At 38.3% G+C, this 57,671-nt stretch carries 59 protein-coding genes (2 of these 59 cut by a window edge); 49 read left to right on the top strand and 10 right to left on the bottom strand.

The genetic code is table 11. From position 1 onward, the window contains the following. Positions 1–583, top strand: partial view of an ABC transporter permease gene (locus IGL36_RS07290; RefSeq protein ID WP_002394504.1) — the 3' portion only. The gene continues 518 nt to the left of window position 1, outside the view; only the last 583 of its 1,101 coding nucleotides appear in the window; its start codon lies beyond the left edge, outside the window; the stop codon is at positions 581–583. Between the two features lie 185 nt (positions 584–768). Here IGL36_RS07290 and IGL36_RS07285 read toward each other — a convergent pair whose 3' ends face one another. After that, the gene (locus IGL36_RS07285; RefSeq protein WP_002398342.1) at positions 769–3,165 is read right to left on the bottom strand and encodes a transglycosylase domain-containing protein; all 2,397 of its coding nucleotides are present in this window, start codon (positions 3,163–3,165) and stop codon (positions 769–771) included. 184 nt (positions 3,166–3,349) lie between these two features. On the opposite strand from IGL36_RS07285, the gene tyrS reads away from it, so the two are divergent. From tyrS to ybaK, 10 genes are all read left to right on the top strand, one after another. Next, positions 3,350–4,612, top strand: coding sequence for a tyrosine--tRNA ligase (gene tyrS, locus IGL36_RS07280; protein WP_002357324.1), 1,263 nt, complete (start codon positions 3,350–3,352; stop codon positions 4,610–4,612). Between the two features lie 4 nt (positions 4,613–4,616). Continuing rightward, a complete protein-coding gene (locus IGL36_RS07275) occupies positions 4,617–4,796 on the top strand; it encodes a hypothetical protein (RefSeq protein WP_002365741.1) in 180 nt (59 codons plus the stop codon). Beyond that, positions 4,793–5,455, top strand: a complete 663-nt coding sequence (locus IGL36_RS07270; protein WP_002371904.1) for a YdeI/OmpD-associated family protein — start codon at positions 4,793–4,795, stop codon at positions 5,453–5,455. The genes IGL36_RS07275 and IGL36_RS07270 overlap by 4 nt, the downstream gene beginning before the upstream one ends. Further along, complete coding sequence (locus IGL36_RS07265; RefSeq protein WP_002369299.1) at positions 5,455–5,922, top strand: DUF1801 domain-containing protein; 468 nt, start codon at positions 5,455–5,457, stop codon at positions 5,920–5,922. The genes IGL36_RS07270 and IGL36_RS07265 overlap by 1 nt, the downstream gene beginning before the upstream one ends. Positions 5,923–5,932: 10 nt before the next feature. Then, positions 5,933–6,826: a deoxyribonuclease IV gene (locus tag IGL36_RS07260; protein WP_002357396.1), complete on the top strand. Its 894-nt coding sequence runs from the start codon at positions 5,933–5,935 to the stop codon at positions 6,824–6,826. Between the two features lie 193 nt (positions 6,827–7,019). Then, positions 7,020–7,238: a YneF family protein gene (locus IGL36_RS07255; protein ID WP_002357397.1), complete on the top strand. Its 219-nt coding sequence runs from the start codon at positions 7,020–7,022 to the stop codon at positions 7,236–7,238. Positions 7,239–7,435: 197 nt separating this feature from the next. After that, positions 7,436–9,187: an ABC transporter ATP-binding protein gene (locus IGL36_RS07250; protein ID WP_002391275.1), complete on the top strand. Its 1,752-nt coding sequence runs from the start codon at positions 7,436–7,438 to the stop codon at positions 9,185–9,187. Further along, the gene (locus IGL36_RS07245) at positions 9,187–10,971 is read left to right on the top strand and encodes an ABC transporter ATP-binding protein (protein WP_002371901.1); all 1,785 of its coding nucleotides are present in this window, start codon (positions 9,187–9,189) and stop codon (positions 10,969–10,971) included. The genes IGL36_RS07250 and IGL36_RS07245 overlap by 1 nt, the downstream gene beginning before the upstream one ends. A gap of 155 nt (positions 10,972–11,126) precedes the next feature. Beyond that, positions 11,127–11,888 carry a type I 3-dehydroquinate dehydratase gene (gene aroD / locus IGL36_RS07240; RefSeq protein ID WP_002357400.1) on the top strand — a complete coding sequence of 254 codons (762 nt, stop codon included), beginning with the start codon at positions 11,127–11,129 and terminating at the stop codon, positions 11,886–11,888. Beyond that, positions 11,885–12,400: a Cys-tRNA(Pro) deacylase gene (ybaK, locus tag IGL36_RS07235; protein WP_002398340.1), complete on the top strand. Its 516-nt coding sequence runs from the start codon at positions 11,885–11,887 to the stop codon at positions 12,398–12,400. The genes aroD and ybaK overlap by 4 nt, the downstream gene beginning before the upstream one ends. Before the next feature lie 127 nt (positions 12,401–12,527). Here the strand turns inward: ybaK and IGL36_RS07230 are convergent, their stop codons facing one another. After that, entirely contained in the window at positions 12,528–12,935 is a 408-nt protein-coding gene (locus IGL36_RS07230) for a ribonuclease HI family protein (RefSeq protein WP_002357402.1), read from the bottom strand. 100 nt (positions 12,936–13,035) lie between these two features. Between IGL36_RS07230 and IGL36_RS07225 the strand changes: the two genes are divergently transcribed. Beyond that, on the top strand, positions 13,036–13,497 hold the full coding sequence (locus tag IGL36_RS07225; protein WP_002398339.1) for an EbsA family protein: 462 nt from the start codon (positions 13,036–13,038) through the stop codon (positions 13,495–13,497). A gap of 104 nt (positions 13,498–13,601) precedes the next feature. Here IGL36_RS07225 and IGL36_RS07220 read toward each other — a convergent pair whose 3' ends face one another. Beyond that, positions 13,602–13,808, bottom strand: a complete 207-nt coding sequence (locus tag IGL36_RS07220) for a cold-shock protein (protein WP_002357404.1) — start codon at positions 13,806–13,808, stop codon at positions 13,602–13,604. A 178-nt stretch (positions 13,809–13,986) separates the two neighbouring features. Here IGL36_RS07220 and IGL36_RS07215 point away from each other — a divergent pair, with 178 nt between their 5' ends. The 16 genes from IGL36_RS07215 to IGL36_RS07140 all read left to right on the top strand — a co-directional run bounded on the left by IGL36_RS07215 (position 13,987) and on the right by IGL36_RS07140 (position 31,526). After that, a complete protein-coding gene (locus tag IGL36_RS07215) occupies positions 13,987–15,657 on the top strand; it encodes a formate--tetrahydrofolate ligase (RefSeq protein ID WP_002398337.1) in 1,671 nt (556 codons plus the stop codon). 104 nt (positions 15,658–15,761) lie between these two features. Continuing rightward, positions 15,762–16,466 (top strand): CBS domain-containing protein, encoded by a 705-nt coding sequence (locus IGL36_RS07210; RefSeq protein ID WP_002357406.1) that lies wholly within the window; start codon positions 15,762–15,764, stop codon positions 16,464–16,466. 5 nt (positions 16,467–16,471) lie between these two features. After that, positions 16,472–16,948, top strand: a complete 477-nt coding sequence (lspA, locus tag IGL36_RS07205; RefSeq protein WP_002360174.1) for a signal peptidase II — start codon at positions 16,472–16,474, stop codon at positions 16,946–16,948. Further along, positions 16,935–17,840, top strand: a complete 906-nt coding sequence (locus IGL36_RS07200) for an RluA family pseudouridine synthase (protein WP_002357408.1) — start codon at positions 16,935–16,937, stop codon at positions 17,838–17,840. The genes lspA and IGL36_RS07200 overlap by 14 nt, the downstream gene beginning before the upstream one ends. Before the next feature lie 338 nt (positions 17,841–18,178). Then, positions 18,179–18,718, top strand: coding sequence for a bifunctional pyr operon transcriptional regulator/uracil phosphoribosyltransferase PyrR (gene pyrR, locus IGL36_RS07195; RefSeq protein WP_370684323.1), 540 nt, complete (start codon positions 18,179–18,181; stop codon positions 18,716–18,718). A gap of 16 nt (positions 18,719–18,734) precedes the next feature. Next, entirely contained in the window at positions 18,735–20,015 is a 1,281-nt protein-coding gene (locus IGL36_RS07190; protein ID WP_002364045.1) for a solute carrier family 23 protein, read from the top strand. A gap of 13 nt (positions 20,016–20,028) precedes the next feature. Continuing rightward, on the top strand, positions 20,029–20,955 hold the full coding sequence (locus IGL36_RS07185) for an aspartate carbamoyltransferase catalytic subunit (protein ID WP_002357411.1): 927 nt from the start codon (positions 20,029–20,031) through the stop codon (positions 20,953–20,955). Between the two features lie 8 nt (positions 20,956–20,963). After that, entirely contained in the window at positions 20,964–22,247 is a 1,284-nt protein-coding gene (locus tag IGL36_RS07180; RefSeq protein ID WP_002364044.1) for a dihydroorotase, read from the top strand. Between the two features lie 2 nt (positions 22,248–22,249). After that, positions 22,250–23,329 (top strand): carbamoyl phosphate synthase small subunit, encoded by a 1,080-nt coding sequence (locus tag IGL36_RS07175; protein WP_002360175.1) that lies wholly within the window; start codon positions 22,250–22,252, stop codon positions 23,327–23,329. Next, on the top strand, positions 23,329–26,511 hold the full coding sequence (carB, locus tag IGL36_RS07170) for a carbamoyl-phosphate synthase large subunit (RefSeq protein ID WP_010717001.1): 3,183 nt from the start codon (positions 23,329–23,331) through the stop codon (positions 26,509–26,511). Before IGL36_RS07175 ends, carB begins: the two co-directional genes overlap by 1 nt. 107 nt (positions 26,512–26,618) lie before the next feature. After that, a complete protein-coding gene (locus IGL36_RS07165) occupies positions 26,619–27,410 on the top strand; it encodes a dihydroorotate dehydrogenase electron transfer subunit (protein WP_002365731.1) in 792 nt (263 codons plus the stop codon). Further along, the gene (locus IGL36_RS07160) at positions 27,407–28,345 is read left to right on the top strand and encodes a dihydroorotate dehydrogenase (RefSeq protein ID WP_002369312.1); all 939 of its coding nucleotides are present in this window, start codon (positions 27,407–27,409) and stop codon (positions 28,343–28,345) included. Before IGL36_RS07165 ends, IGL36_RS07160 begins: the two co-directional genes overlap by 4 nt. Further along, positions 28,335–29,048, top strand: coding sequence for an orotidine-5'-phosphate decarboxylase (gene pyrF, locus IGL36_RS07155; protein ID WP_002357417.1), 714 nt, complete (start codon positions 28,335–28,337; stop codon positions 29,046–29,048). The genes IGL36_RS07160 and pyrF overlap by 11 nt, the downstream gene beginning before the upstream one ends. A 1-nt stretch (position 29,049) precedes the next feature. Further along, on the top strand, positions 29,050–29,682 hold the full coding sequence (gene pyrE / locus IGL36_RS07150) for an orotate phosphoribosyltransferase (RefSeq protein WP_002357418.1): 633 nt from the start codon (positions 29,050–29,052) through the stop codon (positions 29,680–29,682). A gap of 182 nt (positions 29,683–29,864) precedes the next feature. Beyond that, a complete protein-coding gene (locus tag IGL36_RS07145; RefSeq protein WP_002394492.1) occupies positions 29,865–30,578 on the top strand; it encodes a carbonic anhydrase in 714 nt (237 codons plus the stop codon). An 18-nt stretch (positions 30,579–30,596) separates the two neighbouring features. Continuing rightward, positions 30,597–31,526: a LysR family transcriptional regulator gene (locus tag IGL36_RS07140; protein ID WP_002361904.1), complete on the top strand. Its 930-nt coding sequence runs from the start codon at positions 30,597–30,599 to the stop codon at positions 31,524–31,526. Positions 31,527–31,575: 49 nt separating this feature from the next. Here the strand turns inward: IGL36_RS07140 and IGL36_RS07135 are convergent, their stop codons facing one another. After that, positions 31,576–32,622, bottom strand: a complete 1,047-nt coding sequence (locus tag IGL36_RS07135) for a GntR family transcriptional regulator (RefSeq protein ID WP_002398334.1) — start codon at positions 32,620–32,622, stop codon at positions 31,576–31,578. Between the two features lie 156 nt (positions 32,623–32,778). Here IGL36_RS07135 and IGL36_RS07130 point away from each other — a divergent pair, with 156 nt between their 5' ends. From IGL36_RS07130 to IGL36_RS07115, 4 genes are all read left to right on the top strand, one after another. After that, a complete protein-coding gene (locus tag IGL36_RS07130; RefSeq protein ID WP_002398333.1) occupies positions 32,779–34,068 on the top strand; it encodes a glycoside hydrolase family 125 protein in 1,290 nt (429 codons plus the stop codon). An 11-nt stretch (positions 34,069–34,079) separates the two neighbouring features. Further along, positions 34,080–36,770 (top strand): alpha-mannosidase, encoded by a 2,691-nt coding sequence (locus IGL36_RS07125; protein ID WP_002398332.1) that lies wholly within the window; start codon positions 34,080–34,082, stop codon positions 36,768–36,770. A 161-nt stretch (positions 36,771–36,931) separates the two neighbouring features. Continuing rightward, on the top strand, positions 36,932–38,110 hold the full coding sequence (locus IGL36_RS07120) for a pyridoxal phosphate-dependent aminotransferase (protein ID WP_002398331.1): 1,179 nt from the start codon (positions 36,932–36,934) through the stop codon (positions 38,108–38,110). Positions 38,111–38,220: 110 nt separating this feature from the next. Further along, a complete protein-coding gene (locus IGL36_RS07115; protein ID WP_002398330.1) occupies positions 38,221–39,111 on the top strand; it encodes a phosphate ABC transporter substrate-binding protein PstS family protein in 891 nt (296 codons plus the stop codon). 41 nt (positions 39,112–39,152) lie between these two features. Here the strand turns inward: IGL36_RS07115 and pnpS are convergent, their stop codons facing one another. Both pnpS and IGL36_RS07105 read right to left on the bottom strand, forming a co-directional pair. Beyond that, positions 39,153–40,928 carry a two-component system histidine kinase PnpS gene (gene pnpS / locus IGL36_RS07110; RefSeq protein ID WP_430609049.1) on the bottom strand — a complete coding sequence of 592 codons (1,776 nt, stop codon included), beginning with the start codon at positions 40,926–40,928 and terminating at the stop codon, positions 39,153–39,155. Beyond that, entirely contained in the window at positions 40,925–41,635 is a 711-nt protein-coding gene (locus tag IGL36_RS07105; RefSeq protein ID WP_002360193.1) for a response regulator transcription factor, read from the bottom strand. The genes pnpS and IGL36_RS07105 overlap by 4 nt, the downstream gene beginning before the upstream one ends. A 162-nt stretch (positions 41,636–41,797) precedes the next feature. Here IGL36_RS07105 and IGL36_RS07100 point away from each other — a divergent pair, with 162 nt between their 5' ends. The 3 genes from IGL36_RS07100 to ffh all read left to right on the top strand — a co-directional run bounded on the left by IGL36_RS07100 (position 41,798) and on the right by ffh (position 44,107). After that, complete coding sequence (locus tag IGL36_RS07100; protein ID WP_002364031.1) at positions 41,798–42,262, top strand: DUF523 domain-containing protein; 465 nt, start codon at positions 41,798–41,800, stop codon at positions 42,260–42,262. A gap of 83 nt (positions 42,263–42,345) precedes the next feature. After that, entirely contained in the window at positions 42,346–42,684 is a 339-nt protein-coding gene (locus tag IGL36_RS07095) for a putative DNA-binding protein (RefSeq protein ID WP_002357429.1), read from the top strand. A 4-nt stretch (positions 42,685–42,688) separates the two neighbouring features. After that, positions 42,689–44,107 (top strand): signal recognition particle protein, encoded by a 1,419-nt coding sequence (ffh, locus tag IGL36_RS07090; RefSeq protein ID WP_002360194.1) that lies wholly within the window; start codon positions 42,689–42,691, stop codon positions 44,105–44,107. A gap of 74 nt (positions 44,108–44,181) precedes the next feature. On the opposite strand, the gene IGL36_RS07085 is transcribed toward ffh, so the two are convergent. Together IGL36_RS07085 and IGL36_RS07080 are read right to left on the bottom strand one after the other, a co-directional pair. Beyond that, positions 44,182–44,937, bottom strand: coding sequence for a MerR family transcriptional regulator (locus IGL36_RS07085; protein ID WP_002357431.1), 756 nt, complete (start codon positions 44,935–44,937; stop codon positions 44,182–44,184). Positions 44,938–45,054: 117 nt separating this feature from the next. Further along, positions 45,055–45,609, bottom strand: a complete 555-nt coding sequence (locus IGL36_RS07080; RefSeq protein ID WP_002357432.1) for an NADPH-dependent FMN reductase — start codon at positions 45,607–45,609, stop codon at positions 45,055–45,057. 141 nt (positions 45,610–45,750) lie between these two features. Between IGL36_RS07080 and IGL36_RS07075 the strand changes: the two genes are divergently transcribed. The 9 genes from IGL36_RS07075 (at position 45,751) to IGL36_RS07035 (ending at position 53,331) form a co-directional block, all read left to right on the top strand. Next, positions 45,751–46,554, top strand: a complete 804-nt coding sequence (locus tag IGL36_RS07075; protein WP_289861551.1) for a GNAT family N-acetyltransferase — start codon at positions 45,751–45,753, stop codon at positions 46,552–46,554. A 146-nt stretch (positions 46,555–46,700) separates the two neighbouring features. Beyond that, positions 46,701–46,976, top strand: a complete 276-nt coding sequence (gene rpsP, locus IGL36_RS07070; RefSeq protein ID WP_002357434.1) for a 30S ribosomal protein S16 — start codon at positions 46,701–46,703, stop codon at positions 46,974–46,976. An 11-nt stretch (positions 46,977–46,987) separates the two neighbouring features. Next, positions 46,988–47,233 (top strand): KH domain-containing protein, encoded by a 246-nt coding sequence (locus IGL36_RS07065; RefSeq protein WP_002357435.1) that lies wholly within the window; start codon positions 46,988–46,990, stop codon positions 47,231–47,233. 120 nt (positions 47,234–47,353) lie between these two features. Further along, positions 47,354–47,920 carry a hypothetical protein gene (locus IGL36_RS07060; RefSeq protein WP_002357436.1) on the top strand — a complete coding sequence of 189 codons (567 nt, stop codon included), beginning with the start codon at positions 47,354–47,356 and terminating at the stop codon, positions 47,918–47,920. A 214-nt stretch (positions 47,921–48,134) separates the two neighbouring features. After that, positions 48,135–49,076, top strand: a complete 942-nt coding sequence (gene rnz / locus IGL36_RS07055) for a ribonuclease Z (protein ID WP_002361891.1) — start codon at positions 48,135–48,137, stop codon at positions 49,074–49,076. After that, positions 49,077–49,865, top strand: coding sequence for an SDR family NAD(P)-dependent oxidoreductase (locus IGL36_RS07050; protein WP_002365721.1), 789 nt, complete (start codon positions 49,077–49,079; stop codon positions 49,863–49,865). Between the two features lie 16 nt (positions 49,866–49,881). Beyond that, on the top strand, positions 49,882–50,349 hold the full coding sequence (locus tag IGL36_RS07045) for a LapA family protein (RefSeq protein ID WP_002357439.1): 468 nt from the start codon (positions 49,882–49,884) through the stop codon (positions 50,347–50,349). Positions 50,350–50,503: 154 nt separating this feature from the next. After that, positions 50,504–52,816, top strand: a complete 2,313-nt coding sequence (gene recJ, locus IGL36_RS07040; RefSeq protein WP_002391781.1) for a single-stranded-DNA-specific exonuclease RecJ — start codon at positions 50,504–50,506, stop codon at positions 52,814–52,816. Positions 52,817–52,818: 2 nt separating this feature from the next. Continuing rightward, a complete protein-coding gene (locus tag IGL36_RS07035) occupies positions 52,819–53,331 on the top strand; it encodes an adenine phosphoribosyltransferase (RefSeq protein ID WP_002357441.1) in 513 nt (170 codons plus the stop codon). Between the two features lie 105 nt (positions 53,332–53,436). Here the strand turns inward: IGL36_RS07035 and IGL36_RS07030 are convergent, their stop codons facing one another. Both IGL36_RS07030 and trhA read right to left on the bottom strand, forming a co-directional pair. Beyond that, a complete protein-coding gene (locus IGL36_RS07030) occupies positions 53,437–53,628 on the bottom strand; it encodes a hypothetical protein (protein WP_002391783.1) in 192 nt (63 codons plus the stop codon). Between the two features lie 193 nt (positions 53,629–53,821). After that, entirely contained in the window at positions 53,822–54,475 is a 654-nt protein-coding gene (gene trhA, locus IGL36_RS07025) for a PAQR family membrane homeostasis protein TrhA (RefSeq protein ID WP_002357443.1), read from the bottom strand. Between the two features lie 131 nt (positions 54,476–54,606). Between trhA and IGL36_RS07020 the strand changes: the two genes are divergently transcribed. The 5 genes from IGL36_RS07020 to IGL36_RS07000 form a co-directional block, all read left to right on the top strand. Continuing rightward, positions 54,607–55,449 carry a DegV family protein gene (locus tag IGL36_RS07020; RefSeq protein ID WP_002357444.1) on the top strand — a complete coding sequence of 281 codons (843 nt, stop codon included), beginning with the start codon at positions 54,607–54,609 and terminating at the stop codon, positions 55,447–55,449. A 103-nt stretch (positions 55,450–55,552) separates the two neighbouring features. Continuing rightward, entirely contained in the window at positions 55,553–56,452 is a 900-nt protein-coding gene (locus tag IGL36_RS07015) for an SGNH/GDSL hydrolase family protein (RefSeq protein WP_002398325.1), read from the top strand. Next, entirely contained in the window at positions 56,445–57,098 is a 654-nt protein-coding gene (locus IGL36_RS07010) for a YpmS family protein (protein ID WP_002357446.1), read from the top strand. The genes IGL36_RS07015 and IGL36_RS07010 overlap by 8 nt, the downstream gene beginning before the upstream one ends. Before the next feature lie 16 nt (positions 57,099–57,114). Further along, positions 57,115–57,630: a peptide-methionine (S)-S-oxide reductase MsrA gene (gene msrA / locus IGL36_RS07005; RefSeq protein ID WP_002398324.1), complete on the top strand. Its 516-nt coding sequence runs from the start codon at positions 57,115–57,117 to the stop codon at positions 57,628–57,630. A 5-nt stretch (positions 57,631–57,635) separates the two neighbouring features. After that, positions 57,636–57,671, top strand: the 5' portion of a protein-coding gene (locus IGL36_RS07000) for a YozE family protein (protein WP_002357449.1). It continues 183 nt past the right edge of the window; 36 of the gene's 219 nt are visible here — the first part of the coding sequence; the start codon lies at positions 57,636–57,638; its stop codon lies off the right edge, out of view.

Below are 57,671 nucleotides of genomic sequence, written 5' to 3'. Positions count from 1 at the left end.
GATTATAGCGCTCGCAACTTTAGAAAAAAGAAAAAATACTGTTTCTTTATGGAATGGCCTTCCCTTAAAACTATGGAAAAAATATTCTATTAAAATAAGTAGTATTTTGTTTACAGTCGGATTGGTTTCTTATCTGTCAATCTTTCTTTCTGTAATCAGTGCATTTTTCAAAAATGGTCTGGGAAACCCTGATTATCCAGTCGCGATTATTGAAAAGGGACAAAGTGTTACAATCATTTCTCTTTCTAACTATTTGTCGAGAAGCCTAATTATGTTTGGTATGCTGTTATTAGCATTGACAGTATTCAGTTTCTTGCTTTCACTATTTACTGGAAATTTGATTGTTCATAGCTTGCTAATTGTTGGTGTGGTATTATCTTCAGGAGTTAGCCTGATTTCCAATAAATTTTTCTTTACATCTTATATGAATTTTCCCAAAATTATTAATGGAGGAAATGGGTATGAGCCGATGGATGAGATAGGTCTCACATTTGATTTTTCTTTAAAGATGATAGTTGTCTATGTATTAATAAGTTTAATAGTATCTGCTATTGTTTTGAGAAACAGAAAGGGATTATTTTAGTTAAAATAGGTTGATTGCTGCATATTATTTCATTAAATGTAGGAGCTATTTTTGAATAGCTCGAGCTAGTATCGATGGTAAAGAATAAGAGAAACAATAAAAGTAGAGACGTAATCCATCAATTGATGAATTACGTCTCTACTTTTTTACATAATTTTGGTTGCAAGCTTAACTTACCAAATTCTTTAGTTGTTCTTTTTATTGTTATTGTTGTTGTTATTATTTGTAGTGGCACGTGGAGCAAGATTTCCCCAGTAAGAAGCGTAATTGCTGTCTGTTCCACCGATCCCAAATTTATAGGTACTTTGTGGTGCACCATCTTTGGCATAGTATGAAGTCGTTGTTTTGCCAGGTGTGTTGAACTTGGCACCATTATAGGTAATTGAGCCAGGCTTTTCACCAGTAAATTCAGAAACTTTTGATTTAATAACGCTTGGATCTAATTCAAATTTTTGACCAATGCCAAACAATTCTGGATTCGCATAGTACAGCGCATTAGCTAAGTTCGCCATATAATTCCCGTTATTGTCGCCGCTGGTCGTCGTCATTGGCGCTGGTAGATCATGTCCCGTCCAAGAACTTAGTGTCACAGTTGGAGTAGAGACAATCAGCCATGAATCTTTAAACTCATCAGTTGTCCCAGTTTTTCCGACCCAATCAGCACTGGCTAAATGAGGATTCAAGCCAGCTAACGTTGGTTTGAATTTTGTCGTATTCGCAGAATCCACCACTGAACGCAACAAGTCATTCATAATAGAAGCGGTCGCCGGTGAATAAACTTGCGTTCCTTCATCTTTGTGTTCGTAGACCACATGTCCGCTATTGTCTGTAATTTTTTCAATCATGTAGGCTTTTTGATATTTGCCTTTGTTAGCAAGTGCTTGGAAACCGTTTGTTTGAGTTACAACATTTGTTTCTACTGGACCCAAAGGTGCAGATTCGTAAGCCCAAGCATCTGAAGCTGGATAGTTCATTTTGCTTAAGTAGTGATTATAAGAAAAATTATCATCACCCATTTTTTTCCTTAGCTCATTATTAACATGAACGACAGGTATATTGAAAGACCAATTCAAGGCATTCCGAACAGTCACGAATTGATTTAAATCCACAGTTGTTGAGTTCACAAATTCACGACCATCAGCATAAGTCGTTGGGTAGTTGGCCAGACGACTTTCAGAACCAATGAGTCCTTGATCAATCGCAGGACCATAGACAGAAATTGGTTTAATCGTAGAACCAACTTGACGATCGGCATTAAAGGCATGGTTGTTTTGATTAATATCGAAGTTTCTGCCGCCGATAAAACCAAGGATACGACCAGTAGCGTTATCCATTAAAATATTGCCAGTTTCAATCATTGTATTCCCATTGACATCTGCAGTTCCATCATCAAGCAAATAACCATAATTTGCGACAGCGGTTTGCATCGTGTTATAAATGTTCTGATCAATGGTCGATTGGATTGTATAGCCTTGCGACTGGATTTCGCGACGTGCTTGTTCTTCATATTGATCTAAACCAACTTGATCTAAATCATCACGATTAACTTTAGCTTTTTTCATATCTAAATCCATGACAATCTCAACTGCTTTATCTAACACCGTGTAGTATAGATAGCCTTCTGTATTGACATTGGCCTGCTCTGTTGGTAAAAAGTCTTTTTTCAAGTCGTAAGCTTTGGCTTCTTTATATTCCTTTTGTGAAATAGCTTTTTCTCGGTACATACTGAAAAGAACAAAATCTTTTCTCTTCATTCCTAAAGACAAATCGTCTTTCAAGGCACCAGTGTTAGTATAGGGCGTGTAAACAATGGGACTTTGGGGAAGTCCTGCGATAAAGGCCGCTTGAGGAAGATTCAAGTCCTTGGCACTTTTACCAAAGAGTCCTTTGGCTGCTTCTTCCACGCCTGCAATATTTTCACCTTTGTTATTACGACCAAAAGGGGAGACATTTAGATAAGTTGTCACGATTTCGTCCTTAGAAAAGTATTTTTCAATACGTAAAGCTAATAAAATTTCGTTGGCTTTCCGTTTAAAAGTCGTTTCGTCAGTTAAAATCTGTTGCTTGACCAATTGCTGAGTCAATGTTGAACCACCAGAAGAACCGCCGATACCTGTCGCATCAGAAATCAACGCTCGAACTAGCGCTTTTGGTACCACCCCATGATGTTCTTCAAAATATTCATCTTCTGTTGAAATAATGGCTTTTTTTAGCAATGGAGACATTTGATCGCCATTAATTCGTGTCCGAATTAAATCTGATTTGATGTTAGCAATCGGAGTACCATCTGCGTAAGTCATTTTTGACACTTCGGTAATATCACTGATTTCTTTTTGCAATTCTTCCTTCGTTGGGGGCTGTGTATCTTCAACTAGAAAAGCAAAATAGCCCATTCCAATACCTAAGCCAAGAGAGCCACCTAAGACAATCAGAATAACCCCAAAAACCACTAATGACTGAAAAACGCGAATAATGACATTTAAAATAAGTAAAAAGACATTGCCGCCAGCAGAGGTCGTTGGTTTTTGCTTATTGTTACTTGAATTATTTTTCAAAAGTTTCACCTCAATAAAATGATACATTCTGTGTTATTATAGCAAAAAAAAGCTTCTATGAATAGTTTCTACACCAATTGCCATTTTTTGTTGAAAAAACTTAAGAGAAAATAGGGAAATCTCATTTTTTGACTTTTCAAGTGTGACAGAATCGGTTACTATGAATAGGGGAATTTGATCTATTATTATGTTTTACTATAGGAGGAAAATCATGAATTCAGCTTTTTTTGAAGAATTAAAAGCCCGTGGGTTGGTCTACCAAGTCACAGATGAAGAAGCCTTACAAAAACAATTAAATGAAGAATCTGTTAAATTATATATCGGCTTTGATCCAACGGCAGACAGTTTACACATCGGGCATCTACTGCCAATTCTTATGTTACGTCGTTTCCAACAAAATGGTCATGTGCCCATTGCTTTAGTTGGTGGCGGAACAGGCATGATTGGTGATCCATCATTCAAAGATGCAGAGCGTAGTTTAAACACACTTGATACAGTGAAAGCTTGGTCTGAAAGTATTAAGGGCCAGTTGTCACGTTTTATCGATTTTGAAGATGAAAAAAATCCAGCGATTCTAGCAAATAACTATGATTGGCTTGGAGAGCTTTCGTTAATTGATTTCTTACGTGATGTTGGAAAAAACTTTACAATTAACTATATGATGAGTAAAGAAAGCGTGAAACGCCGAATCGAAACAGGAATTTCTTATACTGAATTTGCGTATCAATTATTACAAGCGTATGATTTCTTGAAATTGTACGAAACAGAAGGTTGTTTATTGCAATTAGGCGGCAGTGATCAATGGGGGAACATTACTTCAGGGATTGAATTATTACGCCGAGAACAAGAAGTTCAAGGATTCGGCTTAACCATGCCTTTAATTACAAAAGCAGATGGTACCAAATTTGGTAAAACAGAAGGAAACGCAGTTTGGCTAGATGCGGAAAAAACTTCGCCATATGAATTTTATCAATTCTGGATTAACACAGATGATCGTGATGTCGTGAAATTCTTGAAATACTTTACTTTCTTAACATTGGATGAAATTGCAACAATTGAAGAAGAATTTACAGCGAACCCAGGTCAACGTGCTGCGCAAAAAGCGTTAGCCAAAGAAGTGACTACTTTAGTCCACGGTGAAGCAGCCTATCATCAAGCGGTTAAAATTTCAGAAGCATTGTTCAGCGGAGATATCCAAAGCTTAACAGCAGAAGAAATTAAACAAGGATTTAAAGATGTACCAACGTACGAGGTGCAACCAGAGGATCAATTAAGTTTAGTTGACTTATTAGTTACCTCAAAAATAGAACCATCCAAACGTCAAGCCCGTGAAGATGTTCAAAATGGAGCGATTTACGTCAATGGAGAACGTAGACAAGATTTAGCAGCTGAATTGACAGAAACTGATAAAATCGAAGGACAATTTACTGTGATTCGTCGCGGTAAGAAAAAATATTTCTTGTTAAAATACTAAAAAAATGAAAGCTTGGGACGAAGGTCGTTTAGACAACAGGTTCCAAGCTTTCGCTTTTAAAAAAGATAAATTGGGATTAATTCTGTTACAAAAAACTCTTTTTTACTATTGGGCATATTCAATTACAGATAACTTGTGCTATGCTAGAATAAAAAGTGCAGTCGCTATAAGGAGTAGGTTATGAAATCAATTGTCGAAAAGTTAAACTTAACGAAGTATCAGCAACTAGTTATTTTAAATAGACCACAGGGAGAGTATCTATCTGAATTTGCTTCAGCCGCGCAGCAATTACCCTCAGAACCAGTTGAGCTGATTTTTGCATTTGTGAAAACAATGGCGGAATTTCAAGAGATTGTTTCAATGGTGATTGAAGGTCAACATTTAGTAGAAAATGGGTTGTTATATGTGGCTTATCCGAAAAAAGGCAATAAAATGTATCCAACCTTTGTCCACCGAGATGAAATTTTTCCAACATTACAAGTAAACGAGGCAGATGGGTATATTAAAGGCTCAACCTTAAAATTTAATCGCATGGTTAGTTTAGATGAGACTTTTACGGTTGTCGGCATGAAGAATGTTCTTAAAAAGCCAGCGAAGAATCAGACCAGTTCTGCTGTTGGGGATTATGTTCAATATTTACCAGAAATTGAAGCGTTGGTACAAACAGAACCAGCTGCTGCAGCGACATTCGCTGCATTAACGCCTGGTTATCAAAAAGAGTGGGCGCGGTATGTATTTAGTGCAAAGCGAGCGGAGACACGGAAAAAGCGGCAAACTGAAATGTTAGTTATTTTAAAAGAAGGCTATAAAACCAAAGCGCTTTATCAGCAAAGGAAGAAATAATGGCGCAGTCAATTGAAACAGTTACAGCATACATCGAAACAGTTGAACCAAACTGGCGAATTGCTTATCAGCAAGTATTAGATGTCGTTTCGCAAAATTTGCCAGCAGGATTTGAATTAACAATGCAATATGGCATGCCAACCTTTGTTGTGCCGCTTTCAGTATTTCCAGAAGGCTATCTTAACCGTGGTGATGAACCGTTACCATTCATCAGCTTAGGCGCTACTAAAAGGCAAGTAGCTTTATATCACATGGGATTAATGGGAAATGAAGCCGTCCGAAGTTGGTTTCAAGAAGCCTATCAGGAACAAGTGTCAACAAAGCTAAACATGGGGAAAAGTTGTCTTCGCTTCACTAATCCTAAGCGAATACCCTATGAACTAATTGGCGAATTAGTAACAAAAATCACGCTTGAAGAATGGCTGCAACAGTATCAACACTACCAAAAGAAAAAGAAGAATTATTAGGAGGAACCACATGTTATTAGGATCACACGTTAGTATGAGTGGCAAGAAAATGCTATTAGGCTCTGCCGAGGAAGCGGCTAGTTATGGCTCAACAACCTTTATGATTTATACAGGCGCGCCACAAAACACGCGCCGAAAACCGATTGAAGAAATGAATATTGAAGCTGGGCAAGCGTTTATGAAGGAACACAATTTAAGTAATATCGTCGTTCATGCCCCGTATATTATTAATTTAGGTAATACAATTAAAACGGAAAATTTCGGTTTTGCCGTAGACTTTTTGCGTCAAGAAATTGAGCGAGCACAAGCGTTGGGAGCAACGCAAATCACGTTACACCCAGGTGCGCATGTTGGCGCAGGTCCAGAAGCCGGCATCAAACAAATTGTTAAAGGTCTAAACGAAGTCTTGTGGAAAGAGCAAATCCCTCAAATCGCTTTAGAAACAATGGCTGGTAAAGGAACCGAAATCGGCCGTACGTTTGATGAACTAGCTGCGATTATTGACGGAGTTACGCTAAATGATAAACTTTCTGTCACTCTGGATACTTGCCACATTAATGATGCAGGTTATAATGTAAAAGATGATTTTGATGGCGTATTAGTTGAATTTGATAAAATTATCGGATTGGATCGTTTAAAAGTTATTCATGTGAATGATTCTAAAAATCCTATGGGCTCACATAAAGATCGTCATGCCAATATTGGCTTTGGCACTATTGGTTTTGAAGCTTTAAACGGTGTGGTTCACCATGAAAAATTAACTGCTTTACCAAAAATTTTAGAAACACCTTATGTCGGAGAAGACAAAAAAAATAAAAAGGCCCCTTACGGCTTTGAAATTGCGATGTTAAAAAATCAAACATTTGATCCAGAATTATTAGAAAAAATTCAAGGACAAAACTAAAGCAACAATCGCTCTTAAAGGTCCTATTGACATTTAAGAGCGTATATTTTTGACTTTTAATCACTATTTTGCAAAAAAATCAGACTTTTTTCATTATTTAAGAGAAATCCCGCAAAAAGAACTTTTCTTTTTTTGCTATTTCTAGTAAAATAATTCATTGAGAGCAAAACTATACGGAGAGGAGAGAGTTTCAATGGCAACAGGTTGGGTAGTATTAATCGCAGTAATCGCTTTATTAGTAGGCGCTGCAGGGGGCTTTTTCCTTGCACGCAAATATATGCAAGATTATTTCAAAAAAAATCCTCCCGTTAATGAGGATATGTTACGCATGATGATGGCATCAATGGGTCAAAAACCGTCAGAGAAAAAGGTTAGACAAATGATGCAACAAATGAAAAACCAAGGAAAATAGTAAAGGTTATTCAGGTAATCATGAATAAGTGTAAAAACGGGCTGATTTTCAGTCCGTTTTTTTGTTGTTTTGCGGGAGAATAGGATAATCTAGGAGGAAAAGAGCGAAACGTTTAATCAAAAACAACAATAACGAAGAAACCTTCTAGCTCGAAAGTAGTCTTCGTAGAACAACAAAGTAAAAGGAGGGACAACTAAATGTCCATATTCAAAAAATTAGGCTGGTTTTTTAAGCAAGAGAAAAAAAGTTATATTATTGGGGTTTTCTCATTAATGATGGTCGCTCTTGTTCAATTAGTCCCGCCCAAAGTTATTGGCGTCGTTGTAGATGAAATCGTTAACAAAGAAATTCGCTTAACGAAAATTATCGTGTGGGTTGCACTCTTGATTGGTGCTGGGCTTGCCCAATATCTTTTTCGCTATATTTGGCGGATGCATATTTGGGGGAGTGCGGCTCGTTTGGAAAAAGAGCTACGGACTCAATTATTTCATCATTTCACAAAAATGGATAGCATCTTTTATCAGAAATATCGGACAGGTGACTTGATGGCGCATGCAACCAATGATTTAAATGCCATCCAAAATGTTGCTGGAGCTGGGATTTTAACGTTTGCCGACTCTGTGATTACGGGAGGAACAACGATTATCGCAATGGTTCTATTTGTCGATTGGCGCTTAACATTAATTGCTTTATTACCGCTGCCTTTATTAGCCGTCACTTCACGAGTTCTAGGTTCTAAGTTGCATGATGCCTTTCGAGATTCACAAGCTGCTTTTTCAGCGATTAATGATAAAACACAAGAAAGTATTACTGGAATTAAAGTCATTAAAACATTTGGGCAAGAAAAAGAAGATCTTGCTGATTTTACAGAGAAAATTGATGATGCTATCGTCAAAAATAAACGAACGAACTTTTTAGATGCACTATTTGATCCGTTTATTACGCTGATTATTGGTGTTTCTTATGTTTTGACAATTATTATTGGTGGTCGTTTCATCATGGAAGGAACGATTAGTTTAGGTCAGTTGGTCTCTTTCATTGCCTATATTGGGATGCTAGTTTGGCCAATGTTTGCGATTGGGCGCTTATTTAATGTGTTAGAACGTGGGAATGCTAGTTACGATCGTGTGAACGAATTATTACATGAAAAAACGCATATTATCGAACGAAAAGATGCCATCAAAACAATGGCGCAAGGGACAATTTCAATGAAGATTGATTCTTTTTCTTATCCAAAAGAAGAGGCAGTGGCATTGGAAAATATCCAATTTTCGTTGCAAGAAGGAGAAACCTTGGGGATTGTTGGTAAAACAGGCGCTGGTAAAACCACTATTTTGAAGTTGTTGATGCGTGAATATGATCAATACCAAGGAACGATTTCCTTTGGAAAACATAACATTAAAAATTACACATTAGATGCATTGATGGGTGCAATGGGGTACGTGCCACAGGACCATTTTCTCTTTTCCATGACGGTACGAGATAACATTCGTTTTGCTAAACCACACTTGGAACAAGCAGCAGTTGAACAAGCGGCAGCATTAGCATTTATTAACCAAGAAATTAAAGCATTCCCTGAAGGCTATGACACAATGGTTGGGGAACGTGGCGTTTCGCTTTCTGGAGGACAAAAACAACGGATTTCTATTGCACGGGCCTTGATTGTTGAACCAGAATTGTTAATTTTAGACGATGCCTTATCTGCAGTCGATGCGAAGACTGAAGAGGCGATTTTATCAAATCTAAAAGAAACGCGCCAAGAAAAAACCACTATCATTACAGCGCATCGTTTAAGTAGTGTCATGCATGCAAAAGAAATCTTAGTGTTGGATGAAGGGAAAATTATTGAACGGGGGACGCATCAAGAGTTACTGGCTCAGAAGGGTTGGTATCAGCGGATGTGGGAAAAACAGCAATTAGAAGCGAAAATTGAAGGAAGTGAGAGTTAATGGAAGAAAAGTATCAATCCGAATGGTCCAGAGAGTTACCGATGAAAGAACAATTAACGATTGTTCAGCGTTTGTTTCGTTTTGCCAAACCGTTTCGACGCATGTTTTACACAGCTATTCTCTTTGCATTTGGCTTATCAATTATCAATATTCTTTTGCCTAGAGTCATTCAAGTTTTTATGGATAATTATTTAACGCCTAAAACTGCTACAATGCAAGTGATTCTAACTTTTGCTGCTATTTATTTTTTTGGTGTCATTGTCAAAAGTATTGTTTGGTTTTTCCAATGGTATTTGTATTCGATGGCTTCTTTAAAAACGTATCAATATATACGAGTGAAATTATTTGAAAAATTACACACTTTAGGTATGCGTTATTTTGATCAAACACCAGCGGGTTCGACGGTGTCTCGTGTTACCAACGATACAGAAACATTGTTTGAATTCTGGTATGTATTCCTAATGGTGATTACAGGAATTTTTGCCGTAATCTCGTCATTTTTTGCAATGTTTCAACTCAGTCCAGAAATTTCATTTTATTGTCTAATTTTCTTGCCAATTTTATTAGTTGTAATTTGGTATTACCAAAAATTTAGTTCAAAATTATATCGCAGTATGCGGGAAAAATTAAGTCAATTAAACACCAAACTAAATGAATACATCTCTGGTATGCAAATCATTCAACAATTTCGCCAAGAAAAGCGTTTGGAAAAAGAATTTGAGGAAACCAATGATGATTATTTAAAAACACGAGTAGCAATGATTCGTATGAATTCGTTATTATTAAGTCCCATCATTAATTTGTTGTATACGTTGGCGATTGCATTGGCCTTAACTATGTTTGGCATCGATGCTTTACATTCTCCTGTAGAAGCGGGGATGATTTATGCTTTTGTAACGTATGTCCAAGCTTTTTTTAATCCGATGACACAAATGATGGACTTCCTAAGTATCTTTACAGATGGGATTGTCGCAGGTAGTCGTATTTTAAAAATTATGGATACGGAAGAATTAACACCGCAACAATCAGTAGGTGCGAATGGGGAAATTATCCGCGGGAAAATTGAATTTCGCAATGTTACTTTTTCTTATGATGGCAAAAACGAAGTATTGAAAAATATTAGCTTTGTCGCAAATCCCGGGGAAACCGTCGCTTTAGTCGGTCATACTGGAAGTGGTAAAAGTTCAATTATTAATGTACTCATGCGTTTCTATGAATTTTATGAAGGGCAGATTTTAATTGATGATCGTGACATTTGTGATTTTCCCATGACAGAATTACGGGAAAAGATGGGCTTGGTATTACAGGATGCTTTCATGTTTTATGGAGATATTGCTGGAAATATCCGTTTACTGAATCCAAACATCACAGATGAACAAATTAAACAGGCTGCGGAATTTGTTCAGGCGGATAAATTTATTCACACGTTACCCAATACCTATCATGCGAAAGTCATTGAACGAGGAGCGAGTTATTCTAGCGGGCAACGTCAATTAATTTCGTTTGCACGAACGATTGTGACTGATCCCAAAATTTTAGTTTTAGATGAAGCAACCGCTAATATTGATACAGAAACAGAAGGATTGATTCAAGAAGGATTAGCCAAAATGCGTCAAGGGAGAACGACAATTGCGATTGCGCATCGCCTTTCGACGATTCGTGACGCAAACTTGATTTTAGTTTTAGACAAAGGGCAGATTGTAGAACGAGGAACGCACGAAACGTTACTGGCAGAAGGTGGCCTTTATGCGGATATGTATCAGTTACAAAGTACGGAAGTTTAACGTAACAATAGAAAGAGTTAAATAACCCAAACAAAGGCATTTAGTGTTAGGAAATTCCTAATTCTAGGTGTCTTTGTAGCTCTTTAAATTGCAAAAAAGAATAGAAATGGTATGATATGAAGAGAGAAAAACAAACGAGGAAGTTAGGTGGAACTGTGAAGCCAGTTATAGTCAAAAATGTACGAATAGGTGAAGGGAATCCCAAAATTGTGGTGCCCATTGTTGCTCCAACAGCCGAGGATATTTTGGCCGAAGCAACGGCGAGCCAAACACTAGATTGTGATTTGGTAGAATGGCGTTTAGACTATTATGAAAATGTCGCTGATTTTTCCGATGTATGTAATCTTTCACAACAAGTAATGGAACGGTTGGGGCAAAAACCGTTATTGTTAACTTTTCGTACACAAAAAGAAGGCGGCGAAATGGCTTTTTCTGAGGAAAATTATTTTGCTTTGTATCATGAATTAGTGAAAAAGGGTGCGTTGGATTTATTAGATATTGAATTATTTGCGAATCCGCTGGCGGCAGATACGTTAATTCACGAAGCTAAAAAGGCGGGGATTAAAATTGTTCTCTGTAATCACGACTTTCAGAAAACACCATCGCAAGAGGAGATTGTCGCGCGGTTACGCCAAATGCAAATGCGTCAGGCAGATATTTGTAAAATAGCTGTGATGCCACAAGATGCGACAGATGTGCTTACGTTACTTTCAGCAACCAATGAAATGTACACCCATTATGCATCCGTTCCAATCGTTACTATGTCAATGGGACAGTTAGGGATGATTAGTCGCGTAACAGGTCAACTGTTCGGATCGGCACTAACTTTTGGCTCAGCCCAGCAAGCGTCTGCACCAGGCCAACTATCCGTACAAGTATTAAGAAATTATTTAAAGACATTCGAACAAAACAAGTGATTCAGAAGGTGAAAAAAGTGGCAAAGAAAAAAACACAACAAAAAACGAATGCGATGCGCATGGTAGAACAACATAAAGTACCATATAAAGAATATGAATTCGCTTGGAGTGACGATCATTTAAGTGCAGAAAGTGTTGCTGAAAGTTTAGGTATTGAAAAAGGACGAATTTTTAAAACCTTGGTTACAGTAGGTAATAAAACAGGTTCAGTCGTGGCTGTCATTCCTGGTAATCAAGAATTAGATTTGAAAAAATTAGCGAAAGCTAGTGGCAACAAAAAGGTAGAAATGCTTCACTTAAAAGATTTAGAAGCAACCACAGGCTATATTCGTGGGGGCTGTTCCCCAATTGGGATGAAAAAACAATTTCCCACCTATTTGGCTGAAGAAGCTCAACAATATTCTGCAATTATTGTTTCTGCAGGCAAACGTGGCATGCAAATTGAATTAGCGCCTGAAGCAATCCTTTCGCTAACCAATGGACAATTTGCGGGAATAACGACAGAAGAATAAGTGGTTATAAGAAGAGGTTGAGACAGAACCGTTTATCTGTTTTTAAGCGTGGAGCAAAAAACACTAGGGATTTTTGCTCCACGCTTAACTATCAAATTAATAAAGGAAAAACATTAACTAATCTGTGCTACTTTTTATTGGGATAAAATTTTTGTAATGCTTGCCGTGCAAGCATATCGGCCGCTTTGTTTTGACTTTCAGGTAGCCATTTGATTAAGAGTAAAGGAAAATTCTTTTCTAGTTGTTGATATTCTGCTAAATAAGGCTGGTACTTTTCATTTTTAGCATAGTTTTTTTCAATTGTTTGGACAACAATTTTACTATCTGAGTGGAGAAGAACGGTTTGTTGATTGTCTTCATTGGCAATCGCTTGTTTTAAAGCTTCAATCAGCACTTTAAATTCGGCTTCGTGATTACTAACAATGCCTAGAGGCACATGCAATTGTTGCCGCGATTGGTCGGTGAGGTAAACGATACCGCCGCCAGATTCACCTGGATTGCCTTTTGTTGCAGCATCTACATAAATTCTTAACATAAAATTACTCCTAATTTCTTTTTGTTCTTAAAAAAAGTATGTTACTATTATAACATATTTAAATTTAGCGGCGTTGATCCAGAAGTAGTGAGGGCACTTTATGAAAAAACAGAAATTCTATTGGCAGCCAGAATTAGCATCAACAATTATTTACTGGTCTTGCACATTTTGTATATTATTTATTAGTTTAATTTTAGCATTGGAAAATAATGGTCCTTACTTGATTAGTAATCTGGTGATGGTTCCATTTTTTGTGTTTGCTTATCTAGGAATTGCGCGGTCTTTTAACATGACAGAAACATCTTTAATTGTCAGAGATGTTTTATGGTTTCGCAAAAAAGTACTTCCGCTTTCTCAGATAGAAAAAGTAACCTACAATGAAAAAAGCATCGAAATTTTTTCCTCAGAATTTAAGGAAGGTTCAAAAGTCTTTTTAATGAAAAAGAAAACGATTCCGTTATTTCTTGAGGCACTTAAGATAAAAAAGCCTGAATTGAAGGTAGCAGAAGATCATTCTTTGGGCCTTCATAAAAAAGAAGAAAAAAACAAGAGTGAGTCATAAGTCGAAACGACTGGTGACCCACTCTCAAAATCTTAAAATAATCAGCTGAAACAAACGCTACGTTTACTTACTTTTTGGAGCTAAGCGCTGTTGGTTCAGCTTTTTTAGTTATCTATTTTTTTGACATGTGCTGCTTGTAGCCCACGATTGCCTTCCATTATCTCGAATTCTACAGATTGATTCTCATCAAGTGATTTGAATCCGTCACCTTCTATAGCAGTGAAGTGGACAAAAATCTCATCTTCTTCGTTGTAAACGATAAAACCATAACCTTTTCTGTTATCGAACCATTTGACAATTCCTTTTTGCATCCAATTCACGCTCCTTTTAGATTTGTAAAGACACTTTCATTATACGAGAAAAGGCTACCAAACGTCAATGGTTGGGTTGTTTAAAAAAGGTTATTCTAGCCATTCTATTCAATACAAGCTATAATTTAAAAGAAACAATGTGTCACAAAGACGATAAAGAATTGAAAAGGGGTCCGTTATGAAGACAGATATTAACATTGCACAAGCAGCAACATTAAAACCTATTCAAGAGATTGCCGAAACAATCGGTCTTTCAGAAGATTCGCTCGAACTTTATGGAAAATACAAAGCGAAAATAGATTTCCCAACGCTTCAATCCTTAGAAGCGCAACCAGAAGGTAAATTAATCCTCGTTACATCGATTAATCCAACACCAGCAGGAGAAGGAAAATCAACCGTGACCATTGGTTTAGGAGATGCATTAAATCGAATCAATAAAAAAACAGTTATTGCCCTAAGAGAACCATCATTAGGTCCTGTGATGGGGATTAAAGGTGGCGCAACAGGTGGCGGTTACGCACAAGTATTACCAATGGAAGAAATCAATTTGCATTTTACTGGTGATATGCATGCGATTACGACAGCCAATAATGCCTTAGCTGCGTTACTAGATAATCATTTACAGCAAGGAAATGAATTAAAGATTGATTCTCGGCGGGTGATTTGGAAACGGGCAGTGGATCTAAATGATCGTGCGCTCAGACAGGTCGTTGTTGGTTTAGGCGGTCCTTTCCAAGGTGTACCAAGAGAAGACGGTTTCGATATTACTGTGGCAAGCGAAATTATGGCGATTCTTTGTTTAGCGCAAAATTTAACGGACTTAAAAGAACGCTTAAGTCGGATTATTATCGCGTATAATGACCAAAGAGAGCCGGTGACGGTTAAAGATTTAAACGTGGCAGGTGCCCTGACTTTATTATTAAAAGACGCCTTAAAACCTAATTTAGTTCAAACGATTGAAGGAACTCCAGCTTTTGTTCACGGTGGTCCTTTTGCCAATATCGCTCATGGATGTAACAGTATTTTAGCGACAAAAACAGCTTTGCATCTAGGGGATTATGTCGTAACAGAAGCAGGTTTTGGTGGCGACTTAGGTGGCGAAAAATTTTTAGATATTAAAGTACCTTCTTTAGGAAAAGCACCCGATGCCGTTGTGATTGTGGCAACGATTCGCGCGTTGAAAATGCATGGCGGTTTGGCGAAAGATCAGTTAGCAGAAGAAAATTTACCAGCGTTACAAAAAGGCTTTGCCAACTTAGAAAAACATATTCAAAACATGCAACGTTATGATGTACCAGTAGTTGTTGCAATTAATGAGTTTACACAGGATACAGAGAAGGAAATTCAACTGTTGAAAGAAGCCTGCCAAGCGTTAGGCGTGCCCGTCGAGTTAACAAGTGTTTGGGCGCAAGGTGGCGCAGGTGGCACGAATCTAGCGAAAACAGTGGTAGCAGAGATTGAAGCCAATACAAAGCAGTTTCAACCTTTGTATAACCCTCGCCAAACAATTGAAGAAAAAATTCAAGCCATTGTACAAACGATTTACGGCGGGGAACAGGCGATTTTTTCTCCGAAAGCGCAAAAGCAAATTGCAGACTTTACAAAAAATGGTTGGGATCAATTACCAATCTGCATGGCGAAGACACAGTATTCACTTTCTGACGATCCTCAAAAATTAGGACGGCCAGAAGGATTTACGATTACAATTCGTGAACTAGTTCCAAAAATCGGTGCAGGGTTTATCGTGGCGTTAACGGGTGACATTTTAACGATGCCTGGCTTGCCGAAAGTTCCTGCTGCGTTAAATATGGATGTAGACGAAACGGGTCAAGCGAGCGGTCTCTTTTAAAGCCGCTCTTTCCTGAGACCTATTTTTAGTATATACTTGAAAGTAGCTCAATAAAAAATAATGACGGAAATTTATTGCGTAGTTTATTATAAGGAGCAACGACTATGGGGGAACGAGCAGATACATTTTTAGCACACTTTAATCGCATTGAAAAGTGGATGAGAGAGAGACTGAACAATCCTGTCAATATGGGATTCAGTGAAATGACAAGACGTCTTTCCCGAAAAGAAAAAGGACAGATTGCTCAATTTGAAGAGGATTTGCTTCAAATGGCTCAGTTAAGAAATGCCATCGTTCATGAGCGAATTGCTGATGATTTTGTAATTGCAGAGCCAAACGAATGGGCAGTTCAACGAATTGAAACGATTGAACAAGCTTTAACAAAACCAGAAAAAGTAGTGCCTAAATTTGCGAAACGTGTTACAGCTTTTGAAATCACCACTTCTTTAGAAACGTTATTAACGATTATTGCAAAAAAACAATATTCTCAATTTCCGATTTATGAAAAAGGTGTATTTAAAGGATTAGTCACGGTTCGAGGGATTGGTGTATGGTTTGCCATTGAGAGCACCAAAGGCGAAGTTCACATTGCCAACCGAACGGTGCGAGAATTGTTGGCATCAAATTATAAACGCAGCAACTATCAATTTGTTTCAATTGAAGCAACCGTTTTTGAAGTTGAACAAATGTTTCGGGAGCAGCCACGCTTAGAAGCTGTGCTTATTAGTAAAAGTGGCCATCCTAATGGTGAGTTAGTAGGCATTGTTCGACCAAGAGATTTAGCAAGTATTCATAGAGAAAAGGAATGACGCGATTGTTAGTAGTATATTTTTTAATCAGTGCCTTATTAGTAGGGCTTGACCAATGGAGCAAATATTTGACGGTCCAAAACATTTCTTTGGGTGAAACAAAAGAATTCATTCCTGGATTTTTGTCGCTGACCCATTTAAGAAATACCGGAGCTGCTTGGAGCTTATTAGAAGGAAAGATGATATTCTTTTATGTCATCACAGTAATTGTTAGTGTCGTGATTATTTATTTATTAATTAAGAATTATAAAAAAAGTATCTGGTATTCTGTAGGTTTGTCTTTTGTCTTAGCAGGTGCCATTGGGAATTTTATTGATCGTGTACGGTTAGGCTACGTGGTGGACATGCTCCAAACGGATTTTATGAATTTTCCTATTTTTAATGTTGCAGATAGTACGTTAGTGGTCGGCGTTATTTGTATATTTATTTATTTGATTTTAGATGAAAAAGCAGCAAAGGAAGGCAAAAATGGAACAAATTAACGTAACGATTCAAACAGAAAAAGGCCGGATTGACAAAGTATTAAGTGAACATTTACCCAATCATTCCCGCTCGCAAATTCAACAATGGTTAAAAGAAAAACACGTAACAGTTAACGGTGAAACGGTCCGCGCAAATTATAAAGTTACAGCAGGCGATGAAATTGTGGTAACAATTCCTGAACCAGAAGTGCTAGATATGGTAGCAGAGGATATTCCTTTGACCATTGTTTATGAAGACAATGATGTGATTGTCGTCAACAAACCTCAAGGCATGGTCGTTCATCCTTCGGCAGGGCATCCCAAGGGTACATTAGTGAACGCGTTACTTCATCATGCGGATCACTTATCGGCGATTAATGATGTGGTGCGACCGGGAATTGTTCATCGAATTGATAAAGATACTTCGGGACTATTGATGGTGGCTAAAAATGATCAAGCCCATGAATCATTAGCGAAACAGCTAAAAGAAAAAACATCGTTACGCAAATACGTCGCCTTGGTCCACGGCGTTATTCCTCACGATAAGGGAGAGATAAATGCGCCTATTGGTCGTTCCAAGGTTGACCGCAAAATGCAAGCGGTCATTGAAGGCGGTAAAGAAGCAGTCACGCATTTTACTGTTTTAGAGCGTTTTGATGCATTTACCTTAGTTGAATTACAACTAGAAACAGGCCGGACACATCAAATCCGTGTTCACATGAAATATATCGGTTATCCATTAGCTGGAGATCCGTTATATGGACCGAAAAAAACATTGCCTGGCAATGGACAATTTTTACATGCGAAGTTATTAGGATTTACACATCCTACTACAGGTGAACAATTAGTCTTTGAAGCACCTTTACCAGAAGTTTTTGAAAAAACTTTACACCAATTAAGAAATAATCATTGATTTTTTTCTGAAGAAGAGGTAAACTCTTTTTTAAGAAGAAAAATAACTAAATAACTGTAACCTTTAAGTTTAGTCCCGTGAGGCTAAGAAGGAATCATGCAAAAGAACACTAGGTGCGCTTAGTTAGTAAGTTGTGTGGGCTACATGGTACCCTTGTACCTTTTTAAACTGTAACCAACATCCTCCTATCCTCATACGGCTAGGAGGATTTTTTGTTGGAAAAAATAACAGGACAATTTCAATAAAAACCCACTTATTTTTCAGCTGCTCAATTGAAGGAAGAATCGCTGACCCCAAGACAGCGAGGACGTAGATAAAAAAGAAATGAGGAGGAAATTATTATGCCAAAGAAAGAAGTTGTTGACGCAGTCACAATGAAACGAGCGCTTACTCGAATCTCGTATGAAATTATTGAAAGAAACAAAGGAATTCAAGACATTGTTTTAGTAGGAATTAAAACGCGTGGGATATACATTGCACAACGTCTAGCCGAACGCTTAAAACAATTAGAAGAGATTGACGTGCCAGTTGGTGAATTAGATATTACTTTGTATCGTGATGATGTGAAAGATATGGAGGAACCTGAATTACATTCTTCTGACGTACCAGTCTCAATTGAAGGTAAAGAAGTTATTTTAGTGGATGATGTCTTGTACACGGGCCGGACCATTCGTGCTGCGATGGACGCTGTTATGGATTTAGGTCGTCCAAGAAAAATCTCTTTAGCAGTCTTAGTAGATCGTGGGCATCGGGAACTACCGATTCGTGCCGATTATGTAGGGAAAAATATTCCAACATCAAAAACTGAGGAAATTATTGTGGAAATGGAAGAGCGTGACGGCGCAGATCGTATTATGATCAGTAAAGGAAACGAATAAAAAGGAGTGAACAACGTTGTCAGAAAAAGAATTTCGAAATGAGGATGCAGTCTTAGATATTAAAGACAGACCGCAAGCTTTTCACTGGGTTGGCCTAAGTTTACAACATTTATTTACGATGTTTGGCGCAACGGTTTTAGTACCAATCTTAGTGGGAATTGACCCAGGGATTGCGTTAGTCAGTTCAGGATTAGGAACAATGGTCTATCTGATTACTACAAAAGGAAAAATCCCCGCTTATCTTGGCAGTAGCTTTGCCTTTATTGCAGCGATGCAGATGTTAATGAAGAGTGATGGTTATCCAGCCATTGCCCAAGGTGCTATGACAACCGGCTTGGTATACTTAATCGTTTCATTAATCATTAAAAAAATTGGTTCCGACTGGTTGGATAAAATTTTACCGCCTATCGTTGTAGGACCTGTCGTGATGGTTATCGGTTTAGGCTTGGCGGCTAATGCCGCAAATAATGCAATGTATAACAACAACGTTTATGATTTTAAATATATTGCCGTAGCCTTAATTACTTTAGGCTTAACCATTTTTTACAACATGTTTTTCAAAGGCTTCCTAGGATTAATTCCAATTCTTTTGGGAATTGTTAGTGGGTACCTAGTCGCTTTAGCTTTCGGAATTATTGACTTAACCCCTATTAAAGAAGCTGCTTGGTTTGCTTTACCGAATTTTGAAGTACCTTTTGTTCAATACCAACCGAAATTGTATTTAAATGCCATTACAACAATGGCACCAATTGCTTTTGTAACAATGACAGAACATATTGGTCATTTAATGGTCTTGAATAAATTAACCAAGCGCAACTTTTTCCAAGACCCAGGCTTATCTAAAACTTTAATGGGAGATGGCTTAGCGCAAATTGTAGCAGGTTTTGTTGGTGGACCGCCAGTTACAAGTTATGGTGAAAATATCGGCGTGCTGGCAATTACAAGAGTACACAGTGTCTTCGTAATTGGTGGAGCCGCGGTGTTCGCTGTAGCTTTAGGCTTTGTTGGAAAATTAAGTGCCTTGATTCTAAGTATCCCAGGACCAGTTATTTCAGGAATTAGTTTCGTCTTGTTCGGTGTGATTGCCGCAAGTGGTTTGAAAATCTTAATCGATAATAAGATTAATTTTGATAAGAAAAAGAATTTATTGATTGCTTCAGTAATTTTAGTCATCGGCATTGGTGGCTTAGTCTTCAAAGTAGGAACCTTTGAATTGTCTTCAATGGCATTAGCAACCGTCTTAGGAATTGTTTTGAATTTAATTTTACCGGAAAACGCACGTAGCGAAGAACAGTAGGAGGACTGGACGAATGATTATTACATCTGAACGAATTAGTTTAAAACATCTTTTAACTGCTGAGGCTTTAACCGACCGTGAAGTCATGGGGTTAATCCGTCGCGCAGGAGAATTTAAACAGGGGGCAAAATGGCACCCAGAAGAACGTCAATATTTTGCAACAAACTTGTTTTTTGAAAATAGTACTCGAACACATAAAAGTTTTGAGGTAGCTGAGAAAAAATTAGGCTTAGAAGTGATTGAGTTTGAAGCAAGTAGAAGTTCTGTTCAAAAAGGAGAAACGTTATACGATACAGTACTAACGATGTCGGCAATTGGTGTAGATGTAGCAGTCATTCGTCATGGTAAAGAAAATTATTACGATGAATTGATTCAAAGTAAAACGATTCAATGTTCTATTATTAACGGTGGGGACGGGAGTGGACAACACCCTACACAATGTTTATTGGATCTGATGACCATTTATGAAGAATTTGGTGGATTTGAAGGCTTGAAAGTGGCGATTGTGGGAGATATTACACATTCTCGCGTTGCTAAATCAAATATGCAGTTATTAAACCGTTTAGGCGCTGAAATTTATTTTTCAGGTCCAGAAGAGTGGTACGATCATCAGTTTGATGTCTATGGACAATATGTGCCATTAGATGAAATTGTTGAAAAAGTCGATGTGATGATGTTGCTTCGCGTGCAGCACGAACGTCATGATGGTAAGGAAAGTTTTTCAAAAGAAGGCTATCATTTGGAATATGGTTTAACCAACGAACGGGCAACTCGTTTACAGAAACACGCAATTATTATGCATCCAGCGCCAGTCAATCGGGATGTTGAACTGGCAGATGAATTAGTGGAAAGTCTGCAATCAAGAATCGTCGCGCAAATGAGTAACGGAGTCTTTATGCGCATGGCAATTTTAGAAGCAATTTTACATGGAAAGGCCTAGGTGGAGAAATGAAGACGTTAATTAAGAATGGAAAAATCATCAAAAAAGAGAATCAATTGATTGAGGCAGCACTTTGGCTAGAAAATGGTGTGATTCACGCAATCGGAGAATCGTTTGACGAAGCAGATTTTGAGCAAGTGTTTGATGCGAAAGGGCAACTAATCACGCCAGGCTTGGTGGATGTGCATGTTCACTTTAGAGAACCAGGCTTTACGTATAAAGAAACGATTAAAACGGGTAGTAAAGCTGCTGCTCGCGGTGGTTTCACTACGGTTTGCGCAATGCCCAATTTGAATCCAGTACCAGATACGGCTGAAAAATTAAGTGAGGTTTACGACTTAATTCAAAAAGATGCAGTCGTGAAAGTTTTACAATATGCCCCCATTACAGAAGAGCTACGGAGTGAAGTTTTAACCAATCAGAAGGCCTTAAAAGAAGCGGGCGCCTTTGCATTTACGAATGATGGTGTTGGTGTCCAAACGGCAGGAACGATGTACTTAGCCATGAAAGAAGCGGCTGCATTAAATATGGCACTTGTTGCGCACACGGAAGATGAATCTTTATTATTTGGTGGTGTGATGCATGAAGGAGAAGTTTCTAAGAAATTAGGCCTACCAGGGATTTTAAGTGCAACGGAAGCTTCGCAAATTGCTCGGGATATTACTTTAGCAAAAGAAACAGGCGTTCATTATCATGTTTGTCATGTTTCAACAGAAGAAAGCGTGCGCGTTATTCGAGATGCTAAAAAAGCAGGGATTCACGTAACAGCCGAAGTTTCGCCACACCATTTAATTTTAGTCGATGAGGATATTCCTGGTGACGAAGGGTTTTGGAAAATGAACCCGCCATTACGTGGTTTAGCAGATCGACAAGCATTGATTGACGGCTTGTTAGATGGCACGATTGACTGTATTGCTACCGACCATGCGCCCCATGGTTTAGAAGAAAAACAACAATCATTTTTAAACGCACCTTTTGGCATTGTCGGTAGTGAAACGGCCTTCCAATTGATTTATACGAACTTTGTCGAAACAGGCATTTTCACATTAGAACAAGTGATTGATTGGATGGCAGTGAAACCGGCAGAAATTTTTGGATTAAACGCAGGAACACTAACAATTGGTGCACCAGCAGATATTGCAGTTTTTGACTTAGCAACAGCTGCACCAATTGATGCAGAAGCATTTGAATCAATGGCTGTCAATACACCATTTACAGGGTGGACAGTCAAAGGAAAGACACTTATGACATTTGTTGACGGAGCATTAGCTTGGTCGGAGGAGGCGCAGTAGGTTTGAAAAGGTTATTGATTTTAGAAGACGGAACAGTATTTGAAGGAAAAGCGTTTGGTGCAGAAGGCAATGTAGTAGGAGAAGTTGTTTTTACTACTGGCATGACAGGTTACCAAGAAGCAATTACTGACCAAAGTTTTAATGGACAAATGATTACTTTTACGTATCCATTAGTTGGGAATTACGGGGTCAACCGAGATGATTATGAATCCATTGCACCAACCTGTAAAGGTGTCATTGTTAAAGAGCATGCGCGGGTTGCTTCAAATTGGCGTCAACAAATGACCTTGGATGAATTTTTAAAGCGCAAAGGGATTCCGGGAATTTCAGGAATTGATACGCGTGCGCTGACTCGTAAGTTACGATCAGCTGGAACAATGAAGGGGAGCATCATTGATGCCGTGGATGATTTGCCGCATGCATTTGATCAACTAAAAGCGACGGTCATGCCGAAAAATCAAGTGGCACAAGTCTCCACCACTAAGCCTTATCCGAGTCCAGGTATTGGGCGTAATGTAGTCGTCGTTGATTTCGGGTTGAAACATAGTATTTTGCGAGAATTATCAAAACGGCAATGCAACTTAACCGTGTTGCCTTATAATACAACGGCCGAAGAGATTTTAGAATTAAGTCCCGATGGTGTCATGTTGACAAATGGGCCTGGAGATCCCAAAGATGTGCCTGAAGCTATTGAAATGATTCAAGCAATCCAAGGAAAAGTTCCAATTTTCGGCATCTGCTTAGGTCATCAGTTATTTTCATTAGCAAATGGTGCGGATACGTATAAGATGAAGTTTGGACATCGCGGTTTGAATCATCCTGTACGAGAAATTGCAACAGGGCGCATTGATTTCACTTCACAAAATCACGGATATGCCGTGGATGAAGCAACAATTGATCCAGAAAAATTACTTGTGACCCACGTTGAAGTCAATGATGGAACGGTTGAAGGCGTGCGTCATCGAGATTATCCAGCTTTTACTGTGCAATATCACCCAGATGCGGCTCCAGGACCGCACGATGGTCTTCATTTATTTGACGAATTTATGGAATTAATGGATGCATGGAAGGAGCAAAACTAATGCCAAAACGAACGGACATCAAGAAAATCATGGTGATTGGTTCAGGACCAATCATTATTGGACAAGCAGCAGAATTTGACTATGCAGGCACACAAGCCTGTTTAGCGCTAAAAGAAGAAGGGTATGAAGTTGTCTTAGTAAACTCAAATCCAGCGACTATCATGACCGATAAGGAAATCGCGGATCATGTTTATATCGAACCGATTACTTTAGAATTTGTTTCAAGAATTTTGCGAAAAGAACGTCCTGATGCTCTTCTACCAACATTAGGTGGTCAAACTGGATTAAATATGGCGATGGAATTATCGGAATCAGGAATTTTAGATGAGCTAAATGTAGAATTGCTAGGAACAAAGCTCAGTGCGATTGACCAAGCGGAAGACCGTGATTTATTTAAACAATTGATGGAAGAATTAGAACAACCGATTCCAGAAAGTGAAATTGTCAATACGGTGGAACAAGCCGTGGCTTTTGCCAAACAAATTGGCTATCCAATTATCGTTCGTCCCGCATTTACTTTAGGTGGAACAGGCGGCGGCATGTGCGATACGGAAGAAGAACTCCGCCAAATTGCTGAAAATGGTCTGAAATTATCACCAGTTACACAATGTTTAATTGAAAAAAGTATTGCTGGTTTTAAAGAAATTGAATATGAAGTGATGCGTGACTCGGCTGATAATGCGATTGTGGTTTGTAACATGGAAAACTTTGATCCTGTCGGCATTCACACTGGGGATTCGATTGTTTTTGCTCCGAGTCAAACCTTATCAGATTATGAATACCAAATGTTGCGAGATGCGTCTTTGAAAATTATTCGTGCATTAAAAATTGAAGGTGGCTGTAATGTTCAATTAGCTTTGGATCCGCATAGTTTTAATTATTATGTGATTGAAGTGAATCCTCGTGTTTCTCGCTCATCTGCACTTGCTAGTAAAGCCACAGGGTATCCCATTGCGAAGTTAGCTGCAAAAATTGCTGTTGGTTTAACATTAGATGAAATGAAAAATCCAGTTACTGGAACCACTTATGCCGAATTTGAACCCGCTTTGGACTATGTTGTTTCCAAAATTCCTCGTTGGCCTTTTGACAAATTTGAAAAAGGTGCTCGAGAACTAGGAACGCAAATGAAAGCTACCGGGGAAGTCATGGCAATTGGCCGCAACATTGAAGAATCCTTATTAAAAGCAGTTCGTTCTTTAGAAATTGGTGCTTATCACAACGAGTTAGAAGAACTAAGTCATGTCAGTGATTTAGAATTAACGAAGAAAATGGTTCATGCGCAAGATGATCGATTGTTCTACTTATCAGAAGCTATTCGTAGAGGATATAGCATCGAAGAATTACAAAGTTTAACGAAAATTGATTTATTCTTCTTGGATAAACTTTTACACATTATCGAAATTGAAACGACCCTTGAAAGTCACGTGAACAACGTAGCTGTCTTGAAAGAAGCCAAACAAAATGGCTTTTCTGATCGGAAAATCGCAGCACTTTGGGGACAAACAGAACAAGCCATTGCTGACTTCCGTAGAGCCAATCAAATTGTGCCCGTCTATAAAATGGTCGATACGTGTGCTGCAGAGTTTGAATCACACACGCCTTATTTTTATAGCACGTATGAAGTGGAAAACGAAAGCAATGTTTCGAAAAAGCCTTCTGTACTAGTATTAGGTTCTGGTCCCATTCGCATTGGTCAAGGGGTCGAGTTTGATTATGCAACGGTTCATTCTGTCAAAGCGATCCAAGCGGCTGGTTATGAAGCAATTATTATGAATAGTAATCCTGAAACAGTTTCAACAGATTTCTCTGTTTCTGATAAATTATACTTTGAGCCATTAACTTTAGAAGAAGTCATGAATGTGATTGATTTAGAAAACCCGATTGGCGTGATCGTCCAATTTGGTGGACAAACAGCGATTAATTTAGCTGAGCCGCTCACAAAACAAGGCGTTAAAATTCTTGGAACAACGATTGAAGATTTAGATCGTGCGGAAAATCGTGATTTATTTGAACAAGCTTTGCAAGAGTTAGCGATTCCTCAACCACCAGGAGATACGGCCACAAGTGCAGAAGAAGCAGTCGTGATTGCTGATCGTATCGGCTATCCCGTTTTAGTGCGTCCAAGTTATGTTTTAGGTGGTCGGGCAATGGAAATTGTCGAAAATCAAAAGGATTTGGAAGATTATATGCGACATGCAGTCAAAGCTTCTCCAGAACATCCTGTCTTGGTTGATAGTTATTTATTGGGACAAGAATGTGAAGTTGATGCCATTTGTGATGGTGAAATAGTACTAATTCCAGGGATTATGGAACATATTGAACGAGCTGGCGTTCATTCTGGTGATTCAATGGCGGTTTATCCACCGCAGTATCTTTCTCAAGAAATTCAAACAACGATTGCCGATTATACAAAAAAACTGGCACTTGGTTTAAACTGTGTAGGTATGATGAATATTCAATTTGTTATTCATGAAAATCGTGTTTATGTGATTGAAGTGAATCCTCGTGCGAGTCGAACAGTTCCTTTCTTAAGTAAAATCACAGGGATTCCGATGGCCCAAGTTGCTACAAAAGCGATTCTTGGTGAGAAATTGACTGACCTAGGATATCAAGATGGATTATACCCTGAAAGTAAACAAGTTCATGTGAAAGCCCCTGTATTCTCCTTTACGAAACTACAAAAAGTAGATACGTACTTAGGGCCTGAAATGAAATCAACTGGGGAAGTTATGGGTAGTGATTATTATTTAGAAAAAGCCTTGTATAAAGCCTTTGAAGCATCTGGCTTGCATTTGCCAAGTTATGGGGCTGTACTTTTCACCATTGCTGATGAAACAAAAGAAGAGGCGTTAGAAATTGCTAAGCGTTTTTCAGCAATTGGCTATGGTTTAGTCGCAACGGAAGGAACCGCTGACTTTTTAGCGAAGCATCAGTTGCCTGTTAAGAAAGTGACGAAAATTTCTAATCCTGAAGGGGAAACCGTGCTGGATGTCATTCGTAATGGGAATGCACAAGTGGTAATCAATACCATGGATAAAAATCGTTCCAGTGCCAACCAAGATGGGTTTTCAATCCGTCGGGAAGCAGTCGAACATGGGATTCCATTGTTTACCTCACTTGACACAGCGAATGCGATTTTAAAAGTTTTAGAATCAAGAGCCTTTACGACAGAAGCCATTTAAGCAAAAATCTGGAACAATCGTCTGAGGAGGACTGTTCCAGATTCTTTTACGAAGAAATAGAAAATCATTTATAGGGGAATCAGAGAATAAAGGAGTGAAGGATACTGATGCAGAGAAAGCAAGAAATGATGACCATTGTAGCTCAAAAACAGTTAGCGCCACGGATTTATCAGTTAGACTTACAAGGCGAGTTAGTGAAAGAGATGACACGACCTGGACAGTTTGTGCATATCAAGGTTCCGCGTGCAGATTTACTTTTGCGGCGACCGATTAGCATCAACCAAATTGATCATTCGAACGAAACCTGTCGTTTGATTTATCGAGTCGAAGGCGCTGGAACGGAAGTGTTTGCCACCATGAAGGCTGGTGAACAATTAGATATTTTAGGTCCTTTAGGAAACGGCTTTGATATAACTACCGTAGCAGCTGGTCAAACTGCTTTTATCGTTGGCGGAGGAATCGGGATTCCCCCATTGTATGAATTATCAAAACAACTCAATGAAAAAGGCGTGAAAGTGATTCATTTTCTTGGTTATGCATCAAAAGAGGTTGCTTATTACCAACAAGAATTTATGGCATTAGGAGAAACACATTTTGCCACAGATGACGGCTCGTTTGGCGCTCATGGCAACGTGGGACGTTTATTGTCAGAAGCGTTAGCAAAAGGACGGATCCCTGATGCAGTTTATGCTTGTGGTGCGAATGGTATGTTAAAAGCAATTGATTCTTTATTTCCAACACATCCACACGTTTACCTTTCTTTAGAAGAACGGATGGCCTGTGGAATTGGGGCTTGCTATGCCTGCGTTTGCCATAAAAAAGGAGACACTACTGGAGCAAAAAGTGTCAAGGTCTGTGATGAAGGTCCGATTTTTAAAGCAAGTGAGGTTATCTTATGATGAAAAATCCTTTAGCTGTTTCAATTCCAGGTTTAACATTAAAAAATCCAATTATTCCCGCCAGTGGTTGCTTTGGGTTCGGGGAAGAATATGCTAACTATTATGACCTTGATCAATTAGGTTCAATTATGATTAAGGCAACAACGCCCCAAGCACGATATGGAAATCCCACACCACGTGTAGCTGAAACACCTAGTGGTATGCTAAATGCCATTGGATTGCAAAATCCAGGTTTAGAAGTGGTTATGCAAGAAAAATTACCGAAATTAGAAAAATACCCTAACTTACCGATTATCGCAAATGTTGCAGGTGCTTGCGAAGAGGACTATGTGGCTGTTTGCGCAAAAATTGGGCAAGCGCCTAACGTCAAAGCAATTGAATTGAATATTTCCTGTCCTAATGTGAAACATGGCGGCATAGCTTTTGGTACAGATCCAGAGGTTGCTTTTCAATTAACACAAGCAGTCAAAAAAGTCGCCTCTGTTCCGATTTATGTTAAACTATCACCAAACGTAACGGACATTGTGCCGATCGCCCAAGCAATTGAAGCAGGGGGCGCAGACGGTTTTTCTATGATTAATACATTGCTAGGGATGCGCATTGATTTAAAAACGAGAAAACCTATTTTAGCCAATCAAACTGGCGGACTATCTGGCCCAGCCATTAAACCTGTTGCTATTCGCTTAATCCGACAAGTCGCCAGTGTTTCTCAGTTGCCAATTATTGGAATGGGCGGTGTTCAAACAGTGGATGATGTCTTGGAAATGTTCATGGCAGGTGCTAGCGCTGTCGGGGTTGGTACGGCCAACTTTACAGATCCATATATTTGTCCGAAGTTGATTGACGGATTACCTAAGCGAATGGAAGAGTTAGGCATTGAATCGTTGGAACAATTAATTAAAGAAGTGAGAGAGGGGCAGCAAAATGCACGATAGACCAATTATTGCGTTAGATTTTCCCACGCAAAAAGAAGTGGCTGTTTTTTTAGAAAAATTTCCTAAGGAAGAAGCCTTGTTTGTTAAAGTGGGGATGGAACTTTTTTACGCAGAAGGACCAGCGATTGTTCGCTGGCTTAAAGAACAAGGACACGATGTTTTCTTGGATTTAAAATTACATGATATTCCGAATACTGTGGAAAAAGCTATGACAAATTTAGCAAAATTAGGCGTTGCCATTACCAATGTCCATGCAGCAGGGGGCGTTCGAATGATGCAAGCAGCTAAGGAAGGTCTAATCAAAGGGACTCAGCCAGGCGCTAAGGTTCCTGAGTTAATTGCTGTAACCCAGTTGACTTCTACTAGTGAAGAAGAGATGCACCATGATCAATTAATCAACGTTCCTTTAGAGACAAGTGTCATTCATTATGCTAAATGTGCGGAAAAAGCGGGTCTGGATGGCGTGGTTTGTTCAGCATTAGAAGCACGTGGTATTCAAGAAGCAACCAAGCAAACGTTTATTTGCTTAACACCTGGTATTCGTCCAGCAGGAAGTGCAGTAGGTGACCAACAACGGGTCGTTACGCCGCAACATGCTCGCGAAATCGGGTCCACATATATCGTTGTTGGCCGACCTATTACCCAAGCAGAAAATCCTTATGAAGCCTATCAAGAAATCAAAAAAGACTGGAGCGGAAAGTAACATGACAAAAGTAGCAAAAAAGATTGCCAAAGATTTATTAGATATTGAAGCGGTATTTTTAAACCCTAATGAGCCTTTTACTTGGGCTAGTGGCATAAAAAGCCCGATTTATTGTGATAACCGTATCACGATGAGTTATCCTGCTGTGCGTAAAGAAATTGCAGAAGGCTTAGCGGCAAAAATTAAAGAGACTTTCCCAGAAGTCGAAGTGATTGCTGGGACAGCTACCGCAGGGATTCCACATGCGGCATGGGTAGCCGATATTTTAGGATTACCAATGGTTTATATCCGCAGTAAAGCCAAAGATCACGGCAAAGGGAATCAAATTGAAGGCCGAATTTCTGAAGGACAAAAAATGGTAGTTATCGAGGATTTAATTTCAACAGGCGGTAGCGTGTTAGAAGCGGCAGAAGCGGCGGAACGTGAAGGAGCAACGGTTTTAGGTGTTGCGGCAATCTTCACTTATGAGTTACCCAAAGGAACGGCAAATTTTGCAGATAAACAGATGACGTTACTAACGTTAACCAATTATTCAACTTTAATTGATGCTGCATTAGAAGCAAACTATATCGAAGAAAAAGATGTTACCTTATTACAAGAATGGAAAAAAGATCCTGAAAACTGGGGCAAATAACCGTTGAACTAAAGATGGTTCTTGTCGTCTGATTTTTAGTGTCATTTTCAGTAACCAGATTTAACGGTAGGAGAACTTAGGTCATTTGCCGAGGCGCGTAATGATCTAAGTTCTTTTGTTTGACGTAGAAAAGATGTTAGGATAGAGTTTTAACATGAGTTTTACCCGATTACTATGTGGAAATGAAGGAAGAGTGTATGAAAAAAATAAAAAATATGGACGTTGAATGGAGCTATACAGGCAACGATGGACCAGAACATTGGCATACGCTATGTGACTGGTTTGCAGAAGGTGCTAAGTTTGCTTATCAATCGCCAATTGCTTTAGAAAAAGAAAGTGCTGAGACAATAAATTCTCAGATTACGTTTCATTATAAAAAAGAAGAATTCACTGAAAAGGAATTCAAAAATACGTTTCATTTTGTACCACCAAATACGGAAAGTTACGTAATGTTTGAAAATGTTGCGTATCATTTAACCGATATCCATTTTCATATGCCTAGCGAACATTTGCTGTCGGGAAAGCAGTATCCGCTAGAATTCCATTTGGTTCATATGAATGATGCTGGCGAAAATTTAGTTGTCGGTTGCCTGTTTACCATCACAGAGGAAGAAAATCGTTTTTCAGAAGCGAATCATCCGATGGACTGGGAAAACGGCACGCACCAACAATGGTTTAATCCGTCAATCTTTTTACCAGAGGAGCGTCTACACTACCATTATGTAGGCTCGTTAACAACACCGCCAACTAAGGGTCCAGTGAAATGGTTTGTATTTGATACCATTCAAAAAATGGATCAAGCCTTTTTAAATAAGATCAAGGAAGGTATGTTGGCCTTTAACAATCGGCCCCTTCAGCCGTTGAATGGGCGTAAGATTTATTTTTCAAATGATTAGTGTGTGGAGGAAAAAGTGTTGAATATTCAACAAATGAAGTATGTTGCTGCCATAGCTAACAATGGGAGTTTTCGGGAAGCAGCCAAAAAACTATTTATTACACAACCTAGCTTGTCAAATAGTATTCGAGAATTAGAAGAAGAACTAGGAATTTCCCTCTTTTTACGTACCAATAAGGGCGCTTTTTTAACAGAAGAAGGAATGGTTTTTTTAGAACAAGCAGAGAAAGTCTTAGTTCAAATGGAGTTATTGGAAAATCGCTATCGCGAGACAGTGACCAGCGAACGATTCTCCATCTCTTCGCAACATTACGATTTTTTAGGTGAAGTAATTGCCAAAGTTCTTAAAAAGTATGGGGATCAATATAAAGATTTTCGTGTCTTTGAAACCACAACCTTAAAAGTAATTGAAGACGTCAAAGGATTTCACAGTGAGTTGGGGATTATTTATTTAAATGAACAAAATAGTGTCAGTATTGAACGGTATTTAGAACAAGCTAATCTAGCCTACGAGGTAATTAGTACCTTTAATACACACATTTTTTTAGGTAATCATCATCCTTTAGCCAAGCAAAAAGAAATTCATTTAGAGGAATTAGTTCCCTATCCACAAGTCCGCTTTAATCAAGAAGGAAGCAATTTTTCCTATTTTTCTGAAGATTTAGTTGAAATTCCTGAACAGGAATCGGTCATTCATACTACGGATCGTGGAACCTTGATGAATTTGTTGGTAGAAACCAATGCTTATGCTTCTGGTTCAGGTGTCGTAACGGGTTTTACGAAGAAAGAAATTCGGTTAGTGCCATTGGCGCCAGCCTTGGAAAATCGTATTTGTTTACTCTTTCCCAAAAATCGGGAAATCAGTCCGATTGGTCGCTACTTTATCAAAGAATTAAAAGCGTTGTTTAAAAAAGAGGTAGATACCAAAACGTTTAGCACTAAGGAATAAAAAGAAGGAACTATCAGTGATTTGACTGATAGTTCCTTCTTTTTTTGGCTCATTTTGAAACAGTAGAAATGGTTTCTCTTTCAATTAATGTGACAGGCACTTGAATGTCTTCTATGACTTGAACGTCCTGTTGCATCGTTTGTAATAACACTTCGCCAGCTAGTTTTCCCATTTCTTTAAAGTCTTGTGCCATGGTTGTTAATGGCGGTTCGACAAATGCTGCCGCTTGAATATCGTCAAAACCAATAATCGATAATTCTTTTGGCACATGAATACCTAGGTTTTTACAGTTTCGTAAACAATGTAACGCGCTGAAGTCATTATCGCAGACCACGGCTGTGAGTTGGTGCGCCTCAAAATACTGTTTAAAGTTGTGTTCATCTAAGAGATTGGTTTCCGTGATTGCTGTATGAAATGCCAGATTGGCTTCTTTTAAAGCTTGGAGATAACCTAAATAACGTTGCCGAACGGATTGTAGGGCTGGACTTCCTGAAAGGATATATCCAATTTTTGTATGTCCTAAGCCAATTAAGCGTTCGGTTGCTGTTTTACCACCAGCAAAGTTGTCTGATTGAATGGTTGCAAAAGGTAAATCATGGATCTTTTTATCCAAGACAACGACTGGAAAATTCATCAAAGCCAACTCAAACAATAAGTCGAGGTAGTCATTACTAGTAGCAGCATAATAGACAAGCCCGGCAAACTCATTCACAATGTCCGCAGCATTTTTCTCTCTCAAAAAATTAGGCGAGGTCATAAAGACTTCTAAACCAGCTGCTTGAATAGTAGGGGCCAAACCGCTATAGAAATTTCCTACTGATAAATCGTCTGCAAAAGGCAATAAAAAAAGAACTTTATTTAAAGAGGTATGAAGAGGATGCTTTGGTGCTTGAACAAAACTTCCTTTTCCTTGGTGACGTTGGATTACGCCTTGCGTTTCCAACTCAGTTAGCGCTCGTTTGGACGTAATTCTACTGACGTTAAACTGAGCCGATAATTCTTTTTCGGTAGGCACTTGCGCTCCAACAGGCAATCGCCCTGAATCAATTTCATTTTGTAAATAATCAATAATTTGTTGATATAATGGTTGCTTCATTCATTTCACCTCACAATAAGATATATCTTATTTATAGTTTACCATAAATTAATTGGTTTTAAAATGAAAAAAATGATCGAAATCACTAGACAAAGTGAAATGTAAACGCTATAATTCAATTGTTAAATGATATATCAAATTTAAGAGGTGACGAGAATGGTTTATACAGAAGTTCCAAAATCCGTAGCAACATTTATGGAGACAATTACAGAAAAATGCGGTGAAGCACATCAAGATTGGGCAAAAAACTTTCAGGCGGCCTTTGCCAATACTTTACTAACAACAGTGAAACGTCAAGAAGATGGTACTACCTTTTTATTAACAGGCGATATTCCAGCAATGTGGTTGAGAGACTCAACAGCACAAGTTCGTCCCTATTTAGTGATTGCGAAAGAAGACGAAGACCTTGCTCAAATGATTGCTGGTTTGGTTAAACGCCAGTTTCGTTATATTTGCATTGATCCTTATGCCAATGCGTTTAATGAAACAGATAATCATGCAGGCCATCAAACTGATAAGACAGAAATGAATGGCTGGATTTGGGAACGGAAATATGAAATTGATTCATTATGTTACCCGGTCCAATTAGCCTATTTACTTTATAAAAATACTGGGATGACCGAACAATTTAATTCAGATTTTGTGGAAGGCGTCAAAAAAATTCTCAACGTTTTTACAATAGAACAAGATCACGCACAGTCACCTTATTTATTTGAACGAGATACGTGGCGTCAAGAAGATACGTTGGTTGAAGCAGGGAAAGGAACACCAGTTGGCAAAACAGGGATGACATGGTCAGGCTTCCGTCCTAGTGATGATGCCTGCCAATATGGTTACTTAGTTCCTTCTAACATGTTTGCAGTCGTAATTTTAGGCTATATTCAAGAAATTTTCTCTGATGTTTTAGAAGATGCTACGATTGTGGCGATTGCTAAAAAATTACAAGAAGAGATTGAAGAAGGCATCCAAACATTTGGACGAACAAAAAATCAAAATAACGAAACGATTTACGCGTATGAAGTGGATGGCTTAGGCAATGCAAGCGTGATGGATGACAGTAATGTTCCCAATTTAGTAGCAGCCCCTTATCTGGGTTATTGTTCAACAGAGGATGAACAATATTTAACAACGCGTCAAACCTTATTAAGTAAAGAAAATCCTTACTTCTATGAAGGCAAATATGCGAAAGGGATTGGTAGCTCGCATACACCAGAAAATTACGTGTGGCCGATTGCTTTAGCAATGGAAGGAATGACAACCAAAGATAAAGCAGAAAAAGAACGAATTTTAGATTTATTGGTTGCCACAGATGCGGGGACTCATTTGATGCATGAAGGTTTTGACGTAGATAATCCTGAAAATTATACAAGAGAATGGTTTTCATGGGCTAATATGATGTTTTGTGAATTAGTTATGGATTATTTTGACATCCGAGTGGAAAAATAGGAGGAAAAGTGATGACAAAGAAAAAAGTCTATATTGTTTCCCATAGTCATTGGGATCGTGAATGGTATCTTCCTTATGAAGAACATCATATGCGCTTAATTGAATTAGTGGATAATGTATTAGATTTAATTGAAAATGATCCAGAGTTTAACAGTTTCCATTTAGATGGACAAACGATTATCTTAGACGACTATTTACAAGTTCGCCCAGAGAAAAAAGAAGCTGTAAAAAAAGCTGTCCAAGCAGGCAAACTAAAAATCGGACCATTTTATATTTTACAAGATGACTTTTTAATTAGCTCTGAATCCAATGTTCGAAACATGCTGATTGGGCATTTAGAAAGTCAAAAATGGGGAGCACCAGTTCAATTAGGTTACTTCCCGGATACATTTGGGAACATGGGTCAAACACCTCAAATGATGCAATTAGCAAATCTGCCTGCGGCTGCCTTTGGACGCGGGGTGAAACCGATTGGCTTTGATAATCAAGTCTTAGAAAGCGACTATAGCTCACAATATTCAGAAATGTGGTGGGAAGGTCCTGACCAAACGAAAATTTTCGGCTTGCTTTTTGCGAACTGGTATAGTAACGGGAACGAAATTCCTTCAGAAAAAGAAGCGGCAATCGCTTTTTGGAAACAAAAATTGGCTGATGTGGAACGTTATGCTTCCACAAACCATTTATTGATGATGAATGGGGTCGACCACCAACCGGTACAAAGAGATATTACTAAGGCCATCGCTTTAGCCAATGAACTATTCCCAGAATATGAATTTATTCATTCCAATTTCGATGACTATTTGAAAGCTGTTCAAGAGGAGTTACCAGAAGATTTAGGAACAGTAACAGGCGAATTAACGAGTCAAGAAACGGATGGCTGGTACACATTAGCCAATACTTCTTCTGCTCGCGTCTATTTAAAACAGTGGAACACAAAAGTCCAACGCCAATTAGAAAATATCGCAGAACCTTTAGCAGCAATGGCTTACGAAGTAACTGGCGACTACCCACATGACCAATTTGATTATGCTTGGAAAACATTGCTTCAAAACCATCCGCACGATAGTATTTGTGGCTGTTCTGTCGACGAGGTTCACCGAGGCATGATGACTCGCTTTGAAAATGCCAATGATGTCGGGCATTTCTTAGCAGATGAAGCAACACGACAATTAACAGAAGCAATTGATACAAGTGTTTTCCCAGAAAAAGCGCACCCGTTTGTTTTATTTAATACTAGTGGCTATCAGAAAACGGAGGTTGTCACTGTGGAAGTGGAGATTGAACGATTGCCATTTTATACAGGAAAACCTGAAGATCTTTATCATGAATTAAAACAAAAAGCCACCCCAGATTATCAAGTGATTGATCCAACTGGAAAAGCCGTTGCAAGCCGTATTGTCAAAGAAGATGTTCGTTTTGGTTACGATTTACCTAAAGATGCTTTCCGTCAACCGTACATGGCTAAATACTTAACGGTCGAATTATCTGTTAAAGAAATGGCGCCATTCTCTTGGGATAGCTTTGCATTGATTCAAGGAGAAACGAAAGCTTTTGAAGGAAGTCTTTTGGCTCAACCAGCAATAAATGAAATGGAAAACGAATTTATTCAAGTGAAAATTGAAAACAATGGTAGCTTAACCATTGCTGACAAAAAAACAGGAGAAACATTTTCAAAATTGTTAACATTTGAAGATACTGGCGACATTGGGAATGAATATATCTTTTTCAAACCGACCGAAGACCAAGGAATTACAACCGAAAATGTAACGGCTGAAATTACGAATAAAGAAAATTCCCCTGTAAAAGCAAGTTATCAAATTAAACAAACCGTCATGTTACCAGTTTCAGCAGATGAACGATTAGAAGAAGAACAAAAGGCTGTTCGTGAGTTTAGAGAACGCCAAGCACAACGTTCAACGACGCTTCGCCCGTTCGAAATAACGACAGTGGTTACAATGATCAAAGAAAGTAACCAATTATTCTTTGAAACAACCATTAATAATCAAATCAAAGATCATCGTTTACGCGTGCTTTTCCCAACTGGCATGGTCACAGAAACACACGAAGCGGATAGTATTTATGAAGTCGTGACACGACCAAATCAAGTAAGCGACGCATGGGAAAATCCAACAAACCCGCAGCACCAACAAGCGTTTGTGAATGTTCATGACCAAAATAAAGGCGTGACTATCTTCAATGAAGGCTTAAATGAGTATGAAGTATTGGCAGATGGAACCATTGCGGTCACATTAATTCGTTGTGTTGGCGAACTAGGTGATTGGGGCTATTTTGCGACACCAGAAGCACAATGCCAAGGAGAATATACCTTTAAATATGGTTTGTCATTGCATGGAAAACCAGAAGAACGCTTTGCTACGTATCAACAAGCCTATAGTGCACAAATTCCTTTTACTGCAGCTACTACTGCGCGTCATGAAGGTAAACTAGCACCGAACCATGTCTACTTGACAACGGCAGAAGGACCAATTGGTTGGACAGCCGTTAAACGTCAAGAGCAAACGAATCATTTAGTCGTTCGTGGCTTTAATCTAACAGCGCAAAATATTCCTTGTGAACTTCACAAAGAGACACAACCAGCGACTTGTTTAACAAATGTATTAGAAGAACCGTTGACACCAGCGATAGAAGTTGATGCACCATTACGTCCGTTTGAAATTCGGACATGGCGTTTCGAAAAATAAATAAATAGGAGAACTTTGTTGAAAAGGACAAAGTTCTCCTATTTTCTTCTCTGCCGTTTTTTTGAGATATTTATAATAAAAATCTAGCGAAACAATGAGAAAATCATTCATTTTACGGTCAATTTGTGCTACTATAACGTCAACTGAAGGAGTGAAGCTAAATGGATTTAACCAATCGTTTTAATCGTCAAGTAAATAAAATTGCTGTTTCTTTAATTCGTCAATTTGACGAACAAGTCTCAGGAATTGAAGGTATTTTAAAATTAACACTAGGAGAGCCGGATTTTAACACACCTGAGCATGTCAAAAAAGCAGCCAAAGAAGCAATTGATGCGAATTTTTCTCATTATACAGGGATGTCTGGTTTGTTAGATGTTCGTGAAGCAGCCGCTTATTTTATGAAAGAAAAGTACCATTTGACTTACCAGCCTGCGACAGAAATTTTAGTAACAGTTGGAGCAACAGAAGCGATTTCAGCTTCGTTATTAGCAATTTTAGAACAAGGTGACAAAGTGCTATTGCCAGCACCTATTTACCCAGGGTATGAACCAATTATTACATTGGCGGGGGCGGAACCGGTATATTTGGATACACGAGACAATGATTTTGTCTTGACCCCTGAAATGATTGAAGCGACAATGGCCGAGCATGGGGAACAAGTCAAAGCAATTATTTTAAATTATCCTAGCAACCCAACTGGTGTCACCTATAACCGCCAAGAGCTGCAAGCAATTGCTGATGTTCTAAAAAAATACGACATTTTTGTGATTAGTGATGAAATTTATAGTGAGTTAACTTATGATGAGAGTCATGTTTCGATTGCTGAAATGTTACGTGACCAAACGATTTTAATTAACGGTTTGTCGAAATCACATGCCATGACAGGCTGGCGGATTGGCTTTATTTTTGCACCAGCGATTTTAACAGCGGAGATCATTAAAGTCCATCAGTATTTAGTTACTGCAGCTGCAACAGTGTCTCAAAAAGCGGCTGTTCGTGCCTTAATCGAAGGAATGCATGATGCTGAAATTATGAAAGAAGAGTATCGGAAACGGCGCGATTTTGTTTATGAACAGATGACTCAATTGGGGTTTGAGGTTGCACGTCCAAATGGCGCCTTTTATATTTTTGCTAAGATTCCTACTGGTTATGAACAAGATTCTATGAAATTTTGTATTGATTTAGCGCAAAAAGAAGCAGTAGCGTTGATTCCAGGTATTTCTTTTGGTCCAGAAGCAGAAGGATACGTTCGAATTAGTTATGCGTCCGATATGGATAAATTAACAACGGCCATGGAACGAATTGCACATTACATGGCGACACAACGCGTAACGCACTAGCCTTTATAGATTCTTTACACACCTTTACCTTTTATTTACATTTAATTGAAACAGAATTAACAGAGTCTTGGTAGACTAAACTTGTAACTAATTGAAAAGGAAGTGCAAAGATGAAAAAACGTGTAATTGCAGCAACTATGCTGAGTCTAGGGTTATTATTAACTGGGTGCGGAGCTCAAGGAGGCACAACTGAAAAATCCAGCGAAGCGGATAGTAACAAACCAGTTAAAATTGTCGCTGTTGGTTCCACCGCTTTACAACCGTTAGTAGATGCTGCGAAAGATCAATTTACACAAGAATATCCTAATTATACAGTTTCTGTCCAAGGTGGCGGCAGCGGAACAGGACTTTCGCAAGTTGCAGATGGCGCAGTGACCATTGGAAATTCCGATGTGTTTGCCGAAGAGAAAGATGGCGTGGATGCCTCTAAATTAGTTGATCATCGGGTGGCCGTGGTCGGTATGGGACCAGTGGTCAACAAAGAAGTCGGCGTGAAGAATTTAACAAAGCAACAATTGATTGATGTCTTTACTGGCAAAGTCAAAAACTGGAAAGAAGTGGGCGGCAAAGATCAAGAAATCGTCGTAATAAACCGCGCAAACGGAAGTGGCACCCGAGCAACATTTGAAAAATGGGGCTTAGATGGAGCTAAACCAGTTCAATCACAAGAACAAGATTCTTCGGGAACAGTTCGTAAAATTGTTGAACAAACACCAGGAGCAATCAGCTATTTAGCTTTTTCTTATATGGATGATTCCACCGTTGCCTTAAGCATTGATGGTGTTGAACCAAAAGAAGAACACGTGAAAGACAATTCATGGAAAATCTGGTCTTATGAACATATGTATACAAAAGGGGAGCCTAATAAAGAAGTAAAAGCCTTCTTAGACTATATGGTCACCGATGATGTTCAAAAGACAATTGTCAAAGACTTAGGTTATTTAGCCATCACAGACATGCAAGTAGAACGTGATGTAAATGGAAAAGTAACTGAAAAATAAACAAAAAAACTCAGCCAATAAACAGGATTGGCTGAGTTTTTTTAGGCTTCTTTTTTTGTTAAAGGCAAGGTGATTGTAAAAGTGGTCCCTAAGCCTAAGTGACTATCAATGGCGATTTTACCGCCTAATAATTCTGTGTAATTTTGGACAATAGCTAGACCTAGACCGGTGCCACCAGAATGACGGCTACGTGCTTTATCGACACGATAGAACCGTTCAAAGATCCGTTCTTGGTCTTTTTGACTAATGCCAATGCCAGTATCTTGAACAGATAAACGTAATTGCTGATTTTCAATAGCATAAGAAATAGTAATCTGTCCATTTTCTTGGGAATACTGAATGGCATTTTCAATTAGATTCTTCACGATTGGATAAAACAATTCGTATTTGGTGAAAAATTGGCTCTCTGGCAGACCATGAACGACTGTTTTCAGCTGTTTTGCTGCCAATTGTTGCTGATAAGAACCGAGAATTTCTGTAATGAATTTTTCTAAAGTAATTTCTTGTTCTGCATAAGGAATTGTTGCGCTGCCCCGAGAAAGTTCTAAAATTTCTTGAATTAATTGTTGCAGACGCTGGGCATCTTTTTGCATGATGTGCAAAAATTGATCAAGGACTTCCGGATCTTCTTTGGCGCCATCTATGAGTGTCTCGGTAAAGCCCAAAAGAGAAGTGACAGGCGTTTTTAATTCATGAGACACGTTTGATACAAAATCTTTTTGCATTTTTTCTAGTTGGCGAACGCGCGTTAAATCATAGGCAATTCCTAACACTTGATAATCATTGGCGCTTTGATCATCCAAGTAACGAAGAGAAAGATCTAAGCGTAAAGGTGTGGGTCCTTGTGTCACAGTGATTTCTTGATGTAAGCTGTTTTTTTCAGCGACGACTTGATGGATTAAATGAATCAAATCGGCGTCTTGAATCACTTCAAGATAATTGCTTTGCATATTTTTATCAGAGAGTCCTAACATTTCCTGCATTTTAGGATTCAACAGACGAAGCCGTCCTTGCGTATCAATGATAAAGACACCAATCATCAGCTCATCTAAAAGTTCGTGAAATTGCTCATCCGCAGACGTATACGCTTTATACGTTTGACTTACTTGTTGACTCAGTAGGTTAATAGTTTCGTAAAGTTCATTCCATTCAGAAGATTGCTGGATAATGGATCGATTTTCATCTGGATGTTTAAGCATTCGTTTCAGAATCGGTAAAACAGTCACTAGCGGTTGATTTTTTTGCCGTAACAATAAAAAGATAAACAAGGTAATTAGTAGGAACAAGATGCCAAATGTAAAGATAATATAGCGACGAAAAGATTGGATATTTTTAGAAAATAGCGCGGTTTGTTCCGAAATCCGAATAATGCCAACGATTTCTCCTGATTTTAAAACGGGCGTGGCAACGTACAGAAGTTCTTTATTTAACGTTTTACTCTTTCGTAAAGCTGAACCATAGGTAGCTCCTGATAGAACCGCAGCGATTTCAGGCCGTTTTTTGTGCGACTCTAGCGGTTCATTTTGGCTGCTGTCAAAAAAGACGGTACCATTTTTTTGCAACAAAGTTACCCGTTCTTCTGCATCATCTAACTCATGGGTGACAAGGAGTTGTTGTTGGTTTGTCAGTTGCCCTTTTTCGAAAACGGAAGGGGGCAACTGGTCTGTTAAAAGGGTATTTTTTCTTCTTAAATAGGTTTCTTGCTGAGCAACCATTTCTTTTTGAAAGAAAAAATTGGTCGCTGCAATACTCCCGACAAATAATAAAAGCATGACTGCCGCAACTAAAAAATATTCAATCCGCAGTCTCTTTTTCATCGTTTTGGCTCCTGAAAACGGTAGCCAAAGCCACGGACAGTTACTAAGTAAACGGGCCGTTTGGGATCAGGCTCGATTTTATCACGTAAATGACTAATGTGGACATCGACGATGCGACTTTGTCCAGCGAAGTCATATTGCCAAATTCGTTCCAACAAGGTTTCCCGATTAATGACCCGATCTTTGCGTTTCATGAAGTAAACGAGTAATTCAAATTCTTTTGGTGTTAGTTCAATGGGCTGATTGCGCACAAAGACTTCATAATTTTGTTCATCCACACGAATCTCGCCAATCACAAGCGGAGCTTTAGGTGTGTCCTCTTGAAGCGGTTCGGTCGTGGTAGGTTTTAAACGACGAAAAATAGCTTTCATGCGTGCTAGGACTTCTCTGGGACTAAAAGGTTTTGTTAAATAATCATCTGCCCCAATTTCTAAGCCGATGATTTTATCTACTTGTTCATCTTTGGCAGTTAAAATCAAAATAGGCGTGTCAATTTTTTCTCGACGAAGTGCTTTGGTAATTTCTAAGCCATCCATACCAGGAAGCATTACATCTAAAATTATAAAATCATATTGATTAGACAAAGCTAATTCGAAGCCGTTTTTACCATCTTCGGAAGTAGTCACCTGATAGCCTTCTTTTTCCAAATTAAAGGTTAACAAAGTTAAAATCGATGGTTCATCATCGACGACAAGAACTTTTTTCATTTACATAACTCCTTCAAGAAATTTCTGAAAATAAGTGTATATTTCACTATTGTTAGTTTAACATATTTTTAGAGGAAGAACGTACTTTAAAGTAAGCGAGAATGCTACTTTTGAGAAAAGTCAACTCATGGTATAATAGAGAAATGAAATGAGGAGAAGCGAATGATTGGTATTAGTAGTTGCTTAGGTGGGATTTGTTGCCGTTACGATGGAAAATCTCAAGAACAAGAAGCGTTAAAACAACTTGTAACTAATGGAAAAGCAATAATGATTTGTCCCGAAGTTTTAGGAGAGTTGCCCATTCCACGTCCGCCAGCAGAAATCATTGGCGGGGACGGCTTCGATGTTTGGGCGAATACTGCTTATGTATATACGGATAACGGGGAAGATGTCACTGAGGCATTTAAAGCAGGGGCACAACGCGCGTATCAAAAATTAAAAGCCCAACAAATTACAACCTTGATTTTGAAAGAAAAAAGTCCCAGCTGTGGCAGCCAGCTGATTTATGATGGACAATTTTCTGGCATTAAAAAAGCTGGAGTTGGAGTCGCAACTGCTTATTTTATTCAACAAGGAATGACCGTTTATTCTGAAGAAACATGGCAACTTGCGGACATTTCTTTTTAAAAGGTAAAAACTTAGTAAAAAAAGATTGACTATTCCCTATGAAATCGGTAACCTATAAGGGATTGAAGATGGGAGCACGGCTCATGGAAATGGAAAAAACAAACCGCATGAATGCGTTATTTGAATTTTATTCGACATTATTAACGGAAAAGCAGATGAATTATATGGAGCTTTACTATGCTGATGACTTTTCTTTAGGAGAAATTGCGGAAGAATATGAGGTTAGTCGCCAAGCGGTTTATGATAACATTAAACGAACCGAAAAAATTTTAGAAGAATACGAAAAAAAGTTACATCTTTATTCAAACTATGTTGTACGGAAAGAATATCTTGAACAACTACAGCAGTATGTTCAAGAAACTTATCCCAAAGATAGTGAAATCAAAAAATATATTGAACAAATTCAAGAAATAGAGGAATGAAACTATGGCTTTTGAGAGTTTAACAAACCGCCTACAACAGGCAATGAGTAAAATCCGTCGTAAGGGAAAAGTTTCCGAAGCCGACGTAAAAGAAATGATGCGAGAAATCCGTTTGGCTTTATTAGAAGCCGACGTTAATTTACAAGTGGTCAAAGATTTCACAAAACGCGTCAGGGAACGGGCAGTAGGAGTCGAAGTATTAGAAAGCTTATCACCAGCCCAACAAATTGTAAAAATTGTTGATGAAGAATTAACGAAAACGTTAGGTTCAGAAACGGTTGAATTGAATAAATCTCCAAAAATCCCAACAGTGATTATGATGACAGGGTTACAAGGGGCTGGTAAAACAACTTTTACTGGTAAATTAGCCAAACACTTAATGAAAACTGAAAACGCTCGTCCGCTTTTAATCGCTGGTGACGTTTATCGTCCAGCAGCGATTGATCAGTTGAAGGTTTTAGGTCAACAATTAGAAGTTCCCGTTTTTGATATGGGAACAGATGCTAATCCAGTGGAAATTGTTCGTCAAGGGTTAGCGTTAGCAAAAGAAAAGAAAAATGATTATGTCTTAATTGATACGGCCGGCCGTTTACACATTGACGAAGCTTTAATGGACGAATTGAAACAAATTAAAGAGTTGGCTAATCCCAATGAAATTCTGTTAGTTGTTGATGCGATGACGGGGCAAGATGCTGTCAACGTTGCAGATAGTTTTAATGAACAGCTTGGAATTACTGGGGTTGTTATTACCAAAATGGACGGCGATACTCGTGGGGGGGCTGCGCTGTCAATTCGGGCAGTAACGGGGGCTCCGATTAAATTTGTCGGTTCTGGTGAAAAATTAACCGATTTAGAAATTTTCCATCCCGATCGTATGTCGAGTCGTATCCTAGGTATGGGGGACATGTTGACGCTAATTGAAAAAGCGCAACAAGATTACGATGAGAAAAAAGCAGAAGAACTTGCTCAAAAAATGAAAGAAAACAGTTTTGACTTTAACGATTTCATTGAGCAATTGGATCAAGTTATGGGCATGGGACCGATTGAAGACTTATTAAAAATGATCCCTGGAATGAGTAACATGCCTGGTATTGAAAATGTCAAAGTCGATCCAAAAGATGTGGCACGGAAACGGGCGATGGTCCTATCAATGACCCCTGCAGAACGTGAAAATCCTGACCTATTAAATCCTAGTCGCCGCCGCAGAATTGCAGCTGGTTCAGGAAATAGTGTGGTTGAAGTCAATCGTATGATTAAACAATTTAAAGAATCCAAAAAAATGATGCAACAAATGTCCAAAGGGGATATGAACATTCCTGGTATGGATCAAATGCTAGGTGGCGGCGTTAAAGGCAAGCTAGGCAAAATGGCCATGAATCGTATGATGAAGAAAAACAAAAAGAAGAAAAAGAAAAAAAGATAAACAGGCTTTAGTTAATTATTGGAAGAAACAGAAAGTGCGCCATCAGTCTCTTCGACTGATGGCGCACTTTCTGTTTAAGCGTAGTTTTGGATAATTGCGTTTAACGCTTCGGCAAAACCAGCACCGTGTTGTTCATAATATGACGTAAATCGTTCATCGCCAACATACATAAGGCCTAACCCTTTGTGTGCTTCTGGCGAATAGCTTGACCAAGAGTACATTAACCAATCTTTGTGTAATTGGAAAATTTCTTGCGCAAGTTGACTAGTCAACTTGGGTGATTTTTGATACATGGCTAACTTAGAAAATAAATCTTTTTCCACGTTCTGCATTGCTTGCATGTCTTTTTCCGTCAAGTTTAAATATTTTTTGTTGGCTTGTTCAATCGTTTCGTTGCCATATTTTTCCCGAATCTCTTTACCATATTTTTCTTCGTTTTCTTGAACTTTTTGTTGTTTGAATGCTTCGAATTTTTGCTGATCTGACATGTTTATCTCTCCTTTGTAATGGTGTAAGGTTTGTTGAACAGAGGCTAAAAGACGATCAATTTCATTGCGCTTTTCCAATAGTTTTTGTTGATGCTCGTATAAAGCCTGTTCAACATTAAAGTCAGGTTGCTCCAAAATTTCTTTAATTTCATCTAGTTTCAGATCCAATTCACGGTAAAAAAGAATTTGTTGCAAACGATTCACCTCGGCTTGCCCGTAAATTCGATAACCAGAAGAATTAATTCTGGCTGGTTGAAGAAGACCAATTTCATCATAATATCTTAACGTCCGTGCACTGACGCCAGATAGTGAAGCCATTTTTTTAATTGTATATTCCATCATTCATTCCTCCTGACAAAATCTATCATAAACCTTTACGTAACGAGAGGGTCAAGCAAAAAAATAAAAAAAGTGAGACAACCTGTAAAAAGTTGCCTCACTTTTTCTCGATTGATTCAATTAGGCAGTTAAGCGATTAAAGAAATCCACGTAAGCATCTACAATTGATTGTAAGAAACCAACAGTGCCATCAATAATTTTACCATCTTCACCAATTAAGTTCGTAATGCCGCCAATATAGGCTTCAGGTTGTTGTAAAGTTGGAACATTTAAGAATACTAATGATTGTCTTAAATGATGGTTCGCACCAAATCCGCTAATTGCACCTGGTGAAACACTCACCACAAGTCCTGGTTTTTTATCCCAAACGCTTTCGCCATACGGACGTGAACCGACATCCAATGCATTTTTTAAAACAGCTGGTACTGAACGGTTATATTCTGGTGTTACAAACATTACGCCATCTACTTGTTTAACTTCTTCACGGAATGTTGTCCAAGCTTCAGTGGGGGTTCCTTCATCATCCAAATCTTGATTGTATAATTCTAAATCACCAATGTTAATAAAAACAGGTTCGAAATCAGCTGGAAATAAGTCCGCCATTGTTTTTGCTACCAATTTGTTAAATGAATCTTTTCTTAAACTCCCTACAAAAATACCAATTTTTTTTGTCATGTAAATCCCTCCATTTTTCTTTTACTTACTTTATGATAGTACTTTTTCGAAAAAAGCGCAAACGTTTTATCCTTGTACATTGTTGAACTTCGTAACTTCACGTATAATAGCTAGTAAAAGGATGAGTAAAGGAGCAACTGCTTGAATAAAAAAATAAATTGGCGCCGACAATTAACACCGTCGGAGAAACAAACATTGACTGAATTAAGAAACAAGGAAATGATTAAACAAGGAACTTTTTATAAATTGGAACAAACATTTCCTGAGGAATCAGCTTATACTAATTATGGTTTATACAGGAAGGGACAAGCCATTCAAGCGTATATCGTAGGGTATTGTTTTGATGGGGAAACCTTGGAAGCGACGATTGTTGCGCCAAATGTAGGACCATTTTTTGAAGAACTTGTTCAAGAACTCGAAAAGCAAGCAGCTTTGTGGGGAATGAAAGAAGTCTTTCTCGTGATGGAAGACAAGCAATCTGTTGGCCTGAATTATTTTAATAGACAAGGAATTGTGCCAGCTTTTTCAGAACAGTATCTGGTTTTTCAAAGAGAAACATACTCACAGGAGTTGGCGAAGCTGACACTTCTCCGACCGCAAGTGGCTGATTTGGATTCCTTGGCTAGGTTACTAGAAGGTACGCCTTTGCCGGAGGACCTTCAACGAACACTTATTTATAAAGAAAACAATCAACTTTTAGCCACGCTACGTTTGGATCATTTTGAAAACGAATGGGGGATTTATGGCTTTGTTGTGACAAAAACGCAACGAGGTCGCGGTCTTGGCCGTCAAGTGTTACAGTCTGCGCTCCGAATGATTTTAGAAAATTCAGCTTCAGCGACTATTTTTTTAGAAGTTGAAACAGAAAATCAAGCAGCGCTTCATCTCTATCAAACAGAAGGCTTTCAAGTGAGAAACCAGTACAACTATTATCAAATTTTGTAAAAATTCTTCATTATTTCGTTTGTTTTCCTGCAAATTGGCTAAAAAAATTGAAAAAAAGTAAAGGTGTCAAGAAAAAACTCTTTACAGGTTGTTGTTAATCTGTTAAACTAACTCTTGTGATTAAGTTAATGGAGGTGTATTTAATAATGGCAGTTAAAATTCGTTTAAAACGTATGGGTTCTAAAAAGAGTCCTTTTTACCGTATTGTAGTAGCTGATTCTCGTTCTCCTCGTGATGGACGTTTCATCGAAACTGTAGGTACTTACAACCCTTTGAAAGACCCTGCAGAAGTAGTTTTAAAAGAAGATTTAGTTTTAGATTGGTTATCTAAAGGTGCGCAACCTTCTGATACAGTTCGTAACATCCTTTCAAAAGAAGGCGTTATGAAAAAACATCATGAAGCTAAAAACGTTAAGAAATAAGGTGATTGAATATGGCAGATGTGAAAGAGTTAATTTTAACTATTGTCCGTCCGTTAGTCAGTCAACCTGAAGCAGTCTCATTAGAAATTGAGGAATCAACTGATTTCCTCGAGTATAATTTGACTGTGGCCAAAGAAGATATTGGACGTATCATTGGTAAACAAGGGCGTGTTGCAAAAGCAATTCGGACAATTGTTTATAGTGTACGTATCGATGGTCCGAAAAAGGTCCGTTTAAATATTCTTGATGGTAAATAAGCATTAACAAGGAGGTAGCCTAGCTATCTTCTTTTTTTATACATAACCAAAAAGTTTTCATTGCTAGAGACAAGCCTTTCTTGCTAAAATAGATGTATCCAGAATAAAGGAGCGATTTGTATGGCAAAACGAATTATCATTATGAACTTTGATATTGAAAGTAAATCGTACCAAGCATTTTCCGAAATAAAAAAGATGCAGGCAGAAAGACAGCTTAAAGGTGAGCAAATGGCGGTTGTTACGCATGTTAATGATGGCCAGCATCAATTTAAAATCAATGATTTTATCGATTTTACAGGCAACAATCATACATCAAAAGATAGCATGATTGGGATGCTAGTAGGCATATTAGGTGGTCCTCTGGGCATTCTTTTTGGCTGGTTTGCTGGAAGTATGTATGGTGCAAGCAAAGACGCCAAAGAAATTCAAGAAGCACAAACGGTTTTTGAACATGTGATTCAAAAGATTGATGAAGGACAAACGGGATTGTTATTAATTGCAGAAGAAGAAGACAATCGTCCGCTCAACCAATTGGTTATGTTTGACTTAGGTGGCGAAATCACGCGGCTTGATTTAGAGGAAGTCCAACAAGAAATTAACGATGCGAACGAAGTTGCAAATGAAGCGAAACAATCGTGGCAAGCAAAAAAAGAACAACATAAAGAAGCGACATCGAAAGAAGAATAAGGAGCAAAGACTGTTTTCTGAATAAAGGGAAACAGTCTTTTAAAATACTAAGAAATCACGGTTTTTTATGGTAGTTTGCTAATTTTTTGTTATTTTATCGTAAAATACGGTAAACTAAGAAGAAAACTTTGAGAAAATAGATAAATTATTATTTGCTAAAGGAGCAAACTTCTTCTAAAATAAAAAGGAAGTTTAAAAGAAAGTATGGTAGCAGATGGAAATACAATTTTTAGGAACAGGCGCTGGTGTACCAGCAAAACATCGCAATGTCACAGGAATTGCGTTGAAATTATTAGATGAACGAAATGCAGTTTGGCTCTTCGATTGTGGTGAAGGGACTCAATTGCAAATTTTAAAAAGTAGTATTCGCCCAAGAAAAATTGAAAAGATTTTTATTACACATTTACATGGGGATCATATTTTTGGTTTACCTGGTTTGTTAAGTAGTCGTTCTTTTCAGGGCGGGACAGAACCTTTAGAAATCTATGGACCAGTTGGGGTTGCTGACTTTGTCAAGACTTCTTTACGGGTCTCGCAATCGCGGTTGTCCTATCCACTGAAATTTATTGAATTAACGAAAGAAAATGACGTTATTTTTAAAGATAAACAATTCACTGTTCGCTGTAATATCTTGGACCATGGCATCACGAGCTTTGGCTATCGAATTGAGGAAGCAGCGCATGAAGGAGAATTACAAGTAGAGAAACTTCAAGCTTTAGGGATTCCTTCTGGGCCATTGTATGGCAAACTCAAACGTGGTGAAACGATTGTTTTTGATGGACAGGAAATTAATGGACAAGCGTTTGTGGGAGAGCGTAAACCTGGGCGAATCGTGACGATTTTAGGAGACACTCGCAAAACCAAAAATAGTGTAACTTTAGCACGACGAGCGGATGTTTTAGTCCATGAAAGTACGTTTAATAAACACGAAGCAAAAATGGCAAAAGCCTACTTCCACTCAACCAGTCAACAAGCAGCTGAAGTTGCAAAAGAAGCGCAAGTAAAACAACTTATCTTAACGCATATTAGTGCCCGTTATTTAACCAAAGAGGCCTATCAGCTTCAAGAAGAAGCCCAAGAAATTTTCCCCAATACAAAAATCGTGAAAGATATGGATATCATTGAGATTCCATTTGCCAATGAAGGAGGAGCTTAGATGGATTTAACAAATAAAGTCGTTGTCGTAACTGGAGGTTCAGCTGGTTTAGGTGAACAAATTTGTTATGAAGCAGCTAAACAAGGAGCGGTCGTCGTTGTCTGCGCCCGCAGAATTAATTTGATTGGTAAAGTTCGCGAGCAGTGTGCCGCTTTAAGCGGACGAGAAGCATTTTCTTATCAATTAGATATTGCCGATCCAGAAAGTGTTGAACGTGTGGTTGAAGCTATTTCAGCAGAAGTTGGTTCTATAGATGTTTTAGTCAACAATGCTGGTTTTGGCTTGTTTGAAAATTTTGTTGAAATTGACTTGGCTGTTGCACGCCAAATGTTTGATGTCAACGTTCTAGGAATGATGACGTTTACTCAAAAAGTAGCTATTAAAATGATTGAAGCTGGGCAAGGACATATTATCAACGTTGCTTCAATGGCTGGGAAGATGGCTACAGCTAAATCAACCGTTTATTCTGCAACGAAATTTGCTGTGTTAGGTTTTTCAAATGCTTTACGTTTAGAATTGAAACCGTTGGGTGTAGCAGTAACGACTGTCAATCCAGGACCAATCCAAACAGAATTCTTTGATAAGGCGGACCCGACAGGCACTTATCTAGCTGCGGTGGATAAAATTGTTTTAGCCCCTACGAAATTAGCGAAAGAAGTGGTTGGGAGTATGGGGACTTCTCGACGTGAGATTAATCGTCCGTTTGTCATGGAAGCAGCTGCCCGCTTTTATACATTGTTTCCACATTTAGGAGATTTCATAGCGGGAAATATTTTAAATAAAAAATAAAGGAGTCGATCAAGTCATGAAAAATCAATGGCGTGTTATTTTGGGCCTTGTGTTGGTCTTAATTGTTGTTATTTTTGCTGTTTTAAATAATCAAGCTGTTCCAGTAAACTTTGGTTTTACTAAAATTAGTGGACCGTTAATCTTAATTATTTTAGGTTCTGCAATTATTGGCGCACTAGTTGGGTTACTAACCTCCACAACCACCATTTGGAACCAACGTAAGGAATTAAAAGCTGTACAAAAAGAGTTGGATATTTATAAAAATGATATGGATAAATTAGTCAAAGAAGAAACGGAAAAAGTTCAACGTTCTTTTGATAATCAATTGGCTGATTTGCAAGCCAAACAAGCGGCAGCACCACAAGTCGCAGAACCAGTGGTCAACGAACAAACATCAAACACAGAAGTAGACGCAACGCCTGTGTCAGGTAGTCGTATTGATCGTTATGTGAAACCTCGTGTGAATGAAGAGGAACAAAAATAAGGAAGAGACTTTATCGCTAAGTTTCTTTTAAAATAAAACTGTGATATCTGCTATTTATCTAACAGATATCACAGTTTTTTTCTCTGATTTAAAAAAATGCTTTCTTTAGTTTTTGGAAAAATTTTGCTATAATTACTTGGTTAGGAGTGACGTCGTGAAAAAATCAAACTATCAATGGCAGTTACAGACAAAGACAGAATTACCTGTAGAATTTATAGAACAATTAAAAAAAGAACAAATTAATCCATTAATTGGCCAACTTTTATGGCACCGCAATATCCGGACAGAAGAAGCATTACGTAAGTTTCTACATCCGACTATCGAAGATATTTATGATCCGTTCTTAATGCATGATATGGAGAAAGCGGTAGCCCGCATCCAGCAAGCCGTCGAAGCGGGTGAACAAATCCTTGTCTATGGGGATTATGATGCAGATGGCATCACTAGTACCACGGTTATGAAAGAAGCAATCGAATTAGTCGGTGGCATGGTTCAGTACTTTCTACCGAATCGTTTTGTTCATGGATATGGGCCTAATAAAGACGTATTTGCTGAACAAATTGAACAAGGAGTCCAATTAATTGTAACCGTTGATAATGGTGTATCTGGACATGAAGCAATTAACTACGCTATGGCTCAAGGGGTAGATGTAATCGTTACTGACCATCATGAATTGCCTGAACAATTACCAGAAGCCTATGCGATTGTCCACCCTAGACATCCGCAAGGAGACTATCCTTTTGGAGATTTAGCTGGTGTTGGCGTGGCTTTCAAAGTCGCTACTGCGTTACTTGGTGAATTGCCAATTGAGTTATTAGATTTGGTAGCAATTGGGACAATTGCTGACTTGGTTTCATTAACCGATGAAAATAGAACGTTTGTCAAAATGGGCCTTCAAATGATTCAAACTGGTGATCGAATTGGTTTAGACGTTTTACTACAAGAAGCGGGTGTGAAAAAGGAAGCTGTTTCAGAAGAATCAATTGGCTTTACCATCGGACCTCGTTTAAATGCGTTAGGTCGATTAGGGGAAGCCGCACCAGGTGTTGAATTAATGACTACATTTGATGAAGAGCAAGCGCTGGAAATCGCTAAATATATTGATCAACAAAACAATGAACGAAAAGACATTGTAACGACGATTGCCAAAGAAGCCCTGGATTTAATCGACCCGAATGCGCCGGTCCATATTTTAGCGAAACAAGGCTGGCATGAAGGCGTCTTGGGGATTGTCGCGGGCCGCATTATGCAAGAAACAGGGAAACCAACCATTATTTTAGCAATAGATGAATCTGGTACGACCGCTAAAGGCTCTGGACGTAGCATTAGCGCATTGAATCTCTATGAGGCGTTGAACGAAGTGCGTGAGCAATTCACTCATTTTGGTGGGCATCATATGGCAGCGGGAATGACTTTGCCTGTTGAAAATATTCCTTTTGTTCAAGAACATTTGGCACACTTTATTGAAAAAAATCAAATTGATATGGCTAATGGACAAGAGTTGCTCATTAGTGAGAGCTTAGCGGTTTCGCAGGCCACGACTACTTTTATTGATCAATTGCGTATTTTGGCGCCTTTCGGGACCGATAATACTGTTCCAACTTTTGTATTTAAGGAAATCACGCCTACGCAAATTCGTCAAATTGGTGCAGATAATGCACATCTGAAATTTCAAATGAATCAAGAAGGGGCACAATTGGATGCAATTGCTTTTCAAATGGGGCCTCAAGCGGATGAACTAGCACAAGGAACCTCCGATGTGGCAGGCCAACTTTCCATCAATGAATGGAATGGTCGTAAGAAACCACAATTAATGGTGACTGATTTTGCTGTATCGGGAAGACAATTATTTGATTTTCGTGGCAAAAATAATCAAACGAAACCAATTCCTTCAGAAGCAACAGCTTATCTTTTGTTTGATGAAAAAAATCAAAAATTCATTTCAGATCCAACCGCTAATATTATTGTTTGGTCAAACCAAGAAGAATTGGTGGAAGCTGTTTCTCAAAATCAAATCGAACAACTGGTTTTTGTCGACTGTCCTGTGGAAGCAATCACGGTTAAAGAAATTGTTGAAGCAACTGAGATACAACGTATATACATGATGTTTATTTCACCAGAAGAAGCTTATTTAAACGGTATGGCTTCACGTGAACAATTTGCAACATTGTATAAATTTATTTTGCAGCAAAAAGAAGTAAATCTACGTTCCCAGCTATCGAAGGTGGCAAATTACTTAAATATCCAAGAAAAATTATTAATTTTCATGATACAGGTGTTTTTTGACTTAGGATTTGTTACAATAGAAAGCGGTGTTTTAAACAGTATTGAGAAACCCGACAATCGACCATTGACTGAAAGTCAAGTGTACCAACAACGATTGAAAAAAATAAAAACAGAAGAATTTCTACTTTACAGTGATTGTCAAACAATACAACAATGGCTGTGGAATGAGGAGGACAAATAAAAATGGATTTAAGAGATTACATTGCAAGCATTCCAGATTATCCTGAGAAAGGGATCGTGTTCCGTGACATTTCTCCATTAATGGCTAATGGGGATGCCTACCGTGAAGCAACGAAACAAATCGTGGATTACGCGAAAGAAAAAAGAATTGATATGGTTGTAGGACCGGAAGCTCGTGGCTTTATTGTCGGCTGTCCAGTGGCTTATGAACTAGGGGTTGGCTTTGCTCCGGTTCGTAAAAAAGGAAAACTTCCTCGTGAAACCATCGAAGTGACTTATGACTTAGAATATGGTTCAGATACATTAACGTTGCACAAAGATGCCATCACACCAGGCCAACGTGTTTTGATTTGTGATGACTTGCTAGCAACTGGTGGTACAATTAAAGCAACCATCGAATTAGTCGAACAATTAGGTGGTATTGTGGTTGGTTGTGCGTTCCTAATTGAATTAATGGATTTACATGGCCGCGATAAAATTGATGGCTACGATATTGTTACCTTAATGGAATACTAATCTAATTTAATTAGAAAGAGCGAAGGATTTAATCCTTCGCTCTTTCTTTGACATATTTATAAAAACGGAGCATAGCTTGGGGGGAACACACCGTTTTATTATTTATTAAGGGAACTTACGATAAACGTATCTTGCTTGCTGTTGTTTACGTGTATAACGCTTCTCATCCCATGACATAAACCAAAGAATAAATAACGGCGTCACGATCATAAAAGCAAGACGTAATCCTAATGTTCCCAAAAAAATACCTATAACCAATACAAAAAATAAAAATCCAACACGACGAATTGCTTCCATGTGTATCACCTCTTCATTTGATTCGAACGAGTGTTCGTATTTTTATTATACGAATGTATGTTCGTTTTGTAAAGTCTTTTCTACTAATTTATGTTAAAATAATTCGAAAAGAAGAATATTCCTTTATAATAAAGAGATTTAGGGCAATAAAAGAACACGATGCTCAAAGCATCGTGTTCTTATTGTGCTGTGATTACGTATAAAAGAGAACAGAAAAATACATGAGGATCGCTGCAAGCATGACGAACAAGTGCCAAACTACATGCATAAACCGCACATTTTTCAATGAATAGAAGGCTGCACCTAATGTGTAAGACACGCCCCCTGCGACCAATAACGCTGTTCCTGTAAACCCAAGAGATTCATATAACGGACGAGCAGCGATGATACAGAGCCAACCTAAAACAATATAAATAATCGTTGAAATGTTTTTCACTGTTTCTTGTTTATGCAACGTGAGGGATTTATAGACAATACCGACAATGGCGATTAACCAGACTAAACTAAATAAGGTCCAACCTAACCAACCGCCAATACTAATTAAGCAAAACGGCGTATAGCTGCCAGCAATCAATAAGAAAATAGAACTATGATCGAAGACCTGAAAGACCTTTTTGGCTCTTGTAAAAATTAAACTATGAAATAACGTTGAAGATAAAAAAAGTAGAATCAACATGGAGCCATAAATAGCATAAGATACCACGTGAATCGGTGAGCCTAAACGAGCTCCTTTAACAAGTAAAATGACTAAGCCAGCAATACTTAAACCTGCGCCTATGCCATGTGTAACTGCATTTAAGACTTCGTTCACGATTAGGTATTTTTTTGAGAAATGCGTTTTTTCCAATAAATTCACTTCCTTTATTTTAATTTGATGAAAAATTCGGCAGTGTCTGTTATACTATAACTAGATAATTAACCGTTTAATGGTATTCTACCATGAAAACAGGTTCCTTTTAAAGAAAGAGTGATAAATTTATGACAAACGTTAAAATCGTAACGGATTCTTCATGTACGATGGAAAAAAGTCTTAGAGATGAATTAAATATCCATATGATGCCTTTATCAATTATGGTTGATGGCGTTGTTTATCCAGATGATGATCATTTGCCAGGCGAAAAATTTATGGACATGATGGCTAATGCGAAGGCCTTACCCAAAACGAGTCAACCACCAATTGGTGAATTTGTAGAATTATATGATCGCTTAGGTGAAGATGGCAGTGAAGTAATTTCGATTCACATGACAAAAGGCTTAAGTGGAACGGTTGAAGCGGCCCGTCAAGCTAGCAACTTATCATCAAGTAAAGTAACGGTGATTGATAGCGATTTTACAGACCAAGGTTTGTCTTTCCAAGTCATTCAAGCAGCAAAATTGGCACAAGCGGGAGCGGGTGTTCCAGAAATTTTAGCTGAAATTGAACGCGTCAAACAAAATACTAAATTATACATTGGCATTTCAACATTAGATAATTTGGTTAAAGGTGGACGAATCAGCCGTACAACAGGATTATTATCAAACATTTTTAATATGAAAGTTGTCATGGACTTTGAAAATACGGAATTGATTCCTGTAGCGAAAGGCCGCGGCGTTAAAACGTTTAATAAATGGTTTGACGAATTGAAATCAGAATTAAGTAAGATTCCAAATGTTCGACAAATTGGCATTTCTCATGCGGATGGGCTAGAACTAGCAAATGGATTCAAAGAAGGATTACAAGCAATCTTTAAAGACATGGATATTCCCGTATTACATACGAATCCAGTCATTGCAACACATACAGGAAAAAATGCCTTTGCTATTATGTACTATACAGACTAAGAAATAACGAGGTTGGGTCTCACTCTTAAATGAGTAGACGCAACCTCTTTCTAACAAGAAAAGGAAAATTTCTTGTTGGTTTATTTAAAAGGAAGTGACGAAGATGAAAAAACAAACACAGCATATTTTGCTGACCGTCTTAACACCTATCCTCATTGCGCTAGGTGTTTTTACATTGTTAAGTGTGGCCATCCCCAAAGCAAAGCCACTATTAAAGCAAGAGAAAGTGGCCACAACTGCTCAAAAAAATCAAAAAGAAGTCATTCATTATACAGCTATCGGTGATTCTTTAACTGAAGGAATTGGCGATTTGACGAATAGTGGAGGTTTTGTTCCTATTGTGGCAGATGATTTAAAAGAACACTACAACTTGAACGGTGTTCAAACAGACAATTTTGGGAAAAATGGGGATCGTAGTGACCAAATTTTAAAACGAATCAAAGAAAAACCTGAAATTCAAAAGGGCCTTGCCTCTGCGGACGTGATTACGCTAACGGTTGGTGGAAATGACTTAATGAAAGTAATTAGTAGTAATATTTTCGACTTGAAAGTCAGCTCGTTCAATCGTCCACAAAAAGCCTATCAACGCCGAGTAAGACGACTACTTGAAGAAATCCGAGAGTACAACGAGAAGGCCCCTATTTATGTCTTAGGAATTTACAATCCCTTCTACTTAAACTTTTCCGAAATTACAGAAATGCAAGAAATCGTTGATAACTGGAATCAAGCAACCGAAGAAATGGTTCAAGAGCAAAAACGAGCCTATTTCATTCCTATCAATGATTTACTCTATAAAGGTCGTGGCGATGAAGTTGGCGTAACTGGTGATGACTCAGAAACTACAGGAAGTAGTGCTAGCAAAGAGGATTTAAACAATTTGTTATATGAAGAAGATCGCTTCCATCCGAATAATCTTGGCTACCAAATTATGGCCGGAGCTGTCCGGGATGAAATGGTCAAGACAGAGAAAGAATGGATAACCAAATCAGAAGGTAGTGAATAAAATGAATGAAGAAAAGCCAAAAACAAGTAAATCAATTAAAAAGACACAACCAACCAATCTTAAACGAAATCCCTGGAAAATCGCTTTTCTTGTTCTAGTGGGTTTAGTCATTGGTAGTGTAGCTTTCGTGACATTTCGAGCAACACAAGTTCGCGAACCAGATTTAAAGAAAATACCAGCAATTGTTGAAAAAGAAGGCGAGCCAGTGGTCACCATTCAGTCAAAAAAACAACAAGTGAACAAACTGATTGACTTTTATTTAGCCGACTTTCAAAAAGGTTCGGAGATCAAATATAAATTTTATTTAGAAAATGATGCTTTATTAAATGGAACATTTCAGGTGTTAGGGCATGACATTCCTTTTTACTTATATTTTGATCCTTACGTGATGGCGAATGGTAATGTACAATTAAAAGCAAAAAGTTTGTCTATAGGAACGTTAGGCTTGCCAATTAAAGAAGTATTGAAATTTGCTAAACGTTCTTACAAACTACCTAAATGGGTTGAAATCAATCCAGATGATCAAACTGTTTTATTACGTTTAGATCAGTTTAGAATGCAAAATGGTCTATTTGTTCGAGCAGAAAAGATTAATTTAGTTGACGATGACATTCGGATGAATATATACTTGCCAAAAGAGAAATAAAAAAGGAGTGTTAGAGATGGAAGAAAAAGCAATTTTTGCAGGCGGCTGTTTCTGGTGTATGGTGCAGCCTTTTGATACACAACCAGGAATTATCTCAGTTGTTTCGGGTTATACAGGTGGGCACGTGCCTAATCCAACATATGAACAGGTTCTAACACACACAACAGGCCATACGGAAGCAGTAGAAATCACTTTTGATCCAGCGATTATTTCTTACGAACAATTAGTGGAGATTTATTGGCAACAAACGGATCCTACTGATGCTTTCGGTCAGTTTCAAGACCGCGGCGATAATTATCGGCCAGTTATTTTTTATCGTTCTCAAGAACAAAAAGAAACTGCTGAGAAAAGTAAAGAACGTCTAGCTAATAGCGGCCGTTTTACAGAACCAATTGTTACCACCATCGAACCAGCAGCACCATTTTATCCTGCTGAAGAATACCATCAAGACTTTTATAAAAAAGACGCTTTGCGTTATGGATTGTCCCATCAACGTAGAAGTGAATTTATCGAAGAAAAATGGAGTGACTAATTTACATGAGACGAAGCTTTTACCATTACTTAATGACATTA

The sequence above is a fragment of the Enterococcus sp. AZ011 genome, assembly GCF_050548355.1.
Taxonomy (GTDB): Bacteria; Bacillota; Bacilli; order Lactobacillales; family Enterococcaceae; genus Enterococcus; species Enterococcus faecalis.
This window is presented reverse-complemented; position numbering and strand designations above follow the sequence as displayed.

Bases quoted from the DNA above. Each gene is read 5' to 3' on its own strand.
- IGL36_RS07285 (WP_002398342.1), bottom strand. From the start codon at position 3,165: ATGTATCATTTTATTGAGGTGAAACTTTTGAAAAATAATTCAAGTAAC.
- tyrS (WP_002357324.1), top strand. From the start codon at position 3,350: ATGAATTCAGCTTTTTTTGAAGAATTAAAAGCCCGTGGGTTGGTCTAC.
- IGL36_RS07275 (WP_002365741.1), top strand. From the start codon at position 4,617: ATGAAAGCTTGGGACGAAGGTCGTTTAGACAACAGGTTCCAAGCTTTC.
- IGL36_RS07270 (WP_002371904.1), top strand. From the start codon at position 4,793: ATGAAATCAATTGTCGAAAAGTTAAACTTAACGAAGTATCAGCAACTA.
- IGL36_RS07265 (WP_002369299.1), top strand. From the start codon at position 5,455: ATGGCGCAGTCAATTGAAACAGTTACAGCATACATCGAAACAGTTGAA.
- IGL36_RS07260 (WP_002357396.1), top strand. From the start codon at position 5,933: ATGTTATTAGGATCACACGTTAGTATGAGTGGCAAGAAAATGCTATTA.
- IGL36_RS07255 (WP_002357397.1), top strand. From the start codon at position 7,020: ATGGCAACAGGTTGGGTAGTATTAATCGCAGTAATCGCTTTATTAGTA.
- IGL36_RS07250 (WP_002391275.1), top strand. From the start codon at position 7,436: ATGTCCATATTCAAAAAATTAGGCTGGTTTTTTAAGCAAGAGAAAAAA.
- IGL36_RS07245 (WP_002371901.1), top strand. From the start codon at position 9,187: ATGGAAGAAAAGTATCAATCCGAATGGTCCAGAGAGTTACCGATGAAA.
- IGL36_RS07230 (WP_002357402.1), bottom strand. From the start codon at position 12,935: ATGTTAAGAATTTATGTAGATGCTGCAACAAAAGGCAATCCAGGTGAA.
- IGL36_RS07225 (WP_002398339.1), top strand. From the start codon at position 13,036: ATGAAAAAACAGAAATTCTATTGGCAGCCAGAATTAGCATCAACAATT.
- IGL36_RS07220 (WP_002357404.1), bottom strand. From the start codon at position 13,808: ATGCAAAAAGGAATTGTCAAATGGTTCGATAACAGAAAAGGTTATGGT.
- IGL36_RS07215 (WP_002398337.1), top strand. From the start codon at position 13,987: ATGAAGACAGATATTAACATTGCACAAGCAGCAACATTAAAACCTATT.
- IGL36_RS07210 (WP_002357406.1), top strand. From the start codon at position 15,762: ATGGGGGAACGAGCAGATACATTTTTAGCACACTTTAATCGCATTGAA.
- IGL36_RS07200 (WP_002357408.1), top strand. From the start codon at position 16,935: ATGGAACAAATTAACGTAACGATTCAAACAGAAAAAGGCCGGATTGAC.
- IGL36_RS07185 (WP_002357411.1), top strand. From the start codon at position 20,029: ATGATTATTACATCTGAACGAATTAGTTTAAAACATCTTTTAACTGCT.
- IGL36_RS07180 (WP_002364044.1), top strand. From the start codon at position 20,964: ATGAAGACGTTAATTAAGAATGGAAAAATCATCAAAAAAGAGAATCAA.
- carB (WP_010717001.1), top strand. From the start codon at position 23,329: ATGCCAAAACGAACGGACATCAAGAAAATCATGGTGATTGGTTCAGGA.
- IGL36_RS07165 (WP_002365731.1), top strand. From the start codon at position 26,619: ATGCAGAGAAAGCAAGAAATGATGACCATTGTAGCTCAAAAACAGTTA.
- IGL36_RS07160 (WP_002369312.1), top strand. From the start codon at position 27,407: ATGATGAAAAATCCTTTAGCTGTTTCAATTCCAGGTTTAACATTAAAA.
- pyrF (WP_002357417.1), top strand. From the start codon at position 28,335: ATGCACGATAGACCAATTATTGCGTTAGATTTTCCCACGCAAAAAGAA.
- pyrE (WP_002357418.1), top strand. From the start codon at position 29,050: ATGACAAAAGTAGCAAAAAAGATTGCCAAAGATTTATTAGATATTGAA.
- IGL36_RS07145 (WP_002394492.1), top strand. From the start codon at position 29,865: ATGAAGGAAGAGTGTATGAAAAAAATAAAAAATATGGACGTTGAATGG.
- IGL36_RS07135 (WP_002398334.1), bottom strand. From the start codon at position 32,622: ATGAAGCAACCATTATATCAACAAATTATTGATTATTTACAAAATGAA.
- IGL36_RS07130 (WP_002398333.1), top strand. From the start codon at position 32,779: ATGGTTTATACAGAAGTTCCAAAATCCGTAGCAACATTTATGGAGACA.
- IGL36_RS07125 (WP_002398332.1), top strand. From the start codon at position 34,080: ATGACAAAGAAAAAAGTCTATATTGTTTCCCATAGTCATTGGGATCGT.
- IGL36_RS07120 (WP_002398331.1), top strand. From the start codon at position 36,932: ATGGATTTAACCAATCGTTTTAATCGTCAAGTAAATAAAATTGCTGTT.
- IGL36_RS07115 (WP_002398330.1), top strand. From the start codon at position 38,221: ATGAAAAAACGTGTAATTGCAGCAACTATGCTGAGTCTAGGGTTATTA.
- pnpS (WP_430609049.1), bottom strand. From the start codon at position 40,928: ATGAAAAAGAGACTGCGGATTGAATATTTTTTAGTTGCGGCAGTCATG.
- IGL36_RS07105 (WP_002360193.1), bottom strand. From the start codon at position 41,635: ATGAAAAAAGTTCTTGTCGTCGATGATGAACCATCGATTTTAACTTTG.
- IGL36_RS07100 (WP_002364031.1), top strand. From the start codon at position 41,798: ATGATTGGTATTAGTAGTTGCTTAGGTGGGATTTGTTGCCGTTACGAT.
- IGL36_RS07095 (WP_002357429.1), top strand. From the start codon at position 42,346: ATGGAAATGGAAAAAACAAACCGCATGAATGCGTTATTTGAATTTTAT.
- ffh (WP_002360194.1), top strand. From the start codon at position 42,689: ATGGCTTTTGAGAGTTTAACAAACCGCCTACAACAGGCAATGAGTAAA.
- IGL36_RS07085 (WP_002357431.1), bottom strand. From the start codon at position 44,937: ATGATGGAATATACAATTAAAAAAATGGCTTCACTATCTGGCGTCAGT.
- IGL36_RS07080 (WP_002357432.1), bottom strand. From the start codon at position 45,609: ATGACAAAAAAAATTGGTATTTTTGTAGGGAGTTTAAGAAAAGATTCA.
- rpsP (WP_002357434.1), top strand. From the start codon at position 46,701: ATGGCAGTTAAAATTCGTTTAAAACGTATGGGTTCTAAAAAGAGTCCT.
- IGL36_RS07065 (WP_002357435.1), top strand. From the start codon at position 46,988: ATGGCAGATGTGAAAGAGTTAATTTTAACTATTGTCCGTCCGTTAGTC.
- IGL36_RS07060 (WP_002357436.1), top strand. From the start codon at position 47,354: ATGGCAAAACGAATTATCATTATGAACTTTGATATTGAAAGTAAATCG.
- rnz (WP_002361891.1), top strand. From the start codon at position 48,135: ATGGAAATACAATTTTTAGGAACAGGCGCTGGTGTACCAGCAAAACAT.
- IGL36_RS07050 (WP_002365721.1), top strand. From the start codon at position 49,077: ATGGATTTAACAAATAAAGTCGTTGTCGTAACTGGAGGTTCAGCTGGT.
- IGL36_RS07045 (WP_002357439.1), top strand. From the start codon at position 49,882: ATGAAAAATCAATGGCGTGTTATTTTGGGCCTTGTGTTGGTCTTAATT.
- IGL36_RS07035 (WP_002357441.1), top strand. From the start codon at position 52,819: ATGGATTTAAGAGATTACATTGCAAGCATTCCAGATTATCCTGAGAAA.
- IGL36_RS07030 (WP_002391783.1), bottom strand. From the start codon at position 53,628: ATGGAAGCAATTCGTCGTGTTGGATTTTTATTTTTTGTATTGGTTATA.
- IGL36_RS07020 (WP_002357444.1), top strand. From the start codon at position 54,607: ATGACAAACGTTAAAATCGTAACGGATTCTTCATGTACGATGGAAAAA.
- IGL36_RS07015 (WP_002398325.1), top strand. From the start codon at position 55,553: ATGAAAAAACAAACACAGCATATTTTGCTGACCGTCTTAACACCTATC.
- msrA (WP_002398324.1), top strand. From the start codon at position 57,115: ATGGAAGAAAAAGCAATTTTTGCAGGCGGCTGTTTCTGGTGTATGGTG.